The sequence below is a fragment of the Bacillus crepusculi genome (assembly GCF_014764715.1).
In the GTDB taxonomy this organism is placed as follows: domain Bacteria; phylum Bacillota; class Bacilli; order Bacillales; family Bacillaceae; genus Bacillus.
On record NZ_JACXXE010000013.1, the window covers coordinates 1 to 52,656 of the forward strand.

Here is a 52,656-nt window from a genome sequence, read left to right on the forward strand (position 1 = left end):
TAGATCTGGATCGCATGATTCTTCGTAATGTTGGTGATCGTGTTTTCTGTGATAACGTGATGTTTCGTTTTATTGACGCGACCGGTCGGATTTCCGTTTGCATCCTGCGTATACTGCGACGTGACTCGCGGTAATAGGATTCGGATTCCTGAAGCGCAGTTATTCAGTTTGTTTCCGCTGATTCGCGTATCATGCCACTTGTTTCCGCTGATTGCGTACTCAGTCGTATCTTCAATTACGTTGTCTAGTATGCGGATAACCGAATATAAAACGCCGTCCGTACTCGTATGCGAATCGACCGCACGCGCCCAGCCGCCGAGTTTGCTTGAACGTCCGAAATAGTTTCCGCGAATGACGATGTTTCTTGTGACGGTTTGATCGTATGATCCGAATGCGCCGAAGTTTGCAGATGAACGCATTAGATCGAGCTGAATGGCTGCCGAGAACCATCTATCGCCTACGTAATCCGCGTATCCTTTAAATTTTACGTTCTCGATCAAAACGTTTTGGTTGCCGGCGCAGTCAAATGCGTGCCCTCCTACGACGTCAAGAACGGTAATGTCTCGAATGATAATTCCGTCAGCGTGTGCGAATCCGAATACGGAACACTGCTGCTTGATTACGGCGCCATTACTGTCGAAGGTTCCGCCACCTTCAATTACGATATTTCCGTGTCCGTTATAGCCGCTGAAGTTATCCGTTTCAAGTCCGTTGACTAGCATAGAGCCGACGAAGTTCCGTTTGATAACTGCGCCGCCTTGAACGATCAGTCGCGTGTTTCTGAAAATGCGAAGCGTTCGAGTCTGCGTATAGTTTCCAGGCGGAACGACAAGCGTAATAGGCGTTGACTTCGACATGTCCAGCGCCGCTTGCATTGCGTCGTCGAAGTTTCCGTATTTCTCTAAGTACGGACGCAACGAAACAAACACGGCCATGTCTTCGATTTTCTTCATTAGTTTGGCGAAGTCATAGTCGAAGCGATCTTTTGCCGTCGGATGCGTAGATGCGTCGAGCGCTACCCGTAGATCAACAACTTCCTTGACGTCCTCACCATCGTGATTGACGACGAGGTTCGCAAAGCGGGCGTTTAAGTTATCCAGGCGATTAGCAGCCGTAAAAAGCCCGTGCTGAATTTGCTCGGACTTGTGTGCGGGCGATGCGTTTTTATGAGCGTTTAACTCGGCGGTCGTTTTCGTAAAACCCTGTTCGATACTATCGAAGTTATCGTTTAAGTTATTACGCGCAATACGATCCCACGCCGACGCTATCCGCTTTAAAAATACGTTAGCCATTTAGTGCCTCCTTTATTTTGATTCTAGCGCGGCCACTCTCGCGGTTAGCGCCGTTATGTCCGATACAAGTTTGTTAAGATCAACGTTGGCCCCTGAAGAACTGACGGTGACCTTCGATATTTTTATAAAATCTGCCGACGACATCAGGCCGGCCTTTGATGCGCTTGCCATGTCTACTTGCGGCTTACCGTCCGGACCAACTATGATGCTTTGTAGCTTCTGATAATCGCTCGACACCATCAAGCCGTCAGAAACCGCGGTTGCTGGACCATACTTCGGAATAGTTGTCGGGTCATATCCGTCGTCAAAGTTTGCATCGCTTCCGATACGTATACCGGAGCCTACCGATGTCCCTTTTACTTTTCCGGACGCATCGAACAGTTTTGATACGCGCTTCTCCGTCTGACGGAAACCTTTAATGATCGTCTTACTATCGCGCTTCAGCTTTCCGAATGTATAAACCGGAGATTTATTCGGATCTGAATAACGCTCAACCCCGACAACTTTAATCCGCTTGTTGATTCCAAATGGGTCGATCATGCACCATACGTAATCCCCTTTTCGGATGTCTTGTACGCCAAAATGTCGAAGCTCCGTATACGTCAGCGTCAAAGATAGCTCGATCGTATCCGTTAGTTCTTCTTGCAATCGAATCTCTAGTTCATCTGCGTTCTTTTCGGTGTAAGAATCATCACGAATAGGCGCCGCGTGTTTGATTCCGTAGATTTCAGCCAGTGGACTCGTGTATTCGATCTCTACCGCATACGCCTTCGTTTTGTCGTTCTGTTTTCCATAACCGCGGATATACGTCTTCAACGTACTCGTATCGATCTCGACCGATTCGTCTCGGGAATTGAATTTATATCGAATCTGATAGTCGGTATCGCGAGCCAATTCTTTCGCAATGACGACCGTTTTGCCTTCGAAGGTGTATTCCGCTTTGTATTTATCGAGAATGTCCCGTAGTAAATCGTTAGAGAAACCATCGCCGAAATCTTCGAGTTCGAACGTAGCGTCTAGTCCTTCCGGGGATATGTCGTATGAGTACCCCGATCCTTCGAGTGCGATCGCAACCATATCGTCTATGGTCATCTTCTTTTTCTTACCGGACTTACTGTAAACGTAGTTATCGGCGAGGTCGATTAACGGCTTATAGACCCCGGATGCCTCGATCTTAATCGTATTGTTAGCAGTTACAGGTCGCGTTTTTTTGATGACGTATTCTTCGCCATCGCAAACAAGTATATTTTCGTTCTCGATCAACCCGAATGAGTGATCGTTGTTTCTCGTACTTAAAACCGACACATCAATCGACTTTTCATTCTCGGCCGTCTCACGTACTGTACAGTCGTAGTCAGTAAGTGCCTCGACTTCGCCTCTTACCGTTTTTATAAGTAGTTCCATCGCGACACCTCCTAGAAATAGTAGAATCGGAAATCGAATTTGATTTCGAATGATCCGTTCGTTCCCGACAACACAAACTCGTTCCAGCCCGGTTCGAGTCGAATCGTCTGTCGGTTTGTATCTCCGAAAATACTTACGCCGTCTTTACGCGCCTTGACCCCGTCTAAAATAATCGTTTCTTTAGCCGCCGTATCCCCGGTATATTGCCACGCATCACCTGTCGTTTTGTTCGTGATCTTTAACTTAGATGAGGCGCCTTTATACGAAATAACAAACGGCAACTCTAACGGATCAATACGAATAGCCCCCGCATTGTAAATACGGAAGCTCTTTGCCGTGTGCTTATAGACCGGAATCGTATCCTCTAAGTTTTCGCCGAACTGCCAAAGACTCGCGTCAAAAGTAAACGGATCTTGTGTTGTTCCAACCGATTCGCAATAAGGAGATGCACTCTCGAACGTCAGAGTAAAATCGGCCACGCTTCCGCTTCTTTCCGGATCAAAACTATCGCTTAATTCGACTCGCCAGCGCTTCTTCGGATTGCCTTCTGCGACCAAGTAAAATTCGTCTTCCTTATAAAGTGCGTTGTATATTTCGTCGCGTAGCAAGTAGAAGTCGGCTGCGTCTTCGGCATACATCGTGCATTCGGCTGAGATACGTCGATTTCCGAAGTCCTTGCCTGTGCGATAAGAACCGTTTTTACCCGGTATGTTTTCGTAGGTGATATTCGGAGACGGCGCCGAAACGACCAAGCTTCGCACTAGAACTGATAAGTCCCTCGCCATATCAATAATCGTTCCATTGCGATACTGAATACGGAAGTTTGCATCCGAACGCGGAATCGCTGAAGATCGCCCGAAAACAATATCCGGCGAGAACGCATCTTCATTAAAGTTTTCGTCTATATCAACTACGGACGGTTCAGGCTTTGGCTGCGCTGGCTTATCAACATCGGTACTAGTATCCGTTGTCTTCTTCGTATCGTACTTCGTTAGGTTATGTGTCGCAATAATGTTGTTCAGTTTCGTTGCGTACGCTGGGTCCGTTGCATATCCGGCACTAACGAGAGCCTTCGTTGCTTTTCGGTAATTCGTCTGACCTACAACGGCTTTGTAGTGATTCGGGTCCCAACTCGTTCCGTTGATATACAGCTTTGCGAGGTCTTGCATCGACTCGTACCATGACGGGTACTTACGGAAGTCGGCGTATACCTGAACGTTGCGCCCGTTATAAACTTCCCATGTCAACATACGAATAGAGGAGCCTTTATACGAACCTTTTACGCCGAATAGGTTTTTACCTTTCGTAGCCAATCCCGAATTACCGTAGCCGGATTCTAGGCAACCCTGCGCAATGACAAGCGACGCAAGTATATTGTAATTCCGGTATATTTTCTGCGCGTCCGGCGCTATTGCCTTAATGAAACTAGCGTTGCTCAACCGCTCACCTCCTCCCTAATAACTGCTTCGATCTATTTCGTCCATCTGCCGTCTGCTTACGTGAGGCTCGACGATACGTCCGACGACTTCGCCTTCCATGACCACCGATAGTCCTTTAAGAGACTCGATAGCAGTTGCGAGGTTTGAAAGGCTCGCCTGCATTTGCGGACTTTGGCCGCCTGCTGACGCAACCCGAGCCGTATGACCAGCGTCTAGCATCCGGAATAAGTTCGCCTGCTGTGCTTCCGTCAAGACCATCTCGTTTCTTAGGGCACGAATATCAACTTCGTGACTCATCGGACGGTCGATAAACTTCGATGCCATGCCGCCTGAGTGTAGCTTGCCTGCCGGCTTACCGACGATGCCCCCGACGTGGTAAGTACCTTCGTTGCCTCGCCCACGGCTGACGGCTCGCTCCGTTTTACGGGTGACGTCGTTAGTGATGATCGTAATTCGCTTACTAAGATCTTTGCTGAGTTCTGCGTTCATGGTCGATGCTTGACCGGTGATTTCGATAACCTTGTTCTTAGTCCGCTCTAACTGCGATAGTTCTTTTTCGATGGCTGCGAGTGATTCTCGGTACTCGGCCGTCTTCTTGTCCGCTTCAGTCGTGTTGTTAATTAAGTTAGACCGTGCATCTCTCAATTTCATAATCTCTTGATTAAGTACGGCCACGCCTTGACCCTTTTTCGCGTTGAGACCAACTTGACGGAGTTCTAGTTCTATTTGCTTTTGTTTCACCTGATCAAGTTTTCCGATTTCTTTTTGAGTTTCCGCTAGACTCTCTCGCTTTTTCTGTAGGATTTCTGTACTCTTAATTAACTCCGATCGTTTAGCTTCAAGTAATCTTTTTTCTTGCTCTAGATTAACTTGAAGCGATTGGGCAGTGGCTTTATCCCCTTTATCTTTTGCTTCTGCTATGCTTTTTTCGATACCTTCGACTCTCTTAAGTTGATCAGATACTGCCTTTTCTTTTGAAGCTCTCTCTGATCTGACATTGTTGATCTCTTGTTGTATCTGCTTTTCTTTTTTTAGTTGACCTTCCATATTCCTTTCGGCGATTAAGTGCTGCTTCTCTAACTCTAAGCGCACTTCTTCCGCCTTCTCCTTACTCAACGCTTTCATCGCCTCGGTGTTCTTCGCTATCGCATTACCTTGCGCCGAGAACGCCGCTTCCGTTTCCGGAGACTTCTTGATGATCTGATCGTTCAACTGTAGGAACCGGTCGAACTCCTCATTCGTAAGCCCCGAACTTTTACGAAGGCCGTCTTGTTCTGCGTTTAGCTTTTTAATCGCCGCCGAATCTTTTTCGTTAGCCAGCGCGTCCTTGTTATCTAAATAACGCAGAAGCTCATCGTTCGTAAGCTTCATTTTCGCCTGCAAGCCGTCATATTCTTTGATCGTCTTATTAATGCCGTCGACTTCTTTTTGCTTCGCGTTTGCAGCTTCGAGGCTAACGGTGTTCATCGCTTTATAACCCGCACTGACCCCGACTAGCAAGCCGCCAAGAACCGAAAGCCCCGTTATGATCCAGCCCGCTGGCCCCATCGCCGCGAACAATCCCCGCAATGCAAAGCCGAGCTTAATCGCCGAAGAAGCCGTCAAAGCGATCGCCGCTGACGTACCTGCCATTGCGAATCCCGTAGCTATAACGCTCGGATTAATTTGGCTGATGACTCCGACTAGTTTCGTTCCTTGATCGACAACAGACCGTATGTGCGGCAAGAATTCGTTACCGAGCTTCACGCCTACGCCTTCGAGCGCCGACGTAAACTTATCGAAAGATCCGTACAGGTTATCCATCTGCTCATCGGCAACTTTTTGCGCCGTTCCGCCTGATTCTTCGAGCGCCTTCGTATATCTTCGAATCTCATCCGAACCGACCGCAAGTAACGATACGAAGCCTGACGCCGCCTCCGTACCAACAAGACTCGCGATAGCCGCCGTCTTTTCCGCCTGACCTAGATCTCCAAACTTCGAATTTAAGTGATCGATAATGTCCGGCAACGACTTCATTTTACCGTCAGCCGTTTCGACTTCGATTCCGTATCTCTGCATTACTTTGGCTGCGCGTCCTACCGGATTGGCAAGTCGCAACATTCCCGCTCGTAGTGCCGTACCGGCCATCGATCCTTGAATACCAGCGTCGGACATTTTCGCAACGGCTGCCGCTGTTTCCTCGAAGCTAAAGCCTAACGCAGTAGATACCGGTGCTACGTATTTCATCGCGTCGCCTAATTGCAAAAGATCCGTGTTGGCCGTGTTCATCGTTTTAACTAATACGTCAACCGCGTATGTTGAATCAGACGACGCGATTCCGAAGCCCGTCATGATATTCGATACGATGTCGGCGGATACGCCCATGTCGACGTTGGCCGCTGCCGCCATGTTAAGTACAGCCGGTAGTGATCCGATCTGATCCTTTACGCTGAAGCCCGCCATCGCTAAGTATCGCAGGCCGTCCGCCGCTTCAGTTGCCGTAAATTTTGTCGTTTCGCCGAGTTTTAGCGCGACGTTCTGAAGGTCTTGGAAGTCCTGTCCGGTAGCGCCCGAAATCGACTTAACCTTCGCCATCGCTTGCTCGAAGTCGCCTGCGGTTTTGACCGATACGCCAATACCCGCGACGACTGCGCCTCCTACCGCTAAGGCTGCCGTTTGTACGAGACCCATCTGTTTGCTAAGCGAATTAGCCGAATTACCCATCTGACGCATTTGGTTCTCCGCCTGCGAGACACCGGCGCTAAATTGGCTTGACTCTAACGTTAACCTTGCGACGATTTCGCCTACTGTAGTACCCGACATTCGTTTTCCCCCTTTCCTCCGTTATTTAAAGAAGTTCCGCAATTGCTCGAACTTATCTCGGTCAAATTCTTCGCGATCTACGTAACCTGCCTGTTTGCGCAAGTCTTTTAACATGCGCTGATAGTCGCGATCTTCCATAGCACGCCCTTCAGTACCTACGAGCGTCGATATCATAGAAAGCCGTTCAATCGCGTTAGACTTCGTCTTTGAACGTAGGAATTTCGGAATATCTACCATGTAATAGTCGTTCTCGATCTGTCGCTGAGTAACGCCTAGTAAGACCGCCGCATCTATCAAATAATCATCGATTGTGTACTCGCCTTCATCCGTTATTCGGTCGGTGCTTTCGGAAGAAGGCTTTTCAGGTTTTTTGCTACGGACTGCAAACGGTTCTTTTCCACAACAGCAATAAGAAAGTCGATGATTTCGTCAGTGCCGACGTTTTCGAGAATGTAATCTTCGTCAAGACCGGAAAGAACCGCGACAATTTTAGCGACTTCATCCATCGCCAACTGAGCCGCAGCAACTAACGTAGAAGCGAAGTCCTCCTGTCCGCTCGTGCTTAGAACCGTGATGAATAAGTGTGGCAGGCGATCGACTACCTCGAATAGCGCCTTCCATTTGACCGGCGTTAGTTTCGGTACTTGAACCGTTTTGTCGCCGAGTGTAAGTTCGCTTGATACCTTCTTCGTGCCGATACCAAATAAGCTCATTGCGTAACCTCCTTTCTAAATTAAAAAGACACCGCCGCTAAGCGATGCCTTCCGTTGTTATTCCGCTGTTTCGTCGCCCATGATGAATAGGTCGCCGTCGTTGTCCGTGTCCGGATACGCTTTGAACGTCAGATTTGCGATACGCTCATCGTCAGAGTTATACGTATATTCCGGATCTGACATAGCACCTGCAAGGGGAATCGTAATGTAATCATTTGGTGTAGTTCCGGCAGCCGTCGGTTTAATGACGAGCTTTTTGGCCGCTGCTAACATATCGAAACCGGCTTTACCGGAAACAACTAACTTCATCTTCTCCGGGTCCGTGCTGTCTTTTACGAGTCGACTATTGGGCATTGCTGCGGCTAATCTTTCTAAGTCATGAAGCGCGAACGGTACCGTTACTTCCGCATTCCGACCTTTCATCGTTGACTTGACGGGCGTGTCCCCGTACTGGTCAACCGTCGTATCTTGAATCGACGTTTCTGCCTTGAAGACAATTCCGCCTTTTGTGATGTCAAACGTAACCAGCTCGGAGCCTTCGCCAAACTCGACGATTGCCGGACCGATAGGAACGTTAATTCCTCTAATTCCTGCCGCCATCTATTTTCCTCCTTTTATATTTGCGCAAAATAAAAAGCGCCCCTAAGGACGCTCTACGCAATCGAAATTTAATGAATATATTGGACGATCGGATTCGTCGTCTCCTAAATACAAAGGCGCAGAGTTATTACATCGCATTTGTACGATTGAGCTTTCGCCGACCTGTACTTCGGTAACGTTCGTAAGCGCATCGTATAATTCAAACGCTTTGTCTTCCGTGCCTATTCCGTCTCTAGCTTCGCCTCGAACTAATACTTGAAAAGATGGACGCTTTAGCCCGGTGTACTTAGACGTCGGAAATCCACCCGTTAACTTGACCGAGATTGCGGCACCTTCGACTGTTACCGGAAATTTATTTACATAATATTTACCGTCTACTTTCGACTCAATGAAATCGATAAGTTCGCCTACACGCATTATCTCAACCCCCTGCGGACACCTTCAGCAATCCAGCGTACGTACTTCTCGGCGTTTCCTTTTAACGGGCGTTCGAGGTATTTGTTTCCGACTTCGTAGCCATCGATGCCGCCCGCCGCTTGCGATGCCGGTCCGAGGTTGTAATCCATTTCGTGGGTCCATATCGCATAGTTGAATCCGCCTTCTACCGCACGGAAAGAAACGTCTACGACCGCTTTTCCTTTCGCAAGCTTATAGTTTTTCTTAATACTCGCGCGTAAGGTACCTTTATCGATCGGTGCAATATTCTGCGCAATCCTGCCGAGATCATCGCCGGAGTCTCCTAGCGCCTGCGCGGCGCTTTCAAGGGCGCTTCGGTTAGCGTTGGTTATGCCCGTTATGAAACTACTTGCATCTATCGTAAAACTCATAAATACACCTCCGTCAATAACGCCTTACCGTCGATGTGTCTCTTAACGTTGATTTCTTTCGGTCTCTTTTCCATCGTTTCTCCGAGTTCATTCGTATAAGAAACTACGTCGGTATAGCGCACATCTGCCAGGCGATCTAATAGAATACGAGCCGATGCGACGGCCTCTTCGGATTTAATGACGCCATTGTTGCGCGCCTTGACTGCGGTTGACCCTTCGTCGATACGGCATTTAAGCGTAAACTCGGCGCCTTCTGTGGTCGGATTTCCCCATCGATCAAGCTCGTCAGACGGTCGCTTCACAGTAATCGTTTGGCGCATTGGAAACATCGCCATTTACAGCACCGTCCTTCTGATTCGCTTGCCGCCGAATTTGACATCGTTTTCCTCTTCGATAGCCGAGATCGATTCTTTCGGAATCAAGTCTTCGTCTTCAACTCGTAAGGTATCCTTATAGTTAAACGAGCCGACTCCGGTTATTGAGAACGAGGAAATGCCGTGCTTGTTAAGTCGGTTCGTATCGTTGTAAGCGACCGCCAACACATTAACAAACTCGTAAACCGCTTTGTCCGGTATGACGTATTTAGGAAAGACCCGCGTTAAAGTCGAAGAGGCTCGATTTAGTAGCCGCGCCTTCTTTTCGTCATCTGCGTCGGTCCAATCCTCGATGTCTACTAACATCGTATTGATATATTCGTTTGCACCTTCGACCGTAGCCGCCATTCGCCCCACCTCCTGTTATTTTGCGGAGGATTTCTTGGCGGGCTTTTTAGCTGGCGCCGGCTTCGGTTTATCCTCCGTCTTTGGTTCGTCTTTAGCCGTGCAAACAGCGTCGACGAGTGCGGTTAGTACCTCGATCTCTTCCGTATCTGTAGTCGTGTAGATGCCGTCTGAGAACTTCCGAGGTGCGCCTCCAACATAAAACGTTAATTCTTTATAGCGTGATTCAAACGTTGCCAAGTCCGCATTACCTCCGTTCTATCAAAAAAGTAAAGCCCGCGAGTGCGGGCCGTTATTACTTAGCGCCTTTGATGCGTGCGTGAGCCGGTTCTTGAAGGAATTCAAGCGTGTACTCACCGACAAGCATACCTTGGAAGTAGTCGCCTTTTTTGCCGAGGTACTCGTGGCTCATATCGCGAGTCTGTAAAGGACGGATTGCGATACGGTTTTTATCTACGATAAGCACTTCGTCAGCCGCCAAGTTGTCGTTAATAGATACTGGGAACTCACCGAAGTCAGTCGTCAAGAAGTTAACAACAGTTCCGCGGCTTGCTTCGCCTTGGTTAAGTCTGACTAACGTCTTATCAAATTTAGAGATTACGCGTTTTTGTTTCGCAGGTACGATGATTTCGTACTGACCGCCGGACTTGAAGCCGCCTTTAGAGTAGATCGTCTGTACAGCGTCGTTGATCGCTTCTAGAGAAAGCTCTTGACCCGCAAGATCAGTAACGTTAGTTTTAATGAAGCTGCGGATACCGTCCATCTGACGTACCAAGCCGTTTTCATAGCGAATACCGCCGATGAACGCTTTTTCCATTTGAAGCGCAAGTTCAAGCTGCTTCTTTTGCTTTTCGTACTCGTACATATCTGCGATTCCGTAATTGGCAACAGCCGCAGCAGTACCGGAAATTTCTACAGTTTCGTCAAAGATTTGCGTAATGTTCGATACGCGCTTACGTGGCTTGTAGCGACCTTGTCTAGCGTCAGCGCCTTCCGAACCTTCTACGAATTGAACTTCGACTTTCTCGTTCGCAGTAACAGCAGCCGCAGTAGTGTTAGCGTAGCCTCGAACGACCGTTAATTCCTTAGCGGACTTATTCACCGCAGTAACAAGCGCTAGTTCTTCCCCAAGTTTAATAACGTGTCCATTACGGAATGGCTCCACTGAAGATACTTTTAGGATGGTCGCATCTGCTGCGGCAGCGTCAGTAACGTTACCTTCATACGCAAACATTTCGTCTTCGAACCATTGGTGCTCGGTTTGCGTTACTGGGTTAGAAAAGCCAAGCATTGCAAGCAACGGAGTTTGATGAGGATTTAAAAGAAGTAATTCGTCCTGTACCGATTCTGTTTTACCAATCAAATCATTAGAGAAAATCTGTGACATAAAAATATGTCCCCCTTTTTTGTTTGTATTAAAAAAGACCCCTAATTAAAGGAGTCTCATTTTCTTAACTGTCTTTTTAATTGAGCAACCGCAGCGCGATCTTCTGTACGACCGCTTTTACGTGCTTTTTCTTCGGCTTCTTTAATAAGCTGATCCGGTGTTTTGTCGATCTTATCCGTCCCTGAGTTCGTACTTTGACCGATAGGCTTCGGCTTCTGCGCAATAAGAAACGGCTTTTCTTCAACTAGCGCCTTTACTACGTCATCGACTCCGACTACTTTTCCGTCTTCAACCGATACGCCGCTTAAATCAGCCAAGCGCAATGCATCGTCAAGATACGCGATATTAGCCGACGTCGCCGACTTGATGAATGCGTTTGTAATCTTTTCTTGTTCGCTCGCCTTTTTAAGTTCCTCGATCTGCTGCGTAAGTGATAGTTCAACCTCCGACTTTGCTTCGAGTTCCTTTTTGATGCGATCGAGTTCCGTCAGTTCTGCGTCTGCCTTTTCTTGCTCCGCTTTTTCGTACGCGCTTAGCTTCTCTTTTAGCTCTCCGTAATCTGCGTATTTAGATTCCGTACGGCTAATGCGTTTGGTAATCATCGCGTCTAATTCTTCTTGCGTAAGCTCGAGCTTCTTCGGCTGATCGTCGGTTGATGGCTGCGTCACTGGTTCCTCGACTTGGCCCCCGCCTGCTTGATCATCTGCGTCAAATAACGGCATAAATCGTTTTACAAACATATCGTCCTCCATCCGTTTTAAGGCCGTCGCCTATTAGATAAAACAGCCGTTTAGTTTAACGTCTTAACGTTCGGACAATAAATCTTCGCTTCTGATCGGTGAATATACGTGTTTGCATCGCGGGTGAAATATCTCGCCCGTCGCCTGCAATTCGTCGTAAGTTAAATAAGGGCCCGACGCATCTATCGTTAGTTTCATGACCTCGCCCTCGTGAAAACGGCAATAATCCGAAGCCCCGTGCGATGATATTTGCGCATACAAAACGCCGCGACTAACGGCTTCATTGCTCGTTGCTTCGCGGTAGGTCTGCATCATTTTCGTTCGGGTCACCATATCGGCGTATACTTCCGGTTTCCAGCGTCGTCCTTTTGCGTCGACGATTCCAGTCATGACGGATTCTTTGAGGCGCTTTTTGATATCGTCTCGGATCGTCCGTCGTCCGTTTGTGCCCGATGCCATGTTGTACTTTATAGAATCGGAAACGGCTCGCCTGACTGCGGCTTTTGTTTTCCGATCTACGTTCTGCGTGACAGCTAAAAGGTCCGCTTGCGTATCCGCAATAGCAGCCGAGACCATCGCCTCATTAAGTTCGTTAAATTTAACGATGAGAGCCGCCTGTTCGACCGATTCTGCGACTTTAAGTGAAACAAGGGTATTAATTACGCCTTCGTTCGCAGCGATAGGGACGTTTTCACTAACCCACCGTGCCGACTTTGAATCAAGGTCGGATAAGATTCGACTGATTGACTGAAGCGTAGCAAGCGCGTTGGCTCGTCGGTAGTTCGTAATATCAACGCGTTCAAGCTCGGCGAGGATGTCTTTGATGGCGGAACGGTAATAGCCGGCAAGCTGCTTCGTTTGATAGTCGTAGTTAGGTGCCGGTACTTTCGTCATTACTCATCGTCCTCAGGTTCCGGCGGCGCTTCCGGTTCATTAAAAATCGACGCATCTACAAAGCCATTTGCGGACGTTTCGTCTTCTTCAATGCGGCGCATGATTTCGTCTGCCTTTTCGTCGTCAACGTCATCCATCGCCTTGATTGCGCTTCTTACATCAAGCGTCGGCTTACCTGCCGTTCTGATCTGCATGATCTCCGCCCATTCTTTCTCGTTCTGCGGAATTCCGTCATTCCAAATAGCACGTGGATAAACAGCGCCATCAACCTTGATCCGTTTGACCGCCTTTTCTAAGAGCATGCAAGTCCATAGCGCATCCCGAATCGCTTTATCATAGTGCGCACGGATTCGTTTTACCTTAGAAAGAATCGGCATGAAGCGCGCTTTGATTGCGGCGCCGTCTGTATGCGAAGTACCCGTTCCGCCCGAGTTATCCCCCGACATCGTGGTTCCGAAAAGCCATTGCGGCGTTTCCGACATCATAAATACGTTACTGAACAGAACGTCGAGTTCCTTAAAAGCCGCGTCTAGCTGCGCTTGCCATACCATGTAGCCCGGCGTTACATCTTCTTTTCCGACTGGTATATAGGCGCCTCCGAATTGAACTGTGTTTCCTTCATCTTGAATCTCCGGACCATACGCTGTAGGGTCGCTATGTTTCCATAGAATGTAGTCTATCTGTACTAAACGGTCGTTAATCGCAGCAAATACCGTCTCTAACTTCTCTAAGCCGCCGATCCCAAAGAACTCGTCGTCTATTGACTTGTACGGGACATGAAAGACCGGTATATGCGGCAGGTGTGTTTCCTCGATATCTTCTTCGCGACCTGTCGGAAGTTGTTCGCCGATTTTAAATACAGATACGTGCGTACCTGTTGAGGTATCAACCCCGTTTTCGTATAACCGATATCGCGAATAAAGGATATAACCCGGCACATGACGTTCAACGTTTAAGAACGGAATCTCCGTCTTCTCGGTTTCGACCCACTCTACCTGCGCAATGTTGACCGCTTTTAACTTCTTGACGTTTCCGACACTGAACTCCGGAAAGACTGCGCCTGCGCTTACGTGTTCAATAATCGCTTCCATTTCGGCATCTGCCGGTACGGGTAGGCCGAGCTTCTCAACCTCCGAAAAGTCTTGGCGGTAGCCGTAGCGCACCTTAAACCATGAGTCTCCTCGGAATCCGTTAGCCGTTGCGCTTTCGTGAAGAAGCTGATTAATATCGTTTTCTTCTACGTAGCGATTGAGCGCTTTTTGTTCCTCGCTATCATCGGGTAGTCCGCTTTCGAATTGAACCGGTTCGCCTACGAGAAGATCAGCCGGTTTCGTTACGAGAATGTCGGCAAGATTAACCGCGATATACAGCTTTTTTAACTGCTCGGCCTGCGGCGAATCTTTAAGAATGTCGGTCGCACGTTCATAGACGTCTCGGTGTCGTCCTTCAAACAACTTTTTCATGCGTCGATATTTCGCTAGCCGTTCAATTGAGTCAGCCGGAGGAAACTGTGCGCCGGGTCGGATGATACTGTACGTCTTAGTATGCGATCCGTCGTCGGGTTCGTGGTTGCGGTGCTTAAATAAGTCCGTAAAACCCATCGCTTATTCCTCCTTCAAAAGATCGTCTAATTCGTTAGTTAATGCGTTTATATCCTCGATTGTTTGATTATCCGATGTATTGTCCGTAATAATCTGTCTATCCGCCAACTTACCGATTAATTTCGTGTAAATTTCGATAGCCTTCATCGACGGCTGTTTCCCTCGTATTGAGCGCATCAACTGACCGTAGACTTCCGCTTGATGACTCGCTAACATCTCGTCAGCAAGTAAGCCCATGTACTCGATAAAGACTGGATCTTGTGTTCGCCATCGATATAATCCCATACGCGACATACCTAGTTCTTCGGCTAGTTCCGCTTGCGTTTTCTTCGCTCCGTCTTCCGGCATTATTTCATTCATGGCACATGCAAGGGCCGCTTTCCTTTTTTCATACGATAGCTTTGCTTCTAGTTTCTTTTTTAACGACATTTAACGTCCTCCTTCCGTTACATATACTTAGGCTTCGATTGAAGCACTGTCTTAGCTCGTTTACTGACACTCACCGCCATTTCTAACGCATCAGGTAAATCATCGTGCCAATTAGATCCATACCGTTCAAACTGTTCTAGTAAAAGCGTTTGGCTTCGATGGAATTCGATCTCACCTTTTTCAATTTGTGGCATGAGCGCTTCTATACGTAGCGCTTTCCGAGACCGCTGATTGATCTTGGAAACGCGTGTAGTAGACGGGTATCCTTTTAACGCTAATTCACGTTTGATAGCGTCTACGAACCATTCTTGTGCGTTTTGAGACTCCGCAGCGATACGATCCGGCTGATACTCCATAACTTTCTCGACAATTACCTTGAGAAATTTGTCAGGGTGAAGTCGTTCTCCGTAAGCGTCGATGACGTGTATTTTTCCAGTCTTTTTATGTTTTGCTATCGTAACAATCGCGGAAAAGTCGCCTTTCTCTTTCCCCATCGCAAAGTCAATTCCCATATAGATAGAGAATTCTTTGTGGCTAAGTCTGAAGTCCGTCCAATACGAAAAGGACTCCGGTTTAAATATCTGCGAGTCCTCGTCAATTGGGTTATTCATAAACTCGGTATTGAATGCCTTTGTGCCGATATTGACTTTTTCGATCATCAGCGCAGCTATAGGAAATCGTCCGGGCCATAAGACCTCTGCTCCGTCGTCCATGTCCGCTTTATGTTCTTCATAGAATTGGATAGCAGCGCGCGCATTCGGAGTAGACATCGAGTCTTCCGATTCGGCCTGCATCATTTCTTCTACCTCTTCGTCGCTTGGCACGTACTCTTTGTAAATACGTTCGAACTCCGCCCAAAGGTCGGTTCTCTTTGGCGGCTTGATGATTGCCGGAAAACTATTCTTAATAAAATCGCGACGTTCGTTCAATACGTAGTTCAGCAAACTATCGAAGTGTACAAGTGTTCCCATGAAAATAAACGCAGTTTTTGTAGGGTCACCCGCAGGCATAAGATCTTGGTTAAGCCAATCCTTCGCCTTCTGACGCAATTCAGGCGTATTGTTCGAGTCAAGCGACTCCAAGTCGTCCAATAGAATTAAGTCCGGTCGCTGCGAGCCATTACGGAAACCCCGGATCTGTGTTCCGAGGGACGTCGCTTCCATCTTGATGCCGGTCGTCGTAATAAAAGCCGTTTCGGAATCTTTTTCGTTGCGCGTTTTCTGTTCGTAGAGAACTTCGCCAAAGTCTTCTCGTAGCTTTTGGTTGTATTTAAGCTGACCGGCGACCCACTTAATGAACTTAATCGATCCGGCGTTCGTTTCCGAGATAATTAAGATCATGCGGCGCTTTTTATACACGATCTCATGCACCGGAAACGCGTTCGATAGGTAAGCCGACTTTGCGTGCCCCCTCGACGCTGCCCATGCGATACGAGCCGTTTTATTACGGTTAGATACCGAGTCGAGGATAGACGATAGTTTCCGGTGAAAGTCGGGCGCGTCGTCCATGTCTACTGCGGTCGTCGGCACGAGATTATCCGGATTACCCGGGTTCCGTGCTTCCGAAAAGTATTCGTAGAAGAAATAAAGCATATCGGTCTCGGCGCGATGGACCCGTTTCAGTTTGATTAGTTCGTCGCGGTCCTTGCGCATAAGATCGACATGATATTCTGTATGCTTGCCCGCCTGAATAATGTCGCGCAGTTTCTTCAGCCGTTCCGTTACGGCCTCTATCCACGCCTGCCGTTCTTCACGTTCCAAAAACTTTCCGTTAATAAACGCCAAACTACCGCCTCCTTCCCGTCTATTTTCCGTTGACTTGACGAATTCGATATCGTATAATGAATGTAACTTAAAAATAATTAAAGTATATTGGAGTGAAAACGTATGGCTAACGAAGTGAACCCGATCAAAAGTAAACGCGATTTCAATAAACTAAAAAACGCCCTCAAACCCGGTCGCGACCGTCTGTTATTACAATTAGGGACGGCTTTTGGGCTGAGAATCTCCGATTTACTTTCACTTAAGGTCGGCGATCTTCGCGGCCAAACGTCTCTTAAAATAACCGAAGCCAAGCGCAGCAAAACGCGTGTCATTACGTTCTCGCCCGCCGTCAAAAAACTCGTCAATGACCTCGAAGGCGCCGACGATGACTACGTATTTGCAAGCCGGAAAGGCGCTAAGCCGATTAGTCGCGTTCAAGCATACCGCATTCTTAACGAAGCAGCCGATCGCGCCGAAATCGCTAAAAAGATCGGCAATATCGGTACTCATACGCTTAGAAAAACGTTCGGCTACCGTTTGTATGAAATGGATATCGCAGTCGACCGTATCATGGCGATTCTCGGGCACTCTTCCGAAAAAGATACGTTAAAGTATATTGGTATCACAGCCGATGAGATTTCGGACGCATACGAGAGCATCGCGATTTAAGTCGTGGTGCTTTTTGCCGGTAAAGTTCCGTATCCGATTAATCTATTACGACCCGCATGTACCGCAGATGTGTCATAGCCGACAGTTCCTACGTCTACTCCGATCAATCTGTCGTTTTTCTGCGCCTTTTCATATCCTTTCATCGCCGCTTCTAACTCAGCCAACGATTTCGTCGCGTCTTTTGCTGCGCGCTGGACCGCTTTGAGGCCTTTGATAGCCTCCGAAACATCTACGTCCACCTTTACGTTTAAATTGCCGACTGATTCGCGTTTGTTTTCCGCCATTCACGTCATCCCCTTTGTCCGTTTTATTGCTGCGTATTTGAACGCAAGCACAAAAAGACCTCCGGCGCTGACCGGAAGCCTCGTTCTGATTGCGTGTTAGTCTATAACTTTTTCGTATGTCTCTTCAAATATCTCTTTTTCAACCGGATAGCGCTCGCCTCTAACACCGGTAACTATATAGTGCTTACCGACTTCAACCTCGTACCAACCTTCAAGCGTTTTGATCGCCGGCTTATTATTCGCTTTAGGTATAGGTCCGCCTTTCGGATAAAACCCGATTAATTTGTCCGAAAACACCGGATAACTAGCGTACCCGTCTTCCATACCGCTCTCAAAAAGAACCGCTTCGACTACGACCGGCTTTTTGCGATACTTCGTCATCTATTCGTCCTCCCCGTATGATTGCGTTTACTTACCGAAGATGTACTTTAATGCCTTTAAGGCAGTACGTATTTTCCGCCTGAAAGGTACGCTAGGTCCTGTGCCATAAACTACGTGGTTAGTGACATGAAACGCAATTTTAGTCGAATCATCCCGTCTCAACTCAAATACCGGATTATTTTTTGATAAAATTAGGTCGCCGTTTCCTTCGATCTTAACAATTCCGGACTCTCTCGTATCAATAATCACCTTCCGAACCTCCTTCGAAATCACACGAAATTAGCGCTTTACACCGTCTACCCTTACGAATACCCTAGTCGGCTACTAAAACGTCTAATTTCGTGCAGTTTACGTGTTAAAATCGTTATGCTAGTCCGTATCGTTCCCGCAATATTTTCATATCGGCGGATATTTCCGCTTTTAACGCGTCGATTGCCGCCGGTTCTGAGCCGTCCGTAAGCCGTAATTGCTTAAGCGTCTCAATTTTCGTTCTCAGCGCGCTGTTCGTGATCGCGGTCGGGTAGTGCGTACCGCAGACGATGCAGTCAAAGTACGTTTCGACGACGCCTTTACGTACGTCGCGTTCTTTTAATACGATGGCGGTCCGTTGTTTGCATGCGTCGCAGGTGACGAAGTTAGGTAGTGCGGTCATCGGCGATCACCTCGAATAGTCACCGTCTCGAAATAGAACACGCCTGGCTCATCCGGGCATAACGGAATCTCCTGCGGCTGTGTTTCCGCACTTTTCGCAATAAGTCGATAGTTACTCGTTCCCCAAGTAAGTCCGTTAGGGTCTACGAAAGTTTCCTGCTTAATTTCATAACCGTCTAATTGCGTTAAGTCTTCCGGCCGCTCAACGCCTAAGAAGATGCGAACCATTTCGCTAGTTTCTCTCGTCAAGTATCTGTTTTCCATGATACGAATGCATCCGTCCATTTGAACGCCTCCTCTTCGTTTAAATTAGCGTATTAACCCTCTAGCCCTTCCGAGAAACTTCGGATGATTAACATACGTCTACGTAGGGCCAGACGATTAACACCCCGAGTTTTAAAAATTGTGCGCAAGTTTTGTTTACTAGATTCCGCGTTTTCGTTTGGGGCGCTTGGGGGCGGGCGGCTTTCGTTTATTTTTTGCGATTATCATTGAATAACGCATTCATAACGTTGCATAACGAAAGTAACAAAAAGACTTTCTGTTACATTCGCGTTTAATACAAACGTTGGTGTGTCGCGGTTGGTAGCCGTTCGACCAACGCAACTAAACGAATGAACTTTATGCATCGTACCAGCCCCGCCATGCCTCCATTCGTGCGGGCTACCTATGCCGGACGTCATGCATACGATCGTGCATAAACGGATTGGCTTCGGCTTCCAACCCCCTGAGTTTTCGGAGACCTCGTCCTCCAGCGCCGTCTGCTTGGTTATGGACGTCTTCGCCTGTCTCTCTCCGTCACCCTACCGTCCGCCTTCGTACTATATTATATACACCGCCTGTGCCTGCCGTTACATAGCGGCTCTAGGACGGTACCCTATTCGGCTTTCCAAACGACGCCCTCCCGTTAGTATGTTACGTTCATTTACGTCCTTCTATAACGTAAGACAGCATTTACGTAGTAAACGTAGGGTACATCTCCGCAACCTTTAACGCTATCCCTTCCGTATACATTTAAGTAATAGCGCCCTCGGCTCCGCCTCGTCCGCAAATAAAGACCCGCCGTCCTTCTATATATGTATTCTATTGCGTTATCTGCGGAACGTAGTGACGCTAGGTCTTTCCTAAGAATAAGACAACGTTAACGCCTAAAAACGGCTGTATCCCACGTGGCTCTAGGCGTCAAGGCGGTTTTGACGTGTTCTGTTTTCGCCACACTGAAAGGCCGTTTTGTTCTGTTTTCGCCACACTGAAACGACGGCTCCCCGTTTTTGGACGCAAAAAAAAGAGACGCTCGCCATGAACGTCCCTACTTTTCGTCTGTGTTGTCCTCTATTTCGAATAGATCTTCGTACTTCCATCCGCCTGCTCTCATTAGGGCGACGACTTGCCAATCTTCGTGTCGACCATTCAAATCGAACCGCGAGATAGAGCCCTGCGGAACGCCCGACGCCTCGGACAGCCGTGTTTGCGTCCAGCCATCCGCCTTCATTAATTCCTTCAGACGCGGCCTTACGTTTATGCGCTTGCCCATCCGCATCACCTCCGTATTTATATAAGTAATTATACGATATCGAATATTATTTCGCAATATTCGTTGACATACGATATACGATATCGTATAATTAAGGTACAGAAAGGAGGTGCACGAATTGATTGAACTGGCTACTAAGATATCCGTCTTGCTTGCGTCGTGGTTGGCGATCATCAAAACCGCAATGGAAATCACGGCTATGAAGAAACGGCGGAAAGCAAAGAAAAAGCGACGGTCTCCCTCCAAGAAGAAACGTCGCAAGTAAACGGACGGGGCGATAAGCCCCGGTTCAATCAATTATACCACACATGCGCAAAATTAATACGCTTGATACGTTGCTCATTATCGTCCTGGTCGCTTGGATCGCATTCACGGATTACGCTAAATGGCAGCCGATTGACTGCGCAGCCGTCGCAACTTTAATTATTTTCGGCTTTACGGTCGCTGTAAAATCGCTTATGAAATAAGACGTCGAGCAGCCGTCCCTACCTAGACTATTACGACGCAATTAAGACGGCGCTGACGTACTAAAATCGTGGAGGAATCGTTAAATATGATCGAGTATAATTGCCCGGACTGTTCATTCGCCCGGCTAGACGTAGAAATCGAACCAGCCGCTAAGTGCCCGAACTGCGGTGGCCTTCTAAACATCGAGGAGGAGATCGCCTAATGGACGTAAAACTGACAGCTTTAGACGGCACTCATACGACAGCCGATCCGCTACAAAGAGCCGCCGAACTATTTATAAGAGAACGCGACGATGCGCCTGCTGGCTTTGACTTCGGCTTTAGACTCGCCTTAATCGCGTTCGGATACGATATAAACCTAAAAACCCTCGAAGGAGATGACGTATAATGAAACGTTTTATTACGATAACAATCGCGGTGGTATTAATGACGCTCGGCCTGACAACGCCCGCCAATGCGGCATCTATAACGGTAAAGGTTGACGCGCCATACTACACGCCTAATGCGACGTCAGTGGACGTAGTAGCAATGAAAAGCAGTGGAAGCCGCGTTTACTACACGATGACACTACAGCAGAAGTACACCGACGGATGGAAGTCGAAGCAATCGCAGAGCGGCGAGTTCGTTAAAAGCACGCCAGTCAAACGCTTCTATACCGCGTCTATGACGAACGGCCAATACCGAATCAAATTAACGGCTTATAGCAGCGCGACCAAGACGAAAAAGATCGGCACTTACTATTCGAAAGACTTCGCAGTAACGAGATGGTAGGCGCCTAAAATACGAGGAGGACGACGATATGAAATTCCGCAGATTCTTGTACGGATGGGCTAGGTTTTTGGGAGACGTAAACGCAGTTAAGAAAAACGACGTAGGCGGTCGGATCATGCGACGCAGCGTCGGAAGGGCATTCGGAAGATTGTTTAAATAAGCGCATAGATACGTTATAATACGAAGGTTGTGAGGTGAAAGACGTGAATAGACCGCAGCCAGGCGATTATGACGTATCTGTCGTTTATGATATTCGCGATATGCCCGACGTTAAGAGCGGACGGTGTGATAATTGCGATACATCGAAGTTTAACAGTTCGATCAAAGGCGGAGTTTTCCTCCGTAAGTGTTCAAAGTGCGGCATGACTAAACGAATATAGCGCAAAAATAAAGACGCCCTCAAAGGCGTCCTTTTTCGTTTATTTAGCGCGACTTCTTGGCATGATCATCGAATAGTTTTCGCACGGCCACCGTCCATTCCGTTTTAAAGCCTTCGGGCTGGCGGAACAATAAATCCGGATGTACTAAGTATCGTACCTCGTTGCGTGTTCCGGTGACTAAAACGGCGCCAACGCCTTGTAGCCGCCCCATTATTTTCGAGACCGTCGAAGCGTCGTGTCCGATTATCTCAGAGAGCGTCTCGCGTCCGATATAGTCAATATCCGCCTTTTCCGCGTTTGGATCGGCGCAAAGGTAATATTCGCTATAATGAAAGAACGGGATGATCTTATAAAGCATGCCGATTTCATTTAGACGCAGATTAGCAATGGTCTGACGTGCCTTAACCGTATATACTTTCGTAAATACTTCGCTTTTGATGCGACCACCCATCGTATGAAAACGGCTGCTGACGTAAATGCCGTCGTCTTTCAGCTCGATCAAGCCGAGTTCTGCCAAGCGACCGACCAGCACATTAGCATTCGAGCGGCTACGGTCAAGCAAGCGTGCTATGTCCGACTTATTCATCGGGTCTCCTGCCGCTCCTTTGACGAGCTTGCCGTCGCTTTTGATACGTAGCTGAAGCATGATTTTAACCATTGCGCCTGCTTCCGTAAGTGATAGGTCGCGAATAATAGCGCTGAGTGTGTCGTTATAAGATACGATGTAATTTCGTCCATGATGGAACCGTTTCTTCGTCACTAAGGTCGCTCGCAGGCGTGCCTTTTCGAGTTCTTCCGGTGTTCTAATGACGGCTTTTATGGCGTCCGGCACAAATACGCCGAGCTCTCCGTCCTCATTTACTACGCGATCATACCTCATCATACCGCCCTCTTTCGTATTTATCGCAAAACAAAAGACGCCTATTGAGCGTCTGACCTTACCGTTTTGATGCCGGTTTCTATATTTACGGTGAATTGTCCACCAGACTTCCCGTTGACGAAATCATTGTATCTTTTGCGAGCCGTCCTATTACGCGCTTTTGCGTGACGGTCCGTGAATAGATTATCGTAAGGCGACCGTGTGCGTCGTTTAGGTACGCCGTAATTGATGCCGGCGATGTCGTATTCTTCGGCCATCTTGTCGGATGCTTCGCCTGTCTTGCGTGTCTTTTCCATACGCTCGGACATGATCGGGTATTCTTCGGCCGTCATTTTATTGCGGCGCGTATCCGATAGTTCTTCGTACAGGATTAAGTCGGAAAGACGTTCCAGTGCGTTTGATGGCGGTAAGCCGTCGTATTTCGCGAGTAAATCGTTAATTGCTACGACACGTGCCTCGCGCTCTAAGGCGCCTGCTTTTGTACGTTCGTATAGTTCCGTAATGGCTTCGTGCAATTCTTCCTTCGTCAATTAGGCGTCCTCCCTACCATAAAACTAATTCGCTTTTAATATCATTTATTGATTCGCGATTAAGTCCGTGTATTATAAGCATGATAATAATTATCGACCAGGATAACGGATGAGCAGCGCGTATTTTAATACCGTATCGATTCATTCGCCCATACGTATAGTAGCTCTTACAGAGCTTCACACATCCTAAACAGTAAATAATCTTAGTAATCAGGGGCGCGGTCTTAAAGAATTCCCGTCTCGTTTCGTGCCTCATTCCGAACCCTCCTCCGTGTATGCGTTTAGTAAAATTGATAATACTCTCGGCGAAATTCGCGGATGGTTCATGGTGTCGTAGCACCATCGTACATAATCTCGTAATTGCTCGATCTCTTCATTCGTTAATTCGTCCGTCATCAAACCGCCCCTTTCGTCCTTCCATACCCTTCGCCGTGCGACGCCCAATAATAGTAGATATCACCTATCTTCGTAATAGCCGTTTCCAAATGTTCGCGAAAAGTTATTCGAGATATTCCAAGCGCCGCACCCGCCTGTGTTTGCGATAGGTCATCGAAATAGACCAGACGCAGTGCCTCGTACTGCTTTCCGGTCAGCGACGCCAATTCGATGGCACGGTTCAGGTCGATCAAGATATCGCAAGCAGCCATGTCGCCCAAGAAGCGGCGCTGTCTTAGAGTTGTATAATCGGCAAGAAGCGCCTTGATGCCGTCGGGTCCGTCAAGCTTATATTGCGTTTCATATCGTAAATGCTGGTCGGGCTTGTTCGTCGATGCACCCATTAAGACACCTCTCCGTCTATTCCACATAGTAAATGAAGGAACTTAGTTTCGGCACTAACTGCACCGTACTCCGTTGGGTTTATTACATGGGCGGGAATCTCTTCCGATTCGATGAGATTATCGTAAGGAATTAAGTCATCGTCCCAAGTCACATCTAACTCATCCGCGGTGAAATCAGTATACGGAAGTACATTAAGTGATGAGAAATGCATAAAGTCGTCATGATCGTTTTGAATAAAAAAAGCACCTTTACTTTTCCTAGTCAAGACGTCACAATGCACGACAACGGCATTCATTCCTCGAAATAATAAATTAAACAATAGGAAAGGTATTGCACGATCGCTCATTTCCTCGCAATGATAGAAATACCACGAAGGCTTGTAATCAAACGGTGAGTGCTTAATACGATCAGACTGCCATTTTGCGATTGTAAGGCCTCCCGTACCTGCACACCCATCGTAACTGGAAGTAGATTCAAGGCCGTCATCGGTAACTCTCGCTAAAAGATCGGTCACACTACGCGGAGTAAAATCTTGTTTCTTAGTTTTTCTATCCGCGTGCTCATCCTGAAAGTATTCGTGAAATACATCCTTCTCAGTACAGTTAAGTACCGGATCAGCTACGAATTGTTTAAAAACGTCCTCACGACGCTCCCGATCGAACAAAATTTCCATGATTTTTGATGGCGCTTTATATGAATCGTCTATCCCGAAGATACGATTAATTTTTTCCGTTACTGATTCGCCCAATCTTACCGCCTCCTTCGTTTGCTTCCCGTCTATAAATCGTCTATAATCGTCTTATAAAATAAGCGAGGTGTGTCCGTATGGCATTAGAATGGATTTCCGCAGTTAGTAATACCGCCTACATAACGTTAGATAGTCAGAAGAGAATATACGTTAACGCTGCGACTAGGGCTTTACTTGGAATACCGCCAAATACTCGATTTCAGCTAGTGATCGGCTACGATAAAGAAGAATCGTGCCTAGTCGTTGCAAAGCCGGAAATGGTTAAAACGGATGTTCAGCCGTTCCAGTTCGATAAAGATTCGTATAGTAAGCGTGCTCGTCACGTTTTGGAAGGCGCCGGTCTAGAGGATCGAGAATTACCGTTGCGCTTCTATTTGATCGGCGATGGCAAGGCGTCTAAGCAGCCGCACCTAGCTTATCCGAAAGGTACTTACGCGTTCTCTTTGAGCTGATCGGCCATAATTTCGTCCAGCCGGGCATATAAATCGTCAAGCGTGCCGTCATTTGTGACTTCGTAATCGACTTCGAAATGATCAAGCGCCGTTTCAGTCGGGTGGTCCATATCGGCCGCTTTGAACTTGTCGCCACGTCTTTTTGCGCGATCAAAACGTGTTTCGTACGGTGCAGTAATACGCAGAATTTTGAACCCCTCCGCCTTGACACGTTCGTATTCCTCCACCATCCGCATATCCGTGATTAGTAGGTTGCTAGGGCGGCAGCATCGCAGTTCTTCGTGTTCCTTGATGCGGCGGAATACGATATTGATCCACACATATTCAGCGCCGGGAATCGGTAGCTTTTTAATACCCTCGATGAAGTCACGCATAGGCTGACGCTGTTTTTCGTCGCCGTCTAATTCCGGGAACAAATCGCCAAATACCGACTTACCTTTTGCGGAAAATGTGAACGGAAAGAATTCGTATATTGATACGAGATACTTGACGGCTTCATCTTTGCCAGCGCCTAGCTTACCTGTGATTGCGAGCTTCATAGGCCAGCCTTCTTTAAGCCGATGAGGATTTCCGCAATTAGGGAGCCGCTTTGCTTCGTATTAGAACCGATGTCAGCCGCTACTTTTGCGAGCTGTTCGCCGAGACGTACTTTATCTTCATGTAGAGCGTTGATTTCCACTTGATGGCGTGCGACAGTGCGTTTTAACTCCGCCACCTCTGCGCCTAGATTGGCTAGGACGGTGATGACGTCGGATTCTTTCGGTTCCTCTTCCTCGTGGTCATCGATAACCGGCGTTAGTTTGTACGTTTCGCCTCCACCGGAAATAATAGGACCACACGTCGCATCCCATGGCGCGATATTGACAGGATTCCCGCCGATTTCCATAGTGAATTTAATCGCGTCCTTTTCCGGATCTTCTAAACGGTAGCGCTCACCGTCAATGTGAACGATGTCGGTCGGTTCGAGTACGTCGTATTCTTCGAGAGCTCCGTCAAGATAATCCTCACCGCGATGGTCTTTATCCAAATAACAAGAGCCGTCGTCGTAGCTATCGTCCATCTCTCTTACGTTGGCGATAAACCCTTCCGGAAAATCTCGACTGAAAGTTACGATAATCTTCTCGCCGACCTCTGCGTTCCTATCCACCGCTACATATTCGCGATCAACGCCAAGCTTTTCGTCCTTTAATACGTGTATCATTCCGCCGCCTCCCTTTTATCTCCGTAAATTACGTCTTTTTTCACGTCAATCAATTTCGCATTACAGCATCCGGTTTTACAACGCTCATGCTTCTTTAATACCGTCATTGTCTCCGTGTAGCCGCTCTTTCCGCATTTTTCACATTTAAAACGCACAATGGGGCCGAATAATATCGGAACATCTGTTGAGCTAACGCCGTGTTTCTTCAGTTCAGCCTCAAACTCGACGCATCCGTCTTGGTAAGAGCGTCCTACCGAATATAGCGCGTAGTGTATTAATTCGTGGCGCAAAACGTCGATGACTTCCGTTCTACTCGCGTAATCCATTAGCTTTCCGCTGATTTCAATATCTAAGGCGCCTTCTCTATCGCTGTGTTGAAACCAGCCGAGTGTATTTCGTAATCGATTGTTGCGTTTAATTGGAATTCCGAGTTTCATGTCGTAGTTCTCCGCTAGAAACCGTTCCGCTTCCTCTATTAGCTCCTCGACTGATACCGCCATAGACAGCGCCTCCTTAATTCGTTATGATTTCCGCCTTTAGCCGTTGCCGTCCGAATGCCTGCGCCTCAGAAACGCCCGCAACGTACAGATCGATATGTCCTTCCGTAATTGCGCCGCCACGGTCTTCGCAAGTCCTGAAGCCGATGCCCTCGATGTTTAGCCGAGTCCCGAACGCCATTGACGGTGGACAGGCGATCGTACGGCCCGTTTTGGTGCGTGCGCCACTTGCCGTTACGCCGTAGTCGGGATCGCCTGCTGACTTGCCCGTAGACTCGGCGCCGTTTGTGTACGCTGTCACTTCGTATGTTTGCGCTAGTTTTGGCGCTTTCTGCTTGCGCTTGACTACGTGCTTCGTCGGCTTCTTAGCCTTCGTCTCTTTAAGCGCCTTTACTTCGCCCTCTAACGTCTTGATGCGTTGATTGGCTCGCTGTAAAGCCGCTTGGTCGGCCGTTAATATAGGCGCCGGTTTTTCTTCCGCCGGTTGCTGCGTACATAATAAGCCGCACGCAATCGTCATTGTCGTCATTATGCCGATGCAGACACCCCCTCGAAGAATTGCGCAGTCCACGGCTCGACTTCGGTTACGGCACGACGTAAGGCTTCTGCTAGGTCGGCGATTTCCGCCTGTGCTCCGTTTCCGCGCCGTCTCTTAGCGTAGAAGTCTAATAGAGCACGTAAGTTAACGGTCATTACGAGATTAGTAGCCACGGCTTGCGGTAGGACGGCTCGGGCATCCTCGGCTGGCACGCCTGCCTTACGCAAAAGATCGTAGGACTCTTGAGCGTGTTTCATTACGTCATCAAAAATATCATCCGCAGTTAAATCGTAATCAGTGCCCTCTACTGCGGTCTTATCTCCCGTAACACTTTCCGGCACGACGTAATCAAACCCGCCCGATCTGTCACCGCTTCCCATCCGCACATAACGCTGTGATTGGACGCTGAAGCTAAAGCCAGCGCGGTGTCGTGTTAATTGCGCTAATAAGGCGCGGCTGACGCCTTCGATCGCAAAGGTGAACGTCAGATGCTCCACGGTCGACGTGTGTTTCGATGCGACGATCTGCCGGAATAGTCGGTCGGCATCCGTGCCCGCGCCGCCATCTGATGCGCTGTTGCCGAAATACTTGGCGCCTTCTTTGGCTACGATTTCGGACGGCTTGTTCGGGGAATAACAAGTCCTGATCGCGGATAGTGCGACCGCTTGGCCGTCGGTTGCTTCGTAATCGTCGAAGTGAAATACGTCCGAGGTTCCGTGATGTAGAGATCGGTAGAATTTATCGCTTAATTGCGTATGTGCGAGTAGTTGTACGTTCATTTTGGTTTCCGCCATTGTTGATCCTCCTTCGCTAGACTTTCGAAAACTCCTCGGTATTGTTTGTTAATAGATTGCGTAACTATATCCCGCGCCTTCTCTTTCGTAGTGACACGAAAGGTACAATCGTCTTTTCCATATAGTCCGTGATTGACAACATAATCTCGAAACAGCTCGTTCATATAGCCGAGGTCGCCCGCGCCGTAGAATTTTCCGTTCAAGAAGCAGGCGTAGATTTGTGACACTATAACCGCTCCTTGCCTGCCGGCTCGCTGAAATACTCCGGATGCGCCTCCCCGACTCCGCTGCTCCCGAAGCCGCCCGCACCACGTTCCGTTTCTCCCAGCGCATCCACAACCGTAAAGGTCGCTTGCTCTACCGGTTTAATAACCGCTTGGGCAATGCGATCTCCTTTGCGGATGCTATACGTTCCTGAATAGACTGTATTCGGAAGATGAGTACGTTCTCCATCGGCGGTGTTGATGTACCAAGAACGCTTATGAAATACGCTATGAGGTCCGGCCTCCAAATGCGCAGCGCCGAGTATTGTCGCATTATCCACGAGCACGCCAACCTCGCCTGCGTACCCGCTATCCACCGTCCCTAGTTGAACGCGCAGGGTCGTCTTCAGCGTAATACCCGACCGGGGCCTGATTTGCATTTCGTAGCCTACCGGAATCTCGAACGCGAGACCTGTCGGCACTAGTTTCGTCTCACCCGGCTCGATAATGACGTCTTCCGCCGCGTATAGATCGAAGCAGGCGTCCGTCGAATGCGCGTATGTTGGCGTAGTTGCGTCGGCTGATAGCCGTTTAATATTTACGTTCATTGTGATGCCTCCTTTTTAACCGCACCTGTAAGTAAGGCCGCCGCAATAGTAACGAAGTAAATTACGGTCTCTACGTTGGATGGTCTAAAGCATTCCAACCACGTCGCGGTACCGATTATTACTATTCCCGCTAGAATATAACGCATCTACTCGACCTCCTTCGCCTTCTTACCTTCCTCAAACGGCAGCGTAACCACGTATAGTAAGAACGGCGCTCCCGCCGCCACGAACCACCAAAAGCCTGCCGCATGTGCGTACCAAAAGGCCGGTACGATTGACGCTATTAGAAGAGCGCCTCGGTTAATCGTCTCTCGCATACGATCATCTCCTTAATTTCGCTTTCACTTATACAGTCGCATGTGGACGGCGTAAATCGGGACATTAATCGGCAGGAAAATAAATTATCCGTTTATCAGGCGCTTTTACTCCGTCCCCAATTAGACTCGCGGATAAGTTCGAAAGTCCATCCGTTGTAATCGGTGCGCTCACCGCGAAGGCACTTCTTAATAGTAGGTCGGTGCAGGCCGTGTTTAGCAGCGAAGGGACGTAGGCCAGAAACCGTAAAGGATTCTCCGGAAGGCGCCGTCGCTATGAATAGTAGTTTTGTTGCCGAAACATCTCGATATTTTCTATTAATCTCTCTTGTCACGAAGCAGCACGTAGACGCCGAATATACTCGTTTAGATTTACATAAATCGAACTGTTTTATGTCCTTATCTAACTCAAGTTTCCCTCGATCAAAAAGTTCCCTGTCGAACCCTTCAATGACCGTAATATCCTTCAAAAATAATTCGAAGGAGTGCCAACGTTCACAGACGGAAACGCCAGCCCCTCCGTAGTTAGGATAGCCGCTGCTAGATTTGTCATAGCAACGTTCTAATATACCCGCCCACACGCTATACTCGCGCTTATGCCCAACCATCTTCGTATCTCCCAAATAGCCAACTCCGAAGACTGAACGCTGGAACCGGTCTTTTATTTTACCGCGCTTTATCTCTACTTTTTCTACATCTCTTTCGTAGCCAGTTTCAAGAAAACGAACACGAAATATCGAAGTTCCGTTCTTTTTCCTTCTGACGAAACGCACAACTTGATACGATTGGTCGGCGTTGTTTTTGAAGAACCTACCGACTAACTCATCTCTAATCATCGAAAAAGAAGTCCTCATCGCGAATTGCTTCAGCCGTCGCTTTCTTGTAACCGTTCCCTTTTAGACTAAACACATCAAAAGATTTCGTCTTCGTACTCAACCCGTTAATCACGATCGGATTGACCGGCTCATCCGGAAAATGGGCTTCAAAGCCGAGGTTCATGAGCGCCTTATTCGCGTTATACCTAACGAAGGCCTTAACGTCATGCGCCAAGCCGACCGCTCCGTACACATCATCCGTATATGCGACCTCGTTCTCGTAAAGACCCGCCAGTAAACCGACCGCCCATTCGTGTAATGCCGCCTTAACGTCGTCCGTTTGACTATTATAAATTTCCTGCGCCAACAGCCCGACATATACGCCGTGGATCGCTTCATCACGAATAATAAGGTTAATTATCTCGCCGCTCTGCATCATGCGCCCCTGCCCGTAGAAATACAACGGATAGTAAAAGCCGCTGTAGAATAGGAAACTTTCGAGATACACCGAAGCCACCATCGCTTTATATAACGAAATGTCATCGCCTGCCTTGATGTCGCGATAGAGGTCGGTGATCAGCTTCGCTTTGCGCTGCAAATACCGGTTTTCCTTAACCCACTCGAAGACGGCCGTTATGGTCTCCGAAGGGGCCAGCGTTAGAAAGATATTCGAATAGGACTTCGCATGGACTGCGTTCTCCATCATCGCCATGAAATTAAGTACGGCCTTGCGCTGGTGACCATCTACGTGCGCCATAATGGCGGGCATGCCGGTATTACCTTGCTCCGTATCTAGCAGCGTTAGGCCGGCGAGTACTTTCATATACGTATCGCGTTCGGCTGGCGTAAGATCTTTCCACGCAAGTAGGTCGCCGTTTAGCGAAATCTCCTCCGGTAGCCAAAACTGCTTGACGTTCTGATCGTAGAACATGGCCGTGAAATTATCGTCTGATTGCGACCAGTTGGCCGCTGTGAATGTCGTCAATTATTCGTCCTCCATTTCGTCTCTGTTTTCACGGTAATAGGCGGCCGCTAAATTCTTCAATCGTTCCAAGTCTGCGATAAATTCGTTAAACATTTCCGCATCATAGAAGCATTCGCCATGATCGATGCTGCACGAAATATCACAAGCTAGGTCCTCAACTTCCCATCTTAAACTGCGCATGATAGGCACCCTTCCTGCGTCGTATCCTTAGTGCGCGCATAATAAAGCGTCTTGATTCCCTTGTGGTGTGCGTATAGGTCAATCCGATTTAAGTCACGCGTTGTCATCGTATCTTTTAGGAATAATGTAAAGCTGATTCCTTGATCGACGTGCTGCTGAATGGTTGCGATCATATCGACGACCTTAAACATATCCATGTCGTACGCTTCCTTATAGAAGAACCAGTTTTGCGGCGACAATCCCGGCATAGGATAGTACGTCTTCGAGTTTCCGTAAGTCCGCTCCTCAATCCGTTCCATAATCGGCATGACCGAAGCCGTAGCCGACTGTACATACGAAATCGATCCGTTAGGGGCAATCGCAAGTCTATAGGCGTGATAGAGTCCGTGCATATTTACGTTATCGCGTAAGACATCCCATTCGAGAGGTGTCGGAATTACGATGTCTTTAAACAACGCCCGTACTTTATCCGTTTTTGGCCGGTAATCACCTTCGAAATACTTCTCGAAATACTCTCCGTTCGCATACGTTGACCCTTCGTATCCTTCAAACGTCGTACCCGTTTCCTGCGCCAATTCATTCGAGCGCACCAACGTCCAGTAATTGATCGTCGCGAAGAAAACGTTAGCAAAGTCGCGCGCTTCCTCCGATTCGTAGGCGATGCCATTTTGCGCTAGATAGCCGTGTAAGTTCATCGCGCCGAGGCCGATCGATCGCATTTCACGGTTAGCCTTTGCGACGGCAGGTGCGTTTTTGATATTCGTAGATTCTGAGACAACCGTAAGTGCGTCGACGGCTAGTTTGACGGCATTTTCGATTGAGCCGCCCGCCATTACATTCGCGATATTAAGAGAGCCGAGGTTGCACGAAATATCTAAGCCGATGTTGTCCTGTTCGCCATAGTCGTTGTATTCCGAGACGGTTGACGCCTGAAGCACCTCCGAACATAAATTGGAAAACTTAACGCGGCTGATGTGATTAAGCGCATGTTCTCGGTTAACGTTGTCTTGAAACATGATATACGGATATCCCGATTCAGAACGAAGCACGGCCATCTTTTCGAGTAGCTGTCGCGGGTTAATCCGTTCCTTACGCACTGCCGGATTATTTACGAGTTCATCGTACATTGCGCCAATGTCCATCTCGTCAAGATGCGTGCCATACGCCTTGTAGACCGTGTGCGGATAGAAAACGTAGGCTGGACGATCTTCCCGCGCTAATTCAATGAATTTATCCGGAACGACTACGCCGATGGACAGCGTTTTGACCCTTACGTCTTCATCTGCCGAGATTTTTTTCGCATCTAAGAAATCGTTTATATCCGCGTGGAATACGTTTAGATACGCAGCGCCTGCACCCTGCCGCTGGCCCGCCTGGTTAATATGCCGCAATGATTGGTCGAGGTTTCTCATGATCGGAACTACTCCGCTCGTAACGCCCTCATGACCCATAAGCGACTCACCTTTTGCGCGAGTCTTTGAAAGGTTTACGGAGATGCCTCCGCCGATTTTCGATAGCTGGCGCACCGTCGAATTCATCATGTTGATATCGTTCAGCGAGTCGTTGACTTCGAGCAGGAAGCACGATACCATCTCGCCTCTACGTTTGCGCCCGGCGTTCAAAAACGTAGGCGTCGCCGGCTGGTATTCTTGGCGAATCATTAGTTTCGCAAACTCGATCGCTTTAGCGCCGTCTCCTTTTCCGAAGTACAACGCACAGCAAGCGATGCGGTCTTCGTAGCGTTCGAGAATCTTCTTGCGATCGTTCGTCTTCAGCGCGTAGTCGTTATAGAATTTGAATGCGCTCATGAACGAAGGGAATCGGAACTTGGCGGCATAGGCCGTTTTGTAGACCGCTTTGATTTCCTCGAAAGTATAAGCGTCCAGGAACTCGGTTTCGTAATAATTGTTGTCGCGTAAATAATCGAGCTTCTCGCGTAGGTCGTGGAAAAATACGGTGTTTTGATTTACGTAGTCTATAAAATAAGCACGGACGGCTTCTTCGTCTTTCTCGAATTGAAACCGTCCGTCTTTTTGAATCATAATTTCGTTATTTAACTCGATGTATCTTTCGTGTTTATTCGTCATGCGGCGCCTCCTTCTTTAAATTCATGCGCTAGTCTTTCTTCGGAAATACGAACGTAACTCTCTTCAATCTCAAAACCTACGAATTTTCTATTCTCTTTTAGCGCAGCAACTGCAGTTGAGCCAGAACCCATGCAATTATCTAAAACGGTCTCACCTTCGTTAGTGTACGTTTTGATTAAATATCTCAACAGATCCACAGGCTTTTGAGTCGGATGTAATTGACTTTTTTGCTTATCCGTTGGGAAAACGAGTACACTTCTCGGATATCTTTCAGTGCTATCGTACGAAGTGTTCTGATATTCTCCGTAATTTGTGGATTTACTGCAGCTATTCTTGTGGGCAGCCTTGCTTACTTTTCTTTCATGTCCAGTAGTTTTTTGCGGATTATATTTCGGGAGTTTCTTGTAGAATACGAGTATATTTTCATGCGATTTCATTGGCATCTTTTTAGCGTTAAGATGACCAGTCGGCTGTGTCTTTTCCCATATCCACTCATATCGAAGTAGCTTGAGATTGCTGCAGGCTAGGACCTTGTCGAATGGAGTTTGCGCAAATAACACGATAGCCCCGTTATCTTTAATTACTCTTTCGTACTGCTCCCACAAAGGCTCGAATGGGATGACAGTATCCCACTTATTGCGCGTCGTTCCGTAGGGCAGATCGCAAAGTATCATATCAACCGACTTATCCGGAAACATCCGCATCCCCTCGATACAATCCTGATGATATATCCGATTTAATTCGAGTTCTCCGATCATCTCTTTACCCAAGCGCCGTCACCCTTTCCGTGAATAATCTAACGTCCTCTTCCGTCCCTGCTAATTCGAATTTTCCGACCACCGGCACGCCATAAAGCGTCGCAATAACGTCGGCAGCCGCGCCAAAGCCGTCTCCCCATGCACGATTTCCCGACGCAGCCACGCTGACCATTAAATCGCCATTATCCTTAAGCCATTCGCTTACCGTCGCGGGCGGCTGACCGAAGTCGTACGTCGGCGTTACGAGCACGAACGGTTCCTCGACGACCTCGCTCGTCTTGATTTCGCGTGCCTGACCGCCCAGCCCGGTCTTAGCGATGAACCGCCGTACATTGCCCGTCAGCGAGTAGAAATAGACGATCATATGTTAGCTCCGGCTACGTGCGCTAGTAATACCGCAATCGGGATAAAAAGGAGTACGTAATAGAGTAAGCTTCCTAAAATTTCATCGTAAGTCATCGGTGGGTTTTTCACTAAAGCAAGAATTGCGAGGCAGAATAACGCAATGTACGTAATCATTCCGACTCATCCTCGACCTTTATACACTCGACATGTTTCTTAAAGAAAAACGCCGCTGTTTTCGAAGTTGTTAAAGAAAAATTCTCCCTACTATCGACCCATTTAGTTTCTATCTCCCCAACGATGTCATCCGGTGTGCCGTTATAGATATGATTTTTTCCTGATCGCATCATTATCGTTACTCGTTTACTCATTAGCGTTCACCCTTTCTTCTTAATATCGGCTAGGCTTCGTCCCAGCTTCTTTAGCTGCCGATCAACCTCTGCGGTACCTTCCTCACCAAAGTACGCCGGATCTGCGCCGAGAACTTTAGACGCTTCTTCCATCGCTTTATAGAAAATAGCATCGCTAATCATCCGTCCTCACCCGCCTCGACGTCCATCGCCGCCAATTCTTCTTCGAGATCGTCGACCTTCTCATTTAGATAGTTGAGTTCGCTTTCTAAATCGTCGATTTTATTTTCGGTAACCTCAACCAAGTCGTACAATTCGAAAAGCTCCGCTTCAATTTCTTCGTATTTACTCATCCGCGCTCACCTCTCCGTTCAATTTCCGCTTCTAATTCCGCAATTCTAGCAGCCGTCCGGTCACGCTCGATTTCCATCTCGGTTCGCTTTAGTTCTAGTCGCATGAGTGCGTAGTTGTGATCGCCCAAGTCCGATTCGAGCCGCCGTTTCATGTCGAGTAAATTAGCGATTGGCGCAACGAAAATGTCCCCGTATTCCATCGTCATTCACCTCCGATCGTATCGAGGATTTCTTTGATTGCGTAGTATTCCGGATTTATCGTTTGCATGACACCGCTGAACAGCGCGACTAGTCCGAAGATCACAGCTAAAATCGTAACGATGATTATCACGATAAATAACATACCGTCTCCAACCTCTCGCAGCTTATAGTGAATGTTAGCCTCTTCTCCCCACGAAGGACTCCCGCCTTTTGCGATAAGAAGGTAATTCAAACGGAGTAATACAGAAAATCCCGCCAACAAGATCGCTCCTACAATTATGTTAATTATTCCGAAGACGTAACTCTGATTAACGAGAATCCCGTAAACATGTTCCGCCGCCACTCCGAGCTTTGCGGCTAATTTGTCGATGTACGCCAACGCTTTATCCATTTGCGCCCGCCTCCTTTACCGTCATTATGTTTTCGTATTTAGATAGGAACGGAATACGGAAACCAATCGTCTTAAACTCGTAAGTCTTACCAACTTCAATCTTCGCGTAGAGATCACTAGAATTAAACTTACGAGCAAACAGAGCATCAGTATTTTCGAACACCTTTTCGTTCCCTTCTTCGTCAATGCCGAAAATCAAGTACTTAGATGACTCCCGGGAATTCTTCGTTTCTTTTTCCGTTACCTTAATCTCGTAGGTATTTTTATTGACGTAGGATGCAATCGTATATACCGGCACTACAATTACGACAGTAAACAGGGTTAGCACAATCATCACAACGACTCCTATTTCTAGTAAACGTCCCATCTATCCCGCCCCTTTCGGTTTCTCAATTACGCCTTCACGAACCAGATACGAAAGCCCAACCGCCACCGCATCCGATTCATCATCCGTACGAAACGTAAAGTCATCCGGTAATGCAAGCACACGTCTTACACCCGCCTCTACTTCGTCCTTTGATGCGCTGCCTTTTCCGGTCACATCCCGCTTAACTGTGGTCGGCGGTATCTCTACATCGGCCTTGTATCCATATTTACCAAGCGCCATATCAATGACCGACCATGCTCCGAACACTGTTTGCGTCGCCCTCTTATTTCGACCGCCTGTGAAATGCTCGCGGACAACTACGTCAAACGGTCCGTATTCGTGCAGAACCATCGTCGTTGCAGCTTCGATGTAAGAATACCGATGGCTATCCGGCGATTGGCTTGACGTGCTGACAGACGTTACGTGAACGAGGTTGATGCGCGGTCCTGATTTTAGGCGCTTAACTTCGAGGACTGCGAAGCCTGGATTAGTTGATATGTCTAGCGCAAGGATGCGGATAGGCTTGGCGGCGGTCATCCGCACCACCGATAAAATTCGATATCCTGCGTCTTTAACGCCTCCGACGCAAGTTTTTCCGGATTACCTGCGCCATTTGCGATTGCACCTAAAACATCGTTATACAAGTCGTCCTCCATACCGTGCGCTGCCTCATCATCGAAGGCTATTTGGCGGATATCTTCAACACGTTCCTTAACTTCATCTACCGTCATCAAACCGCCTCCCCTTCTCGTACTCTCTCAATAAATGCTAGCGCCTCCGCGTATTGTTGCTTCGTACTTGCGTAAGCTCCCGATTTACGCATCTGCGCAACCTTGCCGCGAATCACCGCCATCTCATCGTCCGTCAGCGACTTGGCAATCGCAGTCTTAAAGTTGTTGAACGTCCATGCTCCGAGGTCTAGTTCGGGCGGCTCGCCAGCATCGACAGCATTCCGGATATCTACGAATCTATCAAGAATCGCGTCAATGTCATGCGGCTTGATTTCGAGGCCAAACGCTCGGATGTCCGGCGTCTTTTCGAATTCGCCTTCCGGATAGACCCACGATTTCTTCGACGCATTGACGTACAGAATGACGTAATAGTCCACGCCGTACATAGGTCCGTAAGTCACGCATTGTGCGACGTGCTTCGGGTCCGGCTCTCTCATCGAATGCAGCGACGTCCTAGCCGCGGAAGTCTGCTTCGACTTGATTTCGAGGCCAACGCGTAGGATTTCGCCATCTGCCGTCACATAACGCATGATGCCGTCGCAAGTCCCGTATAAATAGAACGTCTGCCCGCCGCGCTGTATTTTATGATTACGTTTGGCAAAGTCCTCGAATACCGGCGTCCCGTCTTCGTTGCGTTCGAAGTCAAACGGACACACGCGTCCGGTCTTTTTACCGAAGTGCTTCGCCATGAACAGAATATCGCGCTGGATCATGTCGCCGATCGCCGTTCCGAGGCGAGTCCATCGTCCTTGATAAGGCGGCTTTGATTCGATGTCTTTCGGATCGTTCAGCGCCTTGTGGTAAAGTTCGCGCGGACATGCGTTAGCTGCCGACGGTGAGAAATACGGGCGCTTCGGAAATACGTTTGGCGCGTTCGCATACCATCGGTAAATGTCCGTATCTAGTTGGTTATCCCACGTCTCGGGCAGCGAGTGCCATTCGTTAAGATACGATACGAGTTCATCTGCGATTGACTGCGCAAATGATGTCGGTTCGGGTTCGCCGTTACTAAGTAATTGAGCCGCTAATTTTCGTTTGTCTGCCGTCAATTAATCACGTCCTTTTTAGGTTTGCAATTCTCGAAGTCCCAATCATTCGGACTGTATTCGTCCATCCAGCACGGTTCAATTACCGTGTCGCAATCTAACGGAAGTACGAGCGTAAATGTATTCGTCATGATGTCATCAAATAACTCGACTGCTTCTTCCGTTAGTTGTTCGTTTGGAGTAGCCGTCTTCAATTCGTCATGAAGCGTTAGTGGAAATTCCCATCCGCGCTCTAAAACACACTCGTAGTAAACGCGTATCATACACATCTGTAAGATATTCGCGCCCGATCCTTGAATCGTATGGTTAAATGCAGCACGCTCGCATCCGCCAGTGAATCGCATTAAGTCCCAAAATTCCGACCGATCTTCCCAGCGTAACTTATTCGTTTTCTTTCCGAGGTCCGGATCGTTCTTATCCGTGATGCCACACCTACGCATTAGCTGGCAAAGACGTTTGTACTTTTCGACATAGCCCGGGAAGCGTCGTTTCTGTTTAAAGATCGTTGCGGTCCACCCGCGCTTGCGTAGATGCTCGAATGTAGACTCGACCATTCCTTTGAATCCTGGAAGAATCTCGTCGAACTTCTCGTAAGCGACTAACGCCTGATCCTTGCCAATTCCGAAAGGTATGACACCTTTATAAAACATATCGAACGCCTGCCCGTATCCGATCGCAAGAAACATCTGCTTCATAGCTTTACGGTAGGTTGGTACAGCACCGTCGGTCCCTTTGACGGATTCATAATAATCTTCCGTACAAATTTCACGTGGGACATCGAATAAGATAGAAGCGAACTCAACGTAAGGATCTAGTCCTCGTCGGTACATATCCGCAAATATCTCATCGTTAAATTCGGTTGCCATTCTATGCGCTTGGATTCTCGGCTCAATTGACGATAAATCTGAGCCAATGAAAGTATGGTTTTCCGGTGGCTTAAATGCCATTCGTACGCGCTGACCTCTTTCAGTTCGCGACGGAATGTTTTGGATGTTCCGTCCCTTTTCCGTCTTCTTTGGCGCATCTACTAATAGACGCATGTATTCGAGAAAATTCTTATCGTTGATATCGTTTCTGTAAATCTCGTTATCTTTTCCGGTGTATTTTTTTGAACTATATCTTCCCGTTGATACGGTTTGTAATTGCGTATGAAGGCGTCCATCTACGTCCTTAACGTTAGGAATTCGATTGATGAACGTTCCCAATAACGTAGATAATTCCGAAAATGTCGCAAGTGGCTTTAGCCGCTCGTCTTCTTTAAAGTACAACGCGAGAACGTCCTTGCTTACGGCACGTGTTTTCTTCTTGTCGATAATCTTCGTCTTATCTTCAATTCCGAGTACATCGTAGATTAAATACTGAAGGTGTTGGTCGGAATCTAAGTTGAATTCGTGTATGAAATCGGGCGCATTCTCTGGAATAGGAGGAGCGAGTGGCTCCGTCTTATACTTCCGGATACGTTCTTTAAGCTGCGTATATTTCTTGGTTGCTGGATTCGCTTTCTGTAGCTCCGCCTCACATTTCGCAAGCATATCCTTCTGCTTCGCAATTTGCCTTTCTCGGTTTTCTTGCCATGCTCGAATTTTATCTCCTTTTAAGTGCATCGACATGGAACGTAAGAACGCGGAATCGATTCCATACGCTTCGTTAAGATCATCTATCGCTTTCTGTAGTTGCGGTTCATATTCCGCTTTGAGGCGCATTAGTTCATCGTCGTCAATCACGAAACCTGTTCGCTCGATCGTCGTGTTTACTTCGTATAGATACTGGCGGATCTCAAAATACGGATAGTACAAATCGTCAATCTTCAGCATCATATCGATCTGCCAACGCGTTAGGTACCAGCCCTTTTCAACGTCCTTTATCGCGTAGATTCCGACGATCTCAGGCGAATAAATCATCGGAGAACCTTTTCCGAACAGGTCCTCGAAAGTGTATCCGTCTAAGTGCGTCGTTCCTGTGTGTTCTTTGTATTTCGTGTCTAATTCCTTTAAACCAAACGACGGCTCATGCTCGTTCATTAATCGCGCCGCATCTAGCGAGTCGTATCGGAAACCTTTCGGCTTTAATCCGTCATTCAAAAACATCGCGTAGTCAAAGGGTGTATTGTGAAACGCTTTTATATGACGAGCATCTTCAATAAATGCCTGGCAGATATCGAGCGCAGCCGATCGCGTGCATTGTTCATCTTCCGTTAAATGTCCGTACGCGACGTAGTAACCTTCGTTTAAACATGGGAGCCAAAACGAATAGCCGCCCGACATATCCATAAACGTATCTGTACCGGATGTCTCCGTATCCCATTCCGTAAATGAAACGGCCAGTGGAATCTCGATGCCGCGCTCGGCTAACTTGTCGCGAATATGCGTATTGTTGAATAGGTCGAATACTTTTCGAAACCACGGATCTAATTGCTGCGCCTTTACTTCGGCTCGTAACCGTTCGATCATAGGCGCCAGGTCAGCGTCCTTTGTAATAACGTAATAGTTATCGGGCTTCGTTCGTAGTGTCTCCTGCATACGTTCATGTCGTAATGATTCGTTTTCTTTTTCGAAATAACGACGACCGATTACGAGCGCTTCGGATTTAGTCAGTTTCGTATTTTTAGTACGAACTAACTTTCCGTCCTTCTGCGCTCGCCAGGCCGCTTCAAATTCGCGACGTTCTTTATCGGAGAACTTACACGTTCTCTTCAAGCGATCGAATGCTTCGTCTAGTGTTTCGTCTGACTTGGCCGCTTGCTTACGTTTGGCAACGTCGGTCGCCGGCTCCGCCTTACGTGCATTTACGTTTAGTTTTAACGGCTTGATTTCCACGTCGCGTCCTCCTTTCTTCGTTAAAAGTCGATGGTTTCCGTCCACTTCCGTCTATGTGCCGTCTCGTTATCCGAATAAAACTCCGACCAGCAGCTACCGTCGCAACAATACACATCGTACAGTGAGTCGTAAACGGCGGACTGGCCTTCATTAATGGGCGCTTGGCAGGCGACGCATTTAGCTGCGGTCATCTATACCGCCTCCGCTTCGTTTTCTAATGCCGCCAAGAATCCGCGGTCTAAGTTCAATTTGAGTTCGTGCCACGCGCGATGTCCTTCGTTCTTACGTGGCATCCAATAGTCCGTAATATTGCGACATTCGAACATGTACGCCTTAGTCTCGTTGTCTTCGAGTAGTACGCCGATAAAATAATCCGTATCAGCTTTCGTGTAAGCCTGACCGGTGTTCTTGCGTCCGCTAACCGTCAAACAGCCGCGCTTTTCCCGACGATCACGAATCGTCTTAACCTGGATACGTTTGATTGCGCCCGTAACCGGCTCGGCTGCGAGAATATCGTACGGCTCCTCGGTTTCCGGCTTACTAACGCCTGACCAGCCGGCCGCCATTAAGGCAGCGCGTGCGATCAATTCGGCGAATTTGCCGATCGTTTCTTCTTTGTGCGCCATCTATTCGTCCTCCTTCGCGATATGTCTCACTAAAATATCGTCCACACTATTTATTAAGTCGTTTGTATCCGGCATATTTCCTATAGTTAGATCAGCTACTCGATTATAAGGGTGGCACATCGCAATATTGCGTTCCATTACGTCGAGATTCACTTCCAGTAACGACGCGGAAATAGCGATCAACTCAGCCAGCGAAACTTCTACGGTGACCTTTTTCGATAAATCTAACGTCTGCGATTCCGTTTTAATTTCTCGCATTTAACCGTCCTCCTTAGAATCCGAAGTTTTCTTCGGCTGGTAGTTCTTCGTCTGCTGTCGTCTTCGATCCGCCGCCAAGCGATTCACCAATTAACGTTAGATCAAAGCCTGCCGCGACAAGACTTTCGAGCATTTCCTTTTCGTCAGCTTCGTAAATTAAGCCGTCAAATAAAGACATGTCGAACTCTTTGCCGTCTTGAGCCACGAAATGCTTGCGCTCAGTTTCCGTCAAATCCTCGTCTAAATCGATAAGAGGCGTCAGCGAAACGACCGTGCTCGTGCCTGATCCGGATTTCTCTAGTTCAAACGCGATACGGCGGAGTTTCGTTTCCTGCCTTTTAATGACCGCGTGAACCGTCGTAGCCTGCGCCTTAGAAAGATCGACGATGATTGGTTCGCCAGTTTCGAGGTTGATAAATCCTAGCGCATAACGTTCTTTTACGCGATATTTAGCCGCTTCTTGTTTAGCCGCTTCTTCCGCCTTAGCATCGCCCCGATCAGCCGCCGCCTTCTTTTCGTCTTGGTAATGCTTCCAAGCGCGATCCCATGACGTCAGATTCGACTCAGGAAATCCGTTTTTGTTTAGCGTGCTCGGATTAGCCGCCGAGAACGAATTTACTTTCTTATAGATTCCGTATGAAAAGAAGCGAATTAGATCGAAAGCACTCATAACGCGTACCTTATAAACCGTTCCCGTCTTAAAGCTCGCAAACTCGGCGCTGCTTCCTCCGCCGCCTCCTTCATTTGTTGCGTTCAATGCGTTTAGAGCGTCAGCTCCGCTAGTGTACTTTGTCATCCGATTACCTCCGTTAATTTGTTTTAGGGTTTGACCCTCGCAAAACACCGGTATCTGCGCCCGAGACGCCGCCAGCGCACGGCATAGCGACGCGACAGTTTTACTTAACGACCGCCCCGGTATTCTCCGAGCGTCGGCGGTCATTCGCCGCCTTTATTACGGCTCTCTTCGCGTACAAGCGACCAATACATGCCGCCGATAATGATGGTCGAAATACTGCCGACGAATGCGAAATACATTAGGAAGTCGTCAAACATACGCAGCCACACCTCTCGCATAGCGCGTTACCTTGCGCTTGATTTCGAGCGATTCGGCTGGTAATTCATCAACGCGCATTTGAACGGCATTAATTCGGGCTTGTAGCGCCATTCTTTTGGCTTTCGAACGTGTACGGTTGAGTTCTTCGGATAGCCAACGCAGTTCTTCGTCTAATTCAGCCGAGAACGTTTCTGTTTTACTAAGCGCCTCGTTTGCGTTCTTTTGTACGATATTATAGGCGTCAATAAGTAAACGCTTGGCGATTGAACCGGCGTTGTCTTTCTCCTTATAAACGGTAATAACAACGTTTGTATCTACCGCAAAATGAATAACTACGCCTTTACTCGCGTACATACGAGCCTCTTTTCCGGATTCATCTACGGTGATTCCGAGATACCGGGCGTGTTCCATTTTCTGCGCGATCCAATTACGTGCAGTATAATGATTGTCGATGCCGAACCGTTCTCTAAATCGTTTCTTCGCGTGGTGGGTTATGGTTATTTCGGAAGGTTTCATCCGACGCGCACCGCCTTAATGGTCGCGGGACGATAAAAGTCAGCCGGATCGTCTTCGCGATATAATGCACCGTCGTATTGTAATTCCGTTAATTTTTGGATATTGATTGCGGGTGGGAAATCGTTTGTAGGTCGTTTCATAGTACGTTAGCCTCCTTAAATTTTAGGTATAACGCACTAGACGGAGGGCTGTTCGCATGGTGTTCGCTTGAAATTCGATTCTCAATCGATTATCATTAAAATGCGTAGCGAAGCCCTCGTGCCTAGATACGTGGTTATGCTGTTAGTTCGCGCTGGCAGTGTAAACGGAAACGTCGGATGAACTTGCGATGTGCTTCGAAATTTCCTCCTAAACGTTGCGTCAACAACGTGGAGATTTCGGCCATATTCGTACATCCTTCGCTCCAACACTTGAGTATTAATTCTTTGCGGAGATCGCCTTGCGTCAACAGGGCGGTCTTTTCTTTTAGTAAAACTTCGCCTTCGACGTCCGTCAAAACGTCTTCGGGCTCCCACGAGACATTGCCGTCGTCTCGCATTCCTTCTATAGATAAGGCCGCTTCTTTTCGTGAAGCCTTCAGGTACTTGTTCCGTTCCCTTACGATAATGCGCTGAATAAGTGCTTTCTTATCGCGTCCATTTCCTTCGTATCGTTCCAGCCAATATCCTATCGAGTTCAAGCACCGCTGCTCGAACGACGTTTGGTCGGGAACCAAGTGGGCGATTCGTTGCGATTCTCTTTGTACATACGGAATCGCTCCGTAATCTGCGGCTAATTGTAATCTATTAAATTTTTGTTTCTCCAAGTTTTTCTCCTCCCGTCCCTTACACTTATACAGTCGCATGTGGTCTGTTAGAATCGGGACATTTGATTTAAAGTTTTTTATAATTTTTCTTCCATGTCCATATATTAGCATCTTAATAGGAGGAGTTTGTGGTTTTTGGATAATCTTAGTTTTTTAGACTTTTCCGAAAAATATCAAAAAAAGGACAAAAGAAAAAGGCCAATTGGCCCGATCTTTTATCCGCCTACTTTAATTTCGCTAACATGTACTACATTACCACTACTCGCACTATCTATTTTCAGCCCCTCGGTGTTAAGAAGCGATACAACTAGTGCCCCTAAAACAAAACCCATCAATAAAATCTTTTTCATAAACAACATCTCCCTTTGATTTTAATTTGAATGACTTAAGAACATCAATCTGAATATCATCTACCCCAAACATACGCAGTGTTTCGGCTGCGATAGAAGCGAAGAAAAAGTTCATCTCTTCAAAGAAATGTTTATACGCAGCATACACACTAGTGATCTCTCTATTACGTACGTAGTTGAAGTATACTACAAAGTCAGCATCACCTCCTAGAAGAAACTTTTCTTTTTCCCCTGCGAAAATAGGAGCACTTCCACCCTCTATAAAAGAAAAGAGTGATTTAACCATATTTAAATTGTTAGTAGCCTCTCTTATTAACAATGGTTCTTTCGTTTCTATCGCGAAATGAAGGCTTTTCTCCATGTGAGTCAGACACGAGGTTTTATCCTCATGGAGCTTACACATCCCTATGTAATAGTTCCCGTCTGATATATGTTTATTATTAAGTTCGGTACTAACTAACACATTCGCGTGAAACATACATAATTTAGGTTCATTAAGATGTAGGTAAGCCGGTGCTAAAATTTCGGATAAACGATAGGAAAAAGCTTCTTTTATAAATGCTCTTCGTTTGCCCAACTTAACAATCTCTTTATAGATTAAGCTGGCGTTTTTTGTGATTCCTATAAATTCGTCATCATAATACATAAAAACGCATGCATATATGTCCTTTAAGATTTTTAAATCTTTAGAACTTGATACTTTGAGGCTACTCATCCTATCAGATAATTCTCTAAAATCAATTCGGTCAACCATGAAATCTAAAATCAATCCATACATATCTAAAAATTGTTTGATACCATGTTCTTCTTTACTTTTTTCAAGAAGCATCCCAAGTAAATCTGAATCTCTTTTTAATGCCGCATATTCAAAAGCCTGTTTCAGCCACTCGGGAGAGTCTATTTTCATGCACCATTCACGCATTGTTTCGTGATATTTCTCTTTGTAGAAGAACTTCGAAAGTGTCACCAAGTGTTTAAAACCAATAGAACCGCTATCAGCGAACTCATATAATACATCTTGGTTAATTCCTGTTTTCGTGGAAATACATGTTATACTTAAGTCGTATTTTTCTCTGAGGTTGATAAAATCATCTTTAATTGACTGCATAATACACACCCCTTATAGACTTGCGCCTTCTCTCTGTTTATAATATAACATAAATGCACACTTTTGTGTGCGGGAATTTAAGGAAAAAGGAGATTTTTTTATGATTAGTTATGAACCGCTTAGGACTTACCTGGCTGAAAGAGGATTAACAACTGGAATTCTAAGGGATAAAGTCATCCATAGGAACCTTGTGACAAAGATTAATGAGGACAAGCCCGTTAGTTTATCGACTATTGAAGCCGTTTGCCTCGAATTGGACGTGCCTATCGAAAAGGTTGTCCGTATTCTTCCAAATCCGCCCGAATGACGATGGAATCGGCGCGGTTATGTGGTATAATTTCCTTCGTAAAGCGCGTCATTTTGCTTTGCGGAGGTGTTTATATCGCAGTATTCGGTCGTCGATTGCCGGATAAAGGAGCTGTGTTATAAACGTGGTTATACGCTTATCCAACTCGCAGAAATGGTCGGTATCTCAAAAACGCAGCTTTCCGATTACATAGCGCTTAGAAACGTCCCTAACGTTGAAATGGCGTATTCTATTGCGCGCTGCCTCGACTGCCCGGTCGAAGCTTTGTATAATTGGCGTCCTTTATCCGGTAGCAACACGGAGGGTTAAGACAACCTCCGCCGACCGAAAGTTCGGATATTCCCGAACCTTATGTTAATACTTACTGCCTCCGCACGATCAACAACTCGCCTAAGAGCGTCCTCACCTTTCGCCATCAATAACTCATTCGCATCCTTAAACCCATCCGTTATATAACCGTGCGCAAGCCTGACTTTGCCGCGCATCTTTAGCTCGACCTCCTTCCGTAGTTTCTCACCGGCTTCGTCGTTGTCAGATACTACTATTAAATATTCGATCGGCGACTGTGCGATTATGTCCGCCTTTCGGTCGGAAAATTTACTGCCGCCTGTCGCAATGCCGCAAAAGCCAGCCGTTCGCCACGAATGCGCATCGATTTCAGCTTCGGCTAACACCGCAGTTTTAGCGCGATCAGCATATACGGTGTCTATTCCGTAGATTAATTCACGAATCGGCATACCGACTTTTGCGTACCAAAACGATTTATTGCGGGTCGACCTGTATTTTACGTTTGCTAGGCGCCTATCAGGCAACCGCCACGGTATCACTACCGTTTGTCCGGTTAGACCTACACCTGCTTTACGTTGGACTTCTTCGCTTATGCCGCGATTAGTTAAGTATTCGTTCGGACCGATTTTAACGGCGTCCAGTAAAGCCTCGTTTAGCGGCCGTCTAGGCTCAACGATTTTCAAACGTGGAATGCGGAGTTTTAGGTGCGTTTCACCTTCGCCAGTACCATAAGTCTCGGCGAGGTAATAAGCCGCTTCTTCTTCGGTTTCTTCGCGCAGAAACGCAAGCAGTTTAATGAAGCCGCCTCGTTCGCCTGTGCCGCTGTCTCCGAAATAGCCGGCCTTTGCGTTTTCGGTGTCCTCGTAGTATACGTAAAAGCTAGGAGTCCGGTCGTCACGAAAAGGGCTTGCCGCCGTTAAACGGTCAGCGTGCCACGTTGGACGATCCCATTCGTATTGTTCTAATTCTTCGCGTATGTTGACGTCTGTTGGAACGCCGTTGATCGTAATGATCGACATGTATATACGAGCCCCTTTCGTTATATTACACTATTCTTATGTGATTTTCCGTCGCAATTTGTCGAAAATATTCAGAATTTTATGGTGTAATTCATGGTAGGCATTCCATTTTTTAGAATCCGAAAGCCGCTAAATCCGTTTCCTTAGCCGCTACTTGCTTAATTAGGCCGACTTGCGGCAGATAAACAATCTCTACGACTTCATCCTCGCCACCATCGCGCCCCTTATTTACGCCAATCAAGCCGCGTCCCTCCCGCGCGTTCGTATCAACCGGAATGAGCACCGCAGCATCTTCAAGCAAAGCAGACGTTTTCTTTACGTCCTTACGCTTTGGTAGCTTAATCTCGCGATTACCAGCTTCGTCCTCAGTCGCGTCATTTTCTCCTGCTTGCGTTATTGCGAAAATGACAACGTCCATCGTACCGGCTAAACGACGCATCTTTTTAGACGTATCAGCAGCTGCGCCACCTGTCGTTTTATTCGAGTTCGATTCGTAATCGAGGTAATAGAACGGATCTACCATGACCACGTCGGCCTTCGTTTGTTCGATATCGGCTTTGAGGTCACGCAGCGAACGAGAATCGAAGTCTTTGTCGTCAACGGCACGCACCGTAATAGATCCGGCTATTAGCGTATTTAACGTCGCAATAAATTCCATAAAGCCCGCCTCGAATTCCTCCGATAACTTACCCTGACGCACGTCCCTCGAATCAAAACCGGCCTCCATTTGTTGCCCGCCGATTTCGGTTAAAGCGACGCCTTGATCTCCGGAAAGTGATACGTATATACGCACGAGGACCTCGAACCATCCCATCTCCATCGACCATATAAGCACGTTAGCGCCTTGAATTGCGCAATTAATCGATTCTTCAAGCGTGATCGCCGACTTGCCGCGCCCTGACTTTCCGTAGACAACGTACATGTTCGAGCTAACGTAGCCGCCGATCGCCTTGTTAAGCGCCGGAAACTTACTATTCCATATACGGAAAGACTCGCCAGCCTTGCGTTTTTCGTATTCAGCGCGGAACTTATCGACGTCTGTCACGACGTTTGTTCCTACCGTTTTACGAACGCTTGTTCTTATTGTACTCTCTTCTGCTACGGTTTTCAACCATTCAAAAAATTCCTGCGGATTCCCGTTTTCTTGCGCGCAATTAAACCGTTCGGCTAATTCGGATTCGGCCGTTTTGGCAAAATCGTTAAATGCTGCCGCTCCTTTCGTTTTCTGCGCCAAGTATTCAAACGGTGCTTCGATGCTGAATTCCGGCTGGAATGTCGGCACTTCAGTCACTACCATTTCGGCGGTCGGCGCTTGGTTTCCGTTCTTTTCCGCGTATGAACTGATGTATTCGAAGGCTGACCGTTCGCCATCCGTTTGGAAATCCTTGCGCGTTAGTCCGTACCGCAATAAAGCCGACGGGTCGTTCGTTTCAATTACTTTCGATAAAAGACTAGTTCCGAAACTCATCGGCGTTCAGCTCCCTCGCCAGCCAATTGCGCCATTACATCGTCCATTTTCGCCTTAAACGACAACTCGCCCGTCTTTTCATATTGCGCTTTATTCCAGTTGTAAATGTCGAGTAGGTTATCGGTTTGGTTCGCCGCATCCTTACGTTCCTGCTTACGCTTTTGTACTCGGCTCGTTATCGGCTGTTCTTTTTCCGCCATATTAGCCTCCTCCGTTTCGTAGTTTATTAGGTAAACGGTACTTCTAGCTGGCGGATAGTCTTCGAGGTTGAAGTCCGCCAAGAAATCTTCCGCAACTAGCGCATTTGCAATTAACGCCAGGTCCGCCTCGAACGCTTCGAGCCATTCGCCGTTGATCGCGTCGTATAAGTCGTATTCAATAAAGTTAAAAACGGCCTCTTTCGACGTTTCCTCGATATAGCGAGCGCAGTCAATGCAAAAGACGCGTCCTTTATAGCCTTCGACGGAAACTAGATCGCCAGTTTTATAGGCCGGTTCGTGGTCCGCAAATTCAAGCGCATCGAGTTTGTCGAGGATGGCGTATTTAGCCGGACTCTCTCCGTTAGCCAACGAATCCGCAACGAGTAGGTCACGTAAGTATTGAATTTCCGTTAATGATAGTCCGCTCATTTACAGCCTCCTCCTTTTTGATCCGCCCGCGAAGACGATTTCTTTGCACTGGTCAGCGATCCGATCTGCTAGCCGCGCTTCTCCGAATACTTCCGGCAGATCCTCCAATTCAATGTTCGACGTATATACGGTCGGCATACGATTCGTCACGCGGTAGTTGATTATCGTGTGTAAATCGCCGCGAAATCCGTCCGTTGCTTCTCTCATGCCTATTTCGTCCAGCACTGCGAAAGGCGCCCGTTTCGCTGCTTCTAGCGCGGCATAATAACGTTTTGCTGCCGGCTCTGCGATTGCGTCGGGTACTCGCGGTCTATTAAACTCGTTATATTCGTTTTGCCACGCATTAACATCGAGAAAATAAGCCGGACGCTGGTCGGGTTGAACGCCGCGCTTCAAGGAGCCAATGTAATGAATCGTTAAATATTCGTTTAATAAAGCTGCGGCCGTCGTAGTTTTGCCGGTTCCTGATTTCGCGCTATATAAATACAGCGATTTAATACGGTCGGCTTCGGCGTCAAATTGACGCTCAAACGTATTCGCATAAGTATCCGCCGCCTTGTAAGCTCCGGGCTGATCGGCGCGTGCTGGCGAGTTCTTAAGCGTCACTAGTCGGTAGTCTTCCGCCAAGCCAGCCGCGCCCGACCGACCGCCGCCGCCATCTAAACCGTGCAATCCGAGGTATAATTCGCAGTGTTTCGTACAATTAACGCCGCCGGCTTGGGCGCACTTGCTTGCGAGTAGGCACCGTGATTCATTCGTCATTCAGAGCCGCCTCCTTTCGGTCAATTTTTAGGAAAGAATAAATGCGGAACGATGAACGGTTCTTTTCCGTCGCCACTATCCGAGACCGACATAATCATTTCTTTGATTCGATGGTGCTTCGGAATCTCATGAAATAGCGCATCGTAGCCGTTTAGTGTCTCCGAAATCTCAATCGTCTCATCCGTGTAATATTTACCGCTAGTTTTGAAGTACCGTACATTAACCGTCTTCATTCGCCCTCACCCACTCTCGAATCGTCGATGACTACGAGATCAGCATCTTCTGTATAATCGAAATCTCCTCCGATATATTTGTATTTTCCGCCCTCGATTTCTCCTACCGTTTCTTCATACGTATCCATTCTAAATGCCGTTCGTCCTCTCACAACGTCACCTACACGCACTCCTTCCGGTTGTGGCACGTTTAGGTACTCCGTCGGCACTTCGAGTCCTAACGCACGTCTTAACGCAATAGCCTTGCCGATGTGAACGTTGAAGCAGTCGCTAGGGGCGCATTTGGCGATTCCTTTAGAGATTACGCGACCGAGTCTATACGACTTTCGTAAAGAAACAACGGTTCTTTTTTCAGTATTAATGATAAATTCGGTTCTAGCTGTGAAGTATCGTCTAACCAAACCGTCTACGTCTTCCTTCGCCTGCGCTACGACCTCATCCCGTTTCTGCCGGTCGGACTTCTCATACGAGCCTTGTGACGCCTCAATTTCTGCATCAAAACGCCCTTGATCGTAGCCGTTCTTATACGACCGTGTTCTTAGCGCCTTCATTACGTCCTCAACTAGCGCAACTAATTCGTCATAATCCATTTGGTCTAGATTCGGGGTTGGCGTGTGTTCACCGACGATGACTTCGTATTCGTGGTGCCAAATTACCGGTGTACCATATCCCGTCACGCCGTTAATCCCTACGCTTTTTACAGTAAATACATCACCGTTTTTATACGATGCAATTGCGTGTTCAGCACGCGTAATCAAGATACGCTCTCCGACTTTGGCATTTCGAATTTCCGTCTTATATTTCGTCATACTAAAACAACTCCCCGTAGTTTATTTGCGACTGTGCTGCCGCCCTTTGATCGTCTTCTTCCGCCTGTTTAACCGTCTTTTGCTTTACGAGTAACGGCGGCAGGTGCCGGTCTCGCATATACGAAAACATAAAGCCGAAGTTGCAGCCGGGCCATTGAGCCGTCGGCTTCTTAGCTGCAAAGCACGCGTCGATGAAGTCCCGTACGATAGCCGCCCCATGTTCGCCAATCATCGACTTTAGGTTTCGCGCTTCCATGCCGCGATTATTGGCGACGTACTTGATTCCGTAGACTTCGAGGTGGCGGTCGTGTAAATAAACGATGAAGTCGCGCGCCGTCCATTTTTCGATAGGCTTTTCGTTCATAAATACCGCCTCCTATTCTTCGTCTTCTACCGTTCGCTGGCTCCTAAAGAACGCAGCCGAAACGAACTTACTTACGATGTTCTTTAAGCCGTACGCTAGTTTTTCGAAAAATACTCCGATAAAGTACGGAATCATCAACGTGAGATAAATCGGATAAATGCTGATGTTAATCCGGCGTTCAATCGTTTGCTTTCTCTTAAATTCCGCGTCTGTGTAGACCTTTCGCAATCTACGTTTAGTCATTACGCATTCACCCCTTCGATTTTGATGCCGAGATGTTCGAGAGTTCGTTGAATTCCTTGCGTAACACCCACCGTGTAATGATCGTCCTTACTATAGGGAATCGACTTTTCATGTTCGGCGCAGATATAATCGTAATAGGCTTTTACCTTTTGCTCCGGCGACTTTTCGATCCCATATCCGTTGATTAACGCAGCCGCTAATGAAACGAGACTTAAATCGTTTAGTACCGCGCAGTGTCGGACATATTCGCCGCGGTTACGCAAAATATATTCGTCGTCCCTACCGAGTCCTCTTAAATACGCTAAAGCTTCCGCCTGCTCTTTCGTGATTTCCGGTTTTTTCATTTCGCTCATTAGTCGTCCCACCCTTCGATAAATTCTTCTAATGAATAGATGCGGTATTTGTTAATTCGATATTCTAATGCGGCTAAAATCGCGTAGTATTTATCCCTCTGGGAAGTCAACGTTTCATTCTCCCCAATAAGAGCCGCCATTGCCTGCCGTAATTCTGCGTTATCTTGATCCTTACTACTCGCCATACTCTATCAGCTCCTCGTAATGATTCTCTGCAGGATGTTCCGGGAAGCCTCTACGCGGATACTCCAACCCTCCATCAACGAAGACTTTTCCACAGGAGCATTTTCGGAACTCATGCGATAATTTAGACTCGATTACGTCTCGGCAATACCTGCATTTGATTGCGTTACGAACTACTGTCTTAGCCACGATTTAACCGCCTCCTAGCCTTTTTATTTGCCGGTAGTATTAGCGCCCTCGATCGTTAGTGCCGCCGCTAATTCCGTTCGAAATTCCCGCACCATTTGCGCGATCTCGGCCAGTGTTTCCGCATCCGACATTTTTATCTGTCGGTTCATGACGTCCAAGACGGCGCGATCAATCGTAGAATGGAACGAAACTTCTCGCCAGCGCTCGACCGGCGTCGGATCTGCGTCAGGATTTTCGGCTAGTCGGCGCGCCCAGCTCGGCGCTTTGGTCGGGTCGGTGAAATAGCGTTCGTTGACGATGATATTGTGGACGTCGGATGTAAGACGGTAGTCGGATGATATCGGAATTTCAATCGTCATGATTATCGGACTCCTTTTC

At 47.6% G+C, this 52,656-nt stretch carries 77 protein-coding genes and 1 pseudogene; 9 read left to right on the forward strand and 69 right to left on the reverse strand.

Annotated elements, in window-relative coordinates; genetic code table 11:
• The 10 genes and pseudogenes from IEE86_RS16605 to IEE86_RS16650 all read right to left on the reverse strand — a co-directional run.
• Positions 1-857: pseudogene (locus IEE86_RS16605) on the reverse strand (right-handed parallel beta-helix repeat-containing protein); the annotation flags it as partial.
• Between the two features lie 447 nt (positions 858-1,304).
• On the reverse strand, positions 1,305-2,696 hold the full coding sequence (locus tag IEE86_RS16610) for a phage tail protein (RefSeq protein WP_191098162.1): 1,392 nt from the start codon (positions 2,694-2,696) through the stop codon (positions 1,305-1,307).
• An 11-nt stretch (positions 2,697-2,707) separates the two neighbouring features.
• Positions 2,708-4,135, reverse strand: a complete 1,428-nt coding sequence (locus IEE86_RS16615) for a glucosaminidase domain-containing protein (protein ID WP_191098163.1) — start codon at positions 4,133-4,135, stop codon at positions 2,708-2,710.
• A 15-nt stretch (positions 4,136-4,150) separates the two neighbouring features.
• Positions 4,151-6,937: a phage tail tape measure protein gene (locus IEE86_RS16620; protein WP_191098164.1), complete on the reverse strand. Its 2,787-nt coding sequence runs from the start codon at positions 6,935-6,937 to the stop codon at positions 4,151-4,153.
• Between the two features lie 329 nt (positions 6,938-7,266).
• Positions 7,267-7,650 carry a hypothetical protein gene (locus IEE86_RS16625; protein ID WP_191098165.1) on the reverse strand — a complete coding sequence of 128 codons (384 nt, stop codon included), beginning with the start codon at positions 7,648-7,650 and terminating at the stop codon, positions 7,267-7,269.
• A gap of 57 nt (positions 7,651-7,707) precedes the next feature.
• Positions 7,708-8,250: a hypothetical protein gene (locus IEE86_RS16630; protein WP_191098166.1), complete on the reverse strand. Its 543-nt coding sequence runs from the start codon at positions 8,248-8,250 to the stop codon at positions 7,708-7,710.
• 42 nt (positions 8,251-8,292) lie between these two features.
• Positions 8,293-8,667, reverse strand: a complete 375-nt coding sequence (locus IEE86_RS16635) for a minor capsid protein (RefSeq protein WP_191098167.1) — start codon at positions 8,665-8,667, stop codon at positions 8,293-8,295.
• Positions 8,667-9,077 carry a hypothetical protein gene (locus tag IEE86_RS16640; RefSeq protein ID WP_191098168.1) on the reverse strand — a complete coding sequence of 137 codons (411 nt, stop codon included), beginning with the start codon at positions 9,075-9,077 and terminating at the stop codon, positions 8,667-8,669. The genes IEE86_RS16635 and IEE86_RS16640 overlap by 1 nt, the downstream gene beginning before the upstream one ends.
• Entirely contained in the window at positions 9,074-9,412 is a 339-nt protein-coding gene (locus tag IEE86_RS16645) for a hypothetical protein (protein ID WP_191098169.1), read from the reverse strand. The genes IEE86_RS16640 and IEE86_RS16645 overlap by 4 nt, the downstream gene beginning before the upstream one ends.
• Positions 9,413-9,799, reverse strand: a complete 387-nt coding sequence (locus IEE86_RS16650; RefSeq protein WP_191098170.1) for a hypothetical protein — start codon at positions 9,797-9,799, stop codon at positions 9,413-9,415. It lies immediately after the preceding gene.
• Positions 9,800-9,833: 34 nt separating this feature from the next.
• On the opposite strand from IEE86_RS16650, the gene IEE86_RS19575 reads away from it, so the two are divergent.
• Positions 9,834-9,959, forward strand: a complete 126-nt coding sequence (locus tag IEE86_RS19575) for a hypothetical protein (protein ID WP_263479584.1) — start codon at positions 9,834-9,836, stop codon at positions 9,957-9,959.
• A 132-nt stretch (positions 9,960-10,091) separates the two neighbouring features.
• Here the strand turns inward: IEE86_RS19575 and IEE86_RS16655 are convergent, their stop codons facing one another.
• From IEE86_RS16655 to terL, 6 genes are all read right to left on the reverse strand, one after another.
• Entirely contained in the window at positions 10,092-11,183 is a 1,092-nt protein-coding gene (locus IEE86_RS16655; RefSeq protein WP_191098171.1) for an SU10 major capsid protein, read from the reverse strand.
• 56 nt (positions 11,184-11,239) lie between these two features.
• Entirely contained in the window at positions 11,240-11,923 is a 684-nt protein-coding gene (locus IEE86_RS16660) for a phage scaffolding protein (RefSeq protein ID WP_191098172.1), read from the reverse strand.
• Positions 11,924-11,986: 63 nt separating this feature from the next.
• Positions 11,987-12,817 carry a phage minor capsid protein gene (locus tag IEE86_RS16665; RefSeq protein WP_191098173.1) on the reverse strand — a complete coding sequence of 277 codons (831 nt, stop codon included), beginning with the start codon at positions 12,815-12,817 and terminating at the stop codon, positions 11,987-11,989.
• Positions 12,817-14,418, reverse strand: coding sequence for a phage portal protein (locus IEE86_RS16670; protein WP_191098174.1), 1,602 nt, complete (start codon positions 14,416-14,418; stop codon positions 12,817-12,819). Before IEE86_RS16670 ends, IEE86_RS16665 begins: the two co-directional genes overlap by 1 nt.
• 3 nt (positions 14,419-14,421) lie before the next feature.
• Positions 14,422-14,847, reverse strand: a complete 426-nt coding sequence (locus IEE86_RS16675) for a phBC6A51 family helix-turn-helix protein (protein WP_099496794.1) — start codon at positions 14,845-14,847, stop codon at positions 14,422-14,424.
• Positions 14,848-14,864: 17 nt separating this feature from the next.
• Positions 14,865-16,631 carry a phage terminase large subunit gene (gene terL / locus IEE86_RS16680; RefSeq protein WP_191098175.1) on the reverse strand — a complete coding sequence of 589 codons (1,767 nt, stop codon included), beginning with the start codon at positions 16,629-16,631 and terminating at the stop codon, positions 14,865-14,867.
• 102 nt (positions 16,632-16,733) lie between these two features.
• Here terL and IEE86_RS16685 point away from each other — a divergent pair, with 102 nt between their 5' ends.
• Positions 16,734-17,279, forward strand: coding sequence for a tyrosine-type recombinase/integrase (locus tag IEE86_RS16685; RefSeq protein WP_191098176.1), 546 nt, complete (start codon positions 16,734-16,736; stop codon positions 17,277-17,279).
• Here the strand turns inward: IEE86_RS16685 and IEE86_RS16690 are convergent.
• From IEE86_RS16690 to IEE86_RS16715, 6 genes are all read right to left on the reverse strand, one after another.
• Positions 17,276-17,563: a hypothetical protein gene (locus tag IEE86_RS16690; RefSeq protein WP_191098177.1), complete on the reverse strand. Its 288-nt coding sequence runs from the start codon at positions 17,561-17,563 to the stop codon at positions 17,276-17,278. The two genes, IEE86_RS16685 and IEE86_RS16690, sit on opposite strands and share 4 nt — an antisense overlap.
• Positions 17,564-17,659: 96 nt before the next feature.
• Entirely contained in the window at positions 17,660-17,944 is a 285-nt protein-coding gene (locus IEE86_RS16695) for a hypothetical protein (RefSeq protein ID WP_191098178.1), read from the reverse strand.
• Between the two features lie 27 nt (positions 17,945-17,971).
• A complete protein-coding gene (locus tag IEE86_RS16700; protein WP_191098179.1) occupies positions 17,972-18,193 on the reverse strand; it encodes a hypothetical protein in 222 nt (73 codons plus the stop codon).
• 115 nt (positions 18,194-18,308) lie between these two features.
• Positions 18,309-18,596 carry a hypothetical protein gene (locus tag IEE86_RS16705; protein WP_191098180.1) on the reverse strand — a complete coding sequence of 96 codons (288 nt, stop codon included), beginning with the start codon at positions 18,594-18,596 and terminating at the stop codon, positions 18,309-18,311.
• Positions 18,593-18,880: a hypothetical protein gene (locus IEE86_RS16710; protein WP_191098181.1), complete on the reverse strand. Its 288-nt coding sequence runs from the start codon at positions 18,878-18,880 to the stop codon at positions 18,593-18,595. Before IEE86_RS16710 ends, IEE86_RS16705 begins: the two co-directional genes overlap by 4 nt.
• Before the next feature lie 1,024 nt (positions 18,881-19,904).
• Positions 19,905-20,129: a helix-turn-helix domain-containing protein gene (locus tag IEE86_RS16715; protein WP_191098182.1), complete on the reverse strand. Its 225-nt coding sequence runs from the start codon at positions 20,127-20,129 to the stop codon at positions 19,905-19,907.
• Between the two features lie 118 nt (positions 20,130-20,247).
• Here IEE86_RS16715 and IEE86_RS16720 point away from each other — a divergent pair, with 118 nt between their 5' ends.
• From IEE86_RS16720 to IEE86_RS19455, 5 genes are all read left to right on the forward strand, one after another.
• Positions 20,248-20,394 carry a hypothetical protein gene (locus IEE86_RS16720; RefSeq protein WP_186316922.1) on the forward strand — a complete coding sequence of 49 codons (147 nt, stop codon included), beginning with the start codon at positions 20,248-20,250 and terminating at the stop codon, positions 20,392-20,394.
• A 43-nt stretch (positions 20,395-20,437) separates the two neighbouring features.
• Positions 20,438-20,596 (forward strand): hypothetical protein, encoded by a 159-nt coding sequence (locus tag IEE86_RS16725; protein ID WP_191098183.1) that lies wholly within the window; start codon positions 20,438-20,440, stop codon positions 20,594-20,596.
• Positions 20,597-20,798: 202 nt separating this feature from the next.
• Positions 20,799-20,984, forward strand: a complete 186-nt coding sequence (locus tag IEE86_RS16730) for a hypothetical protein (RefSeq protein ID WP_191098184.1) — start codon at positions 20,799-20,801, stop codon at positions 20,982-20,984.
• A complete protein-coding gene (locus IEE86_RS16735; RefSeq protein WP_191098185.1) occupies positions 20,984-21,367 on the forward strand; it encodes a hypothetical protein in 384 nt (127 codons plus the stop codon). Before IEE86_RS16730 ends, IEE86_RS16735 begins: the two co-directional genes overlap by 1 nt.
• A gap of 203 nt (positions 21,368-21,570) precedes the next feature.
• Positions 21,571-21,747: a DUF8096 family protein gene (locus tag IEE86_RS19455; RefSeq protein WP_411955707.1), complete on the forward strand. Its 177-nt coding sequence runs from the start codon at positions 21,571-21,573 to the stop codon at positions 21,745-21,747.
• 43 nt (positions 21,748-21,790) lie between these two features.
• On the opposite strand, the gene IEE86_RS16740 is transcribed toward IEE86_RS19455, so the two are convergent.
• The 4 genes from IEE86_RS16740 to IEE86_RS16755 all read right to left on the reverse strand — a co-directional run bounded on the left by IEE86_RS16740 (position 21,791) and on the right by IEE86_RS16755 (position 24,685).
• Complete coding sequence (locus IEE86_RS16740; protein ID WP_191098186.1) at positions 21,791-22,627, reverse strand: MarR family transcriptional regulator; 837 nt, start codon at positions 22,625-22,627, stop codon at positions 21,791-21,793.
• A gap of 41 nt (positions 22,628-22,668) precedes the next feature.
• Positions 22,669-23,157 (reverse strand): hypothetical protein, encoded by a 489-nt coding sequence (locus IEE86_RS16745; RefSeq protein WP_191098187.1) that lies wholly within the window; start codon positions 23,155-23,157, stop codon positions 22,669-22,671.
• Between the two features lie 395 nt (positions 23,158-23,552).
• A complete protein-coding gene (locus IEE86_RS16750; RefSeq protein ID WP_191098188.1) occupies positions 23,553-23,936 on the reverse strand; it encodes a sigma factor-like helix-turn-helix DNA-binding protein in 384 nt (127 codons plus the stop codon).
• Positions 23,936-24,685 (reverse strand): N-6 DNA methylase, encoded by a 750-nt coding sequence (locus IEE86_RS16755; protein ID WP_191098189.1) that lies wholly within the window; start codon positions 24,683-24,685, stop codon positions 23,936-23,938. Before IEE86_RS16755 ends, IEE86_RS16750 begins: the two co-directional genes overlap by 1 nt.
• Positions 24,686-24,762: 77 nt before the next feature.
• Here IEE86_RS16755 and IEE86_RS16760 point away from each other — a divergent pair, with 77 nt between their 5' ends.
• Positions 24,763-25,137 (forward strand): hypothetical protein, encoded by a 375-nt coding sequence (locus IEE86_RS16760; RefSeq protein WP_191098190.1) that lies wholly within the window; start codon positions 24,763-24,765, stop codon positions 25,135-25,137.
• Here IEE86_RS16760 and IEE86_RS16765 read toward each other — a convergent pair.
• The 31 genes from IEE86_RS16765 to IEE86_RS16915 form a co-directional block, all read right to left on the reverse strand.
• Positions 25,116-25,676: a nucleoside/nucleotide kinase family protein gene (locus IEE86_RS16765; RefSeq protein WP_191098191.1), complete on the reverse strand. Its 561-nt coding sequence runs from the start codon at positions 25,674-25,676 to the stop codon at positions 25,116-25,118. The genes IEE86_RS16760 and IEE86_RS16765 overlap by 22 nt on opposite strands.
• Entirely contained in the window at positions 25,673-26,338 is a 666-nt protein-coding gene (locus IEE86_RS16770) for a hypothetical protein (RefSeq protein ID WP_191098243.1), read from the reverse strand. Before IEE86_RS16770 ends, IEE86_RS16765 begins: the two co-directional genes overlap by 4 nt.
• Positions 26,335-26,838 carry a SprT-like domain-containing protein gene (locus IEE86_RS16775; protein WP_191098192.1) on the reverse strand — a complete coding sequence of 168 codons (504 nt, stop codon included), beginning with the start codon at positions 26,836-26,838 and terminating at the stop codon, positions 26,335-26,337. Before IEE86_RS16775 ends, IEE86_RS16770 begins: the two co-directional genes overlap by 4 nt.
• 13 nt (positions 26,839-26,851) lie before the next feature.
• Positions 26,852-27,364 carry a 3D domain-containing protein gene (locus tag IEE86_RS16780; RefSeq protein ID WP_191098193.1) on the reverse strand — a complete coding sequence of 171 codons (513 nt, stop codon included), beginning with the start codon at positions 27,362-27,364 and terminating at the stop codon, positions 26,852-26,854.
• On the reverse strand, positions 27,364-28,167 hold the full coding sequence (gene thyX / locus IEE86_RS16785; protein WP_224741054.1) for an FAD-dependent thymidylate synthase: 804 nt from the start codon (positions 28,165-28,167) through the stop codon (positions 27,364-27,366). The genes IEE86_RS16780 and thyX overlap by 1 nt, the downstream gene beginning before the upstream one ends.
• The gene (locus IEE86_RS16790; protein WP_191098194.1) at positions 28,149-28,394 is read right to left on the reverse strand and encodes a hypothetical protein; all 246 of its coding nucleotides are present in this window, start codon (positions 28,392-28,394) and stop codon (positions 28,149-28,151) included. Before IEE86_RS16790 ends, thyX begins: the two co-directional genes overlap by 19 nt.
• The gene (locus IEE86_RS16795; protein WP_191098195.1) at positions 28,394-28,978 is read right to left on the reverse strand and encodes a dUTP diphosphatase; all 585 of its coding nucleotides are present in this window, start codon (positions 28,976-28,978) and stop codon (positions 28,394-28,396) included. The genes IEE86_RS16790 and IEE86_RS16795 overlap by 1 nt, the downstream gene beginning before the upstream one ends.
• A 412-nt stretch (positions 28,979-29,390) precedes the next feature.
• A complete protein-coding gene (locus IEE86_RS16800) occupies positions 29,391-30,128 on the reverse strand; it encodes a hypothetical protein (protein WP_191098196.1) in 738 nt (245 codons plus the stop codon).
• Complete coding sequence (nrdF, locus tag IEE86_RS16805) at positions 30,121-31,092, reverse strand: class 1b ribonucleoside-diphosphate reductase subunit beta (protein WP_191098197.1); 972 nt, start codon at positions 31,090-31,092, stop codon at positions 30,121-30,123. Before nrdF ends, IEE86_RS16800 begins: the two co-directional genes overlap by 8 nt.
• Entirely contained in the window at positions 31,093-31,272 is a 180-nt protein-coding gene (locus IEE86_RS16810; RefSeq protein WP_191098198.1) for a hypothetical protein, read from the reverse strand.
• Positions 31,260-33,359: a class 1b ribonucleoside-diphosphate reductase subunit alpha gene (gene nrdE, locus IEE86_RS16815; RefSeq protein WP_191098199.1), complete on the reverse strand. Its 2,100-nt coding sequence runs from the start codon at positions 33,357-33,359 to the stop codon at positions 31,260-31,262. Before nrdE ends, IEE86_RS16810 begins: the two co-directional genes overlap by 13 nt.
• On the reverse strand, positions 33,356-34,129 hold the full coding sequence (locus IEE86_RS16820) for a DNA-methyltransferase (protein WP_224741055.1): 774 nt from the start codon (positions 34,127-34,129) through the stop codon (positions 33,356-33,358). The genes nrdE and IEE86_RS16820 overlap by 4 nt, the downstream gene beginning before the upstream one ends.
• The gene (nrdI, locus tag IEE86_RS16825) at positions 34,122-34,481 is read right to left on the reverse strand and encodes a class Ib ribonucleoside-diphosphate reductase assembly flavoprotein NrdI (protein ID WP_191098200.1); all 360 of its coding nucleotides are present in this window, start codon (positions 34,479-34,481) and stop codon (positions 34,122-34,124) included. Before nrdI ends, IEE86_RS16820 begins: the two co-directional genes overlap by 8 nt.
• The gene (locus IEE86_RS16830; RefSeq protein ID WP_191098201.1) at positions 34,478-34,636 is read right to left on the reverse strand and encodes a hypothetical protein; all 159 of its coding nucleotides are present in this window, start codon (positions 34,634-34,636) and stop codon (positions 34,478-34,480) included. The genes nrdI and IEE86_RS16830 overlap by 4 nt, the downstream gene beginning before the upstream one ends.
• A gap of 200 nt (positions 34,637-34,836) precedes the next feature.
• A complete protein-coding gene (locus IEE86_RS16835; RefSeq protein ID WP_191098202.1) occupies positions 34,837-34,992 on the reverse strand; it encodes a hypothetical protein in 156 nt (51 codons plus the stop codon).
• Positions 34,989-35,162 carry a hypothetical protein gene (locus IEE86_RS16840; protein ID WP_191098203.1) on the reverse strand — a complete coding sequence of 58 codons (174 nt, stop codon included), beginning with the start codon at positions 35,160-35,162 and terminating at the stop codon, positions 34,989-34,991. The genes IEE86_RS16835 and IEE86_RS16840 overlap by 4 nt, the downstream gene beginning before the upstream one ends.
• Positions 35,159-35,362: a hypothetical protein gene (locus IEE86_RS16845; protein WP_191098204.1), complete on the reverse strand. Its 204-nt coding sequence runs from the start codon at positions 35,360-35,362 to the stop codon at positions 35,159-35,161. Before IEE86_RS16845 ends, IEE86_RS16840 begins: the two co-directional genes overlap by 4 nt.
• A gap of 2 nt (positions 35,363-35,364) precedes the next feature.
• Positions 35,365-35,754 (reverse strand): hypothetical protein, encoded by a 390-nt coding sequence (locus tag IEE86_RS16850; RefSeq protein WP_191098205.1) that lies wholly within the window; start codon positions 35,752-35,754, stop codon positions 35,365-35,367.
• Complete coding sequence (locus IEE86_RS16855) at positions 35,747-36,121, reverse strand: DUF1523 family protein (RefSeq protein ID WP_191098206.1); 375 nt, start codon at positions 36,119-36,121, stop codon at positions 35,747-35,749. The genes IEE86_RS16850 and IEE86_RS16855 overlap by 8 nt, the downstream gene beginning before the upstream one ends.
• Entirely contained in the window at positions 36,122-36,658 is a 537-nt protein-coding gene (locus tag IEE86_RS16860; protein ID WP_191098207.1) for a crossover junction endodeoxyribonuclease RuvC, read from the reverse strand. It abuts the gene before it with no gap.
• Complete coding sequence (locus IEE86_RS16865; RefSeq protein WP_191098208.1) at positions 36,655-36,852, reverse strand: hypothetical protein; 198 nt, start codon at positions 36,850-36,852, stop codon at positions 36,655-36,657. The genes IEE86_RS16860 and IEE86_RS16865 overlap by 4 nt, the downstream gene beginning before the upstream one ends.
• Entirely contained in the window at positions 36,852-37,901 is a 1,050-nt protein-coding gene (locus tag IEE86_RS16870) for a hypothetical protein (protein WP_191098209.1), read from the reverse strand. The genes IEE86_RS16865 and IEE86_RS16870 overlap by 1 nt, the downstream gene beginning before the upstream one ends.
• Entirely contained in the window at positions 37,898-40,714 is a 2,817-nt protein-coding gene (locus IEE86_RS16875) for a DNA polymerase (protein ID WP_318010306.1), read from the reverse strand. The genes IEE86_RS16870 and IEE86_RS16875 overlap by 4 nt, the downstream gene beginning before the upstream one ends.
• Before the next feature lie 191 nt (positions 40,715-40,905).
• Positions 40,906-41,340, reverse strand: a complete 435-nt coding sequence (locus tag IEE86_RS16880; protein ID WP_191098210.1) for a group I intron-associated PD-(D/E)XK endonuclease — start codon at positions 41,338-41,340, stop codon at positions 40,906-40,908.
• A complete protein-coding gene (locus tag IEE86_RS16885; protein WP_191098211.1) occupies positions 41,341-41,598 on the reverse strand; it encodes a hypothetical protein in 258 nt (85 codons plus the stop codon).
• A 13-nt stretch (positions 41,599-41,611) separates the two neighbouring features.
• The gene (locus tag IEE86_RS16890) at positions 41,612-42,394 is read right to left on the reverse strand and encodes a hypothetical protein (RefSeq protein WP_191098212.1); all 783 of its coding nucleotides are present in this window, start codon (positions 42,392-42,394) and stop codon (positions 41,612-41,614) included.
• Positions 42,395-42,534: 140 nt separating this feature from the next.
• Positions 42,535-42,672 (reverse strand): hypothetical protein, encoded by a 138-nt coding sequence (locus IEE86_RS16895; protein ID WP_191098213.1) that lies wholly within the window; start codon positions 42,670-42,672, stop codon positions 42,535-42,537.
• Positions 42,644-43,168, reverse strand: a complete 525-nt coding sequence (locus tag IEE86_RS16900) for a magnesium transporter CorA family protein (RefSeq protein ID WP_191098214.1) — start codon at positions 43,166-43,168, stop codon at positions 42,644-42,646. Before IEE86_RS16900 ends, IEE86_RS16895 begins: the two co-directional genes overlap by 29 nt.
• On the reverse strand, positions 43,165-43,308 hold the full coding sequence (locus IEE86_RS16905) for a hypothetical protein (RefSeq protein ID WP_191098215.1): 144 nt from the start codon (positions 43,306-43,308) through the stop codon (positions 43,165-43,167). The genes IEE86_RS16900 and IEE86_RS16905 overlap by 4 nt, the downstream gene beginning before the upstream one ends.
• Before the next feature lie 134 nt (positions 43,309-43,442).
• On the reverse strand, positions 43,443-43,973 hold the full coding sequence (locus IEE86_RS16910; RefSeq protein ID WP_191098216.1) for a hypothetical protein: 531 nt from the start codon (positions 43,971-43,973) through the stop codon (positions 43,443-43,445).
• A gap of 291 nt (positions 43,974-44,264) precedes the next feature.
• The gene (locus IEE86_RS16915; RefSeq protein WP_191098217.1) at positions 44,265-45,431 is read right to left on the reverse strand and encodes an AimR family lysis-lysogeny pheromone receptor; all 1,167 of its coding nucleotides are present in this window, start codon (positions 45,429-45,431) and stop codon (positions 44,265-44,267) included.
• 373 nt (positions 45,432-45,804) lie between these two features.
• Between IEE86_RS16915 and IEE86_RS16920 the strand changes: the two genes are divergently transcribed.
• A complete protein-coding gene (locus IEE86_RS16920; protein WP_191098218.1) occupies positions 45,805-46,047 on the forward strand; it encodes a helix-turn-helix domain-containing protein in 243 nt (80 codons plus the stop codon).
• On the opposite strand, the gene IEE86_RS16925 is transcribed toward IEE86_RS16920, so the two are convergent.
• From IEE86_RS16925 to IEE86_RS16975, 12 genes are all read right to left on the reverse strand, one after another.
• The gene (locus IEE86_RS16925) at positions 46,044-47,045 is read right to left on the reverse strand and encodes a toprim domain-containing protein (RefSeq protein ID WP_191098219.1); all 1,002 of its coding nucleotides are present in this window, start codon (positions 47,043-47,045) and stop codon (positions 46,044-46,046) included. The two genes, IEE86_RS16920 and IEE86_RS16925, sit on opposite strands and share 4 nt — an antisense overlap.
• 112 nt (positions 47,046-47,157) lie before the next feature.
• Positions 47,158-48,513 (reverse strand): DnaB-like helicase C-terminal domain-containing protein, encoded by a 1,356-nt coding sequence (locus IEE86_RS16930; protein ID WP_191098220.1) that lies wholly within the window; start codon positions 48,511-48,513, stop codon positions 47,158-47,160.
• On the reverse strand, positions 48,510-49,142 hold the full coding sequence (locus IEE86_RS16935; protein ID WP_191098221.1) for a hypothetical protein: 633 nt from the start codon (positions 49,140-49,142) through the stop codon (positions 48,510-48,512). Before IEE86_RS16935 ends, IEE86_RS16930 begins: the two co-directional genes overlap by 4 nt.
• A complete protein-coding gene (locus IEE86_RS16940; protein WP_191098222.1) occupies positions 49,143-49,904 on the reverse strand; it encodes a P-loop NTPase family protein in 762 nt (253 codons plus the stop codon). It lies immediately after the preceding gene.
• Positions 49,905-49,924: 20 nt separating this feature from the next.
• A complete protein-coding gene (locus IEE86_RS16945; RefSeq protein WP_191098223.1) occupies positions 49,925-50,137 on the reverse strand; it encodes a hypothetical protein in 213 nt (70 codons plus the stop codon).
• Entirely contained in the window at positions 50,134-50,946 is an 813-nt protein-coding gene (locus tag IEE86_RS16950; protein WP_191098224.1) for a hypothetical protein, read from the reverse strand. The genes IEE86_RS16945 and IEE86_RS16950 overlap by 4 nt, the downstream gene beginning before the upstream one ends.
• Before the next feature lies 1 nt (position 50,947).
• On the reverse strand, positions 50,948-51,310 hold the full coding sequence (locus tag IEE86_RS16955) for a hypothetical protein (protein WP_191098225.1): 363 nt from the start codon (positions 51,308-51,310) through the stop codon (positions 50,948-50,950).
• 12 nt (positions 51,311-51,322) lie between these two features.
• Positions 51,323-51,553: a hypothetical protein gene (locus IEE86_RS16960; protein WP_191098226.1), complete on the reverse strand. Its 231-nt coding sequence runs from the start codon at positions 51,551-51,553 to the stop codon at positions 51,323-51,325.
• A complete protein-coding gene (locus IEE86_RS16965) occupies positions 51,553-51,906 on the reverse strand; it encodes a hypothetical protein (protein ID WP_191098227.1) in 354 nt (117 codons plus the stop codon). Before IEE86_RS16965 ends, IEE86_RS16960 begins: the two co-directional genes overlap by 1 nt.
• Entirely contained in the window at positions 51,906-52,091 is a 186-nt protein-coding gene (locus IEE86_RS16970) for a hypothetical protein (protein WP_191098228.1), read from the reverse strand. Before IEE86_RS16970 ends, IEE86_RS16965 begins: the two co-directional genes overlap by 1 nt.
• Positions 52,081-52,278, reverse strand: coding sequence for a DUF7695 domain-containing protein (locus IEE86_RS19770; protein ID WP_463671365.1), 198 nt, complete (start codon positions 52,276-52,278; stop codon positions 52,081-52,083). Before IEE86_RS19770 ends, IEE86_RS16970 begins: the two co-directional genes overlap by 11 nt.
• Positions 52,279-52,301: 23 nt before the next feature.
• Positions 52,302-52,637 (reverse strand): hypothetical protein, encoded by a 336-nt coding sequence (locus IEE86_RS16975; RefSeq protein WP_191098229.1) that lies wholly within the window; start codon positions 52,635-52,637, stop codon positions 52,302-52,304.
• Between the last annotated feature and the right edge of the window lie 19 nt (positions 52,638-52,656).

What these genes read in the sequence shown, in the direction of transcription:
- IEE86_RS16610 (WP_191098162.1), bottom strand. Translation starts at nt 2,696, where the DNA reads ATGGAACTACTTATAAAAACGGTAAGAGGCGAAGTCGAGGCACTTACT.
- IEE86_RS16620 (WP_191098164.1), bottom strand. Translation starts at nt 6,937, where the DNA reads ATGTCGGGTACTACAGTAGGCGAAATCGTCGCAAGGTTAACGTTAGAG.
- IEE86_RS16625 (WP_191098165.1), bottom strand. Translation starts at nt 7,650, where the DNA reads ATGAGCTTATTTGGTATCGGCACGAAGAAGGTATCAAGCGAACTTACA.
- IEE86_RS16630 (WP_191098166.1), bottom strand. Translation starts at nt 8,250, where the DNA reads ATGGCGGCAGGAATTAGAGGAATTAACGTTCCTATCGGTCCGGCAATC.
- IEE86_RS16635 (WP_191098167.1), bottom strand. Translation starts at nt 8,667, where the DNA reads ATGCGTGTAGGCGAACTTATCGATTTCATTGAGTCGAAAGTAGACGGT.
- IEE86_RS16640 (WP_191098168.1), bottom strand. Translation starts at nt 9,077, where the DNA reads ATGAGTTTTACGATAGATGCAAGTAGTTTCATAACGGGCATAACCAAC.
- IEE86_RS16645 (WP_191098169.1), bottom strand. Translation starts at nt 9,412, where the DNA reads ATGGCGATGTTTCCAATGCGCCAAACGATTACTGTGAAGCGACCGTCT.
- IEE86_RS16650 (WP_191098170.1), bottom strand. Translation starts at nt 9,799, where the DNA reads ATGGCGGCTACGGTCGAAGGTGCAAACGAATATATCAATACGATGTTA.
- IEE86_RS16655 (WP_191098171.1), bottom strand. Translation starts at nt 11,183, where the DNA reads ATGTCACAGATTTTCTCTAATGATTTGATTGGTAAAACAGAATCGGTA.
- IEE86_RS16660 (WP_191098172.1), bottom strand. Translation starts at nt 11,923, where the DNA reads ATGTTTGTAAAACGATTTATGCCGTTATTTGACGCAGATGATCAAGCA.
- IEE86_RS16665 (WP_191098173.1), bottom strand. Translation starts at nt 12,817, where the DNA reads ATGACGAAAGTACCGGCACCTAACTACGACTATCAAACGAAGCAGCTT.
- IEE86_RS16670 (WP_191098174.1), bottom strand. Translation starts at nt 14,418, where the DNA reads ATGGGTTTTACGGACTTATTTAAGCACCGCAACCACGAACCCGACGAC.
- IEE86_RS16675 (WP_099496794.1), bottom strand. Translation starts at nt 14,847, where the DNA reads ATGTCGTTAAAAAAGAAACTAGAAGCAAAGCTATCGTATGAAAAAAGG.
- IEE86_RS16685 (WP_191098176.1), top strand. Translation starts at nt 16,734, where the DNA reads ATGGCTAACGAAGTGAACCCGATCAAAAGTAAACGCGATTTCAATAAA.
- IEE86_RS16690 (WP_191098177.1), bottom strand. Translation starts at nt 17,563, where the DNA reads ATGGCGGAAAACAAACGCGAATCAGTCGGCAATTTAAACGTAAAGGTG.
- IEE86_RS16695 (WP_191098178.1), bottom strand. Translation starts at nt 17,944, where the DNA reads ATGACGAAGTATCGCAAAAAGCCGGTCGTAGTCGAAGCGGTTCTTTTT.
- IEE86_RS16705 (WP_191098180.1), bottom strand. Translation starts at nt 18,596, where the DNA reads ATGACCGCACTACCTAACTTCGTCACCTGCGACGCATGCAAACAACGG.
- IEE86_RS16710 (WP_191098181.1), bottom strand. Translation starts at nt 18,880, where the DNA reads ATGGACGGATGCATTCGTATCATGGAAAACAGATACTTGACGAGAGAA.
- IEE86_RS16715 (WP_191098182.1), bottom strand. Translation starts at nt 20,129, where the DNA reads ATGGGCAAGCGCATAAACGTAAGGCCGCGTCTGAAGGAATTAATGAAG.
- IEE86_RS16725 (WP_191098183.1), top strand. Translation starts at nt 20,438, where the DNA reads ATGCGCAAAATTAATACGCTTGATACGTTGCTCATTATCGTCCTGGTC.
- IEE86_RS16730 (WP_191098184.1), top strand. Translation starts at nt 20,799, where the DNA reads ATGGACGTAAAACTGACAGCTTTAGACGGCACTCATACGACAGCCGAT.
- IEE86_RS16735 (WP_191098185.1), top strand. Translation starts at nt 20,984, where the DNA reads ATGAAACGTTTTATTACGATAACAATCGCGGTGGTATTAATGACGCTC.
- IEE86_RS16740 (WP_191098186.1), bottom strand. Translation starts at nt 22,627, where the DNA reads ATGAGGTATGATCGCGTAGTAAATGAGGACGGAGAGCTCGGCGTATTT.
- IEE86_RS16750 (WP_191098188.1), bottom strand. Translation starts at nt 23,936, where the DNA reads ATGGGTGCATCGACGAACAAGCCCGACCAGCATTTACGATATGAAACG.
- IEE86_RS16760 (WP_191098190.1), top strand. Translation starts at nt 24,763, where the DNA reads ATGGCATTAGAATGGATTTCCGCAGTTAGTAATACCGCCTACATAACG.
- IEE86_RS16765 (WP_191098191.1), bottom strand. Translation starts at nt 25,676, where the DNA reads ATGAAGCTCGCAATCACAGGTAAGCTAGGCGCTGGCAAAGATGAAGCC.
- IEE86_RS16770 (WP_191098243.1), bottom strand. Translation starts at nt 26,338, where the DNA reads ATGATACACGTATTAAAGGACGAAAAGCTTGGCGTTGATCGCGAATAT.
- IEE86_RS16775 (WP_191098192.1), bottom strand. Translation starts at nt 26,838, where the DNA reads ATGGCGGTATCAGTCGAGGAGCTAATAGAGGAAGCGGAACGGTTTCTA.
- IEE86_RS16780 (WP_191098193.1), bottom strand. Translation starts at nt 27,364, where the DNA reads ATGACGACAATGACGATTGCGTGCGGCTTATTATGTACGCAGCAACCG.
- thyX (WP_224741054.1), bottom strand. Translation starts at nt 28,167, where the DNA reads ATGGCGGAAACCAAAATGAACGTACAACTACTCGCACATACGCAATTA.
- IEE86_RS16795 (WP_191098195.1), bottom strand. Translation starts at nt 28,978, where the DNA reads ATGAACGTAAATATTAAACGGCTATCAGCCGACGCAACTACGCCAACA.
- IEE86_RS16800 (WP_191098196.1), bottom strand. Translation starts at nt 30,128, where the DNA reads ATGATTAGAGATGAGTTAGTCGGTAGGTTCTTCAAAAACAACGCCGAC.
- IEE86_RS16810 (WP_191098198.1), bottom strand. Translation starts at nt 31,272, where the DNA reads ATGCGCAGTTTAAGATGGGAAGTTGAGGACCTAGCTTGTGATATTTCG.
- nrdE (WP_191098199.1), bottom strand. Translation starts at nt 33,359, where the DNA reads ATGACGAATAAACACGAAAGATACATCGAGTTAAATAACGAAATTATG.
- nrdI (WP_191098200.1), bottom strand. Translation starts at nt 34,481, where the DNA reads ATGATCGTCTATTTCTACTCGCTGACGGGCAATGTACGGCGGTTCATC.
- IEE86_RS16830 (WP_191098201.1), bottom strand. Translation starts at nt 34,636, where the DNA reads ATGATTACGTACATTGCGTTATTCTGCCTCGCAATTCTTGCTTTAGTG.
- IEE86_RS16835 (WP_191098202.1), bottom strand. Translation starts at nt 34,992, where the DNA reads ATGATTAGCGATGCTATTTTCTATAAAGCGATGGAAGAAGCGTCTAAA.
- IEE86_RS16840 (WP_191098203.1), bottom strand. Translation starts at nt 35,162, where the DNA reads ATGAGTAAATACGAAGAAATTGAAGCGGAGCTTTTCGAATTGTACGAC.
- IEE86_RS16845 (WP_191098204.1), bottom strand. Translation starts at nt 35,362, where the DNA reads ATGGAATACGGGGACATTTTCGTTGCGCCAATCGCTAATTTACTCGAC.
- IEE86_RS16850 (WP_191098205.1), bottom strand. Translation starts at nt 35,754, where the DNA reads ATGGATAAAGCGTTGGCGTACATCGACAAATTAGCCGCAAAGCTCGGA.
- IEE86_RS16855 (WP_191098206.1), bottom strand. Translation starts at nt 36,121, where the DNA reads ATGGGACGTTTACTAGAAATAGGAGTCGTTGTGATGATTGTGCTAACC.
- IEE86_RS16860 (WP_191098207.1), bottom strand. Translation starts at nt 36,658, where the DNA reads ATGACCGCCGCCAAGCCTATCCGCATCCTTGCGCTAGACATATCAACT.
- IEE86_RS16865 (WP_191098208.1), bottom strand. Translation starts at nt 36,852, where the DNA reads ATGACGGTAGATGAAGTTAAGGAACGTGTTGAAGATATCCGCCAAATA.
- IEE86_RS16880 (WP_191098210.1), bottom strand. Translation starts at nt 41,340, where the DNA reads ATGGCGCACAAAGAAGAAACGATCGGCAAATTCGCCGAATTGATCGCA.
- IEE86_RS16885 (WP_191098211.1), bottom strand. Translation starts at nt 41,598, where the DNA reads ATGCGAGAAATTAAAACGGAATCGCAGACGTTAGATTTATCGAAAAAG.
- IEE86_RS16890 (WP_191098212.1), bottom strand. Translation starts at nt 42,394, where the DNA reads ATGACAAAGTACACTAGCGGAGCTGACGCTCTAAACGCATTGAACGCA.
- IEE86_RS16895 (WP_191098213.1), bottom strand. Translation starts at nt 42,672, where the DNA reads ATGCGAGAGGTGTGGCTGCGTATGTTTGACGACTTCCTAATGTATTTC.
- IEE86_RS16900 (WP_191098214.1), bottom strand. Translation starts at nt 43,168, where the DNA reads ATGAAACCTTCCGAAATAACCATAACCCACCACGCGAAGAAACGATTT.
- IEE86_RS16905 (WP_191098215.1), bottom strand. Translation starts at nt 43,308, where the DNA reads ATGAAACGACCTACAAACGATTTCCCACCCGCAATCAATATCCAAAAA.
- IEE86_RS16915 (WP_191098217.1), bottom strand. Translation starts at nt 45,431, where the DNA reads ATGCAGTCAATTAAAGATGATTTTATCAACCTCAGAGAAAAATACGAC.
- IEE86_RS16925 (WP_191098219.1), bottom strand. Translation starts at nt 47,045, where the DNA reads ATGTCGATCATTACGATCAACGGCGTTCCAACAGACGTCAACATACGC.
- IEE86_RS16930 (WP_191098220.1), bottom strand. Translation starts at nt 48,513, where the DNA reads ATGAGTTTCGGAACTAGTCTTTTATCGAAAGTAATTGAAACGAACGAC.
- IEE86_RS16935 (WP_191098221.1), bottom strand. Translation starts at nt 49,142, where the DNA reads ATGAGCGGACTATCATTAACGGAAATTCAATACTTACGTGACCTACTC.
- IEE86_RS16940 (WP_191098222.1), bottom strand. Translation starts at nt 49,904, where the DNA reads ATGACGAATGAATCACGGTGCCTACTCGCAAGCAAGTGCGCCCAAGCC.
- IEE86_RS16945 (WP_191098223.1), bottom strand. Translation starts at nt 50,137, where the DNA reads ATGAAGACGGTTAATGTACGGTACTTCAAAACTAGCGGTAAATATTAC.
- IEE86_RS16950 (WP_191098224.1), bottom strand. Translation starts at nt 50,946, where the DNA reads ATGACGAAATATAAGACGGAAATTCGAAATGCCAAAGTCGGAGAGCGT.
- IEE86_RS16955 (WP_191098225.1), bottom strand. Translation starts at nt 51,310, where the DNA reads ATGAACGAAAAGCCTATCGAAAAATGGACGGCGCGCGACTTCATCGTT.
- IEE86_RS16960 (WP_191098226.1), bottom strand. Translation starts at nt 51,553, where the DNA reads ATGACTAAACGTAGATTGCGAAAGGTCTACACAGACGCGGAATTTAAG.
- IEE86_RS16965 (WP_191098227.1), bottom strand. Translation starts at nt 51,906, where the DNA reads ATGAGCGAAATGAAAAAACCGGAAATCACGAAAGAGCAGGCGGAAGCT.
- IEE86_RS16970 (WP_191098228.1), bottom strand. Translation starts at nt 52,091, where the DNA reads ATGGCGAGTAGTAAGGATCAAGATAACGCAGAATTACGGCAGGCAATG.
- IEE86_RS16975 (WP_191098229.1), bottom strand. Translation starts at nt 52,637, where the DNA reads ATGACGATTGAAATTCCGATATCATCCGACTACCGTCTTACATCCGAC.